This window comes from Chromobacterium sp. Ag138 (assembly GCF_055181315.1).
In genome coordinates this window covers 3,707,431-3,765,101 of record NZ_JBUPWA010000001.1, presented here as the reverse complement: position 1 = coordinate 3,765,101, position 57,671 = coordinate 3,707,431, and the positions used below count along the sequence as shown (strand labels likewise).

Here is a 57,671-nt window from a genome sequence, read left to right as displayed (position 1 = left end):
GCCGATGAAGCCAGCCCGGCAGCCAGCGACCGGCATAGATCGATTGCAGGCTCTGGAAACGGCGCTCGAACGCCGCCAGCGGGCCGCGTTCAGACGGCGCATGCGGCCGCAGCAGCGTCGCGCACAAGGCAGGCGTCAGCGTCAGCGCGGTCAGCACCGACAGCGCCATCGCCGCGACGATGGTGATGGAGAACTGGCGGTAGATGACGCCGACCGAGCCGCCGAAGAAGGCCATCGGCAGGAACACCGCGCCCAGCACCAGGCCGATGCCGACCAGCGCGCCGCCGATCTCGCCCATCGAGCGGACCGTGGCCGCGCGCGCGTCCAGCCCCTCCTCGCTCATCACCCGCTCGACGTTCTCCACCACCACGATGGCGTCATCGACCAACAAGCCGATGGCCAGCACCATGCCGAACAAGGTCAACGTATTGATACCGAAACCGGCGGCTGCCAGCACGCCGAAGGTGCCCAGCAGCACCACCGGCACCGTCAGCGCCGGAATCAGCGTGGCGCGCCAGTTGCGCAGGAAAACGTACATCACCAGCACCACCAGCGCCACGGCCTCCAGCAACGTCTCCATCACCGCGCGTATCGACAGCCGGACGAAGTGGGTGGTGTCTTCCGGATAGGCGACGCGGATGCCTTGTGGGAAATTGCGCTGCAGTTCGGCGACGCGGGCCTTCACCGCCTCGGCGGTGGCCAGCGCGTTGGCGCCCGGCGCCAGCATCACCGCCAGGCCCGAGGCCGGGTGGCCGTTCAGCCGCGAGCTGCTGCTGTAGTCCTCCTGCCCCAGTTCCACCCGCGCCACATCGCCCAGCCGCACCGCGCCGCCGTCCGGCAGCGCCTTGAGCACGATCTCGCGAAACTGCTCCGGCGTGGACAACCTCGACCAGGCGGTGACCATCGCGTTCAGCTGCTGGCCCGGCGGCGACGGCAAAGCGCCCAGCTCACCGACCGAGACCTCGGTGTTCTGCTTGGAGATGGCGGCGCTAACGTCGGACGGAATCAGGCCGTAGCTGTTCAGCTTGTGCGGGTCCAGCCACACGCGCATCGCGTACGGCGCGCCGAAGGCCCGCACCGAGCCGACGCCGTTCACCCGGCTCAGCGGGTCCTGCACATTGCTGGCCAGCCAGTCGGCGATGTCGGTGTCGCTGCGCTGGCCGCTGACATCATAAAAGGAGGCGATCAGCAGGAAGTCGCCCTGCATCTTCTGCACCGACAAGCCGTTCTGCTGCACCTGCTGCGGCAGCCGCGCCAGCATCTGGCTTACCTTGTTCTGCACCTGCACCTGAGCGGTGTCGGGGTTGGAGTCCTGGCGGAAGGTGAGCATGATCTCGGCCTGGCCGGACGAAGAGCTGGTAGAGCTGAAGTACATCAGGTTGTCCAGGCCCTTCAGCTCCTGCTCCAGCACCTGGATCACGCTGGTCTCCACCACCTGGGCCGACGCGCCAGGATAGCTGGCGCTGACCATCACCGTCGGCGGAGCGATGTCCGGATATTGCGACACCGGCAGCGCGCGCAGCGCGAACAGGCCGGCCAGCATGATGACGATGGCCAGCACCCAGGCGAACACCGGACGGCCTATGAAGAAACGCGCCAGCATCGCTCAGCTCCTCCCGGCCAGGGCCGGCAAGGCCACCGGCGTCGCCTCCTCGCCTGGGCGGGCCCGCTGCAGGCCGTCGACGATCAGCCGATCGCCGGCCTTCAGCCCCGTCGTCACCAGCCAGTAGGCACCGTGGGTGCCTTCGGTCGTCAATACCCGCTGCTCGACCTTGTCGCCGGAACCCAGCACCAACGCGGTGGCGCGGCCCTTGTCGTCTCGCGCCACGCCCTGCTGCGGCGCCAATACCACCTGGCGGCGCACGCCCTGCTCCAGCTCGGCGCGCACATACATGCCGGGCAGCAGCAGTCCCTCGGGATTGGGGAATTCGGCGCGCAGCGTCACCGCGCCGGAGACGCGGTCCACGTTCAACTCGGTGAAGCGCAGCTTGCCGGGATGCCGGTACGGCGCGCCGTCCTCCAGCTTGAGCCTGGCGGCCGCGCCGGCGGGCTCAAGCTCGCCGTCGGCCTGACGGCGCTTGAATGCCAGCAAATCCTGGCTGGACTGGACGATGTCGACGTACATCGGGTCCAGCTGCTGGATGGTGGCCAGCGCCGCGCTCTGGCCCGAAGTGACCAAAGCGCCCTCGCTGACGACGGAGCGGCCGATGCGGCCCGAGATCGGCGCCAGCACGCGGGTGCGCGACAAATCCACCCTGGCCGCGGCCACCGCCGCCTCGCCGGCTTTTACCGCCGCCAGGCCCTTGCGATAGTCTGCGTCCGCCTCCTCGCGCTCCTGGCGGCTGACGCCGTCTATCTTGGCCAATTCGGCATAGCGCTCGGCGCGGCCCTTGAGGCTGCCCAACGCGGCGCGGGCGGACGCCAGCGTCGCCTCAGCCTGCTGCAACGCCGCCTGATAGCCGGCCGGGTCGATCTGGTACAGCAGGTCGCCGGCCTTGACCAGGCTGCCTTCGGTGAAATAGCGCTTCAGCACGATGCCGCTCACCTGCGGCCTGACCTCGGCGCTGCGGTAGGCGACGGTGCGGCCGGCCAATTCGGCCCTTACCGCCACATCCTTCGCCTCCAGCTTCACCACGCCCACCTCGGGCGGTTTGCCCGCCTCCGGCGCTGGCTCCTTCCCACCGCAGCCGGCCAGGCCCGCCGCCATCGCAACAACCGTCAATATCCGCATATTCCAGTGCATTCCGGCCGCGGAAACGGGAACCATCCCCCCATCAGATTCGCGCGCGGACGCATGCCGTCATCGCAAAGCGGGCTTGGCGGCTCTCGTTCCGGGCTCAATCGAGTCCAGTGTCCAAGCGACGGCCGGGCACGGGCGAAACGCCCTCCGCTCGTCCGCCGCTCGCATGAGCTTGCAGGCGGATTCCCCGAATTGAGACGGGAATCTTGGCATGAGCGACAATGTTAATGATAATGCTTATTATTTGCAATAAAATCGCAGAACGCTCTTACGAATGCAAAGGAAACACGCCATGCCGCTCTTCCCCGCCACGCGGCGCGATGCGCTGCGCCTGGCCGTCGCAGCCGGCCTCGCCGCATTGCTCTCGGCCTGCGACGCTCCCACCCAATCCAGCGACGCGGCGGCCGCCGGCGCCGGTTGGCCGCGCACGCTGGACACGCCCAAGGGCAAGGTGACGCTGGACAAGATGCCGCAGCGCATCGTCTCCACCAGCGTAACGCTGACCGGCACCCTGCTCGCCATCCATGCGCCGGTGGTGGCCAGCGGCGGCAGCGCCGCCCATTCCAAAGTCACCGACGAGCAAGGCTTCTTCACTCAGTGGAGCGCGGTGGCCAAGCAGCGCGGCGTGACGCCGCTATACCAGGGCGAGCCCAATGCCGAAGCCATCATCGCCGCCCAGCCGGACCTGATCGTGATGGCCGGCACCGGCGGCGACTCCGCGCTGAAACTGTACGAGCAGCTGAGCCAGATGGCCCCGACCCTGGTGGTGAATTACGACGACAAGAGCTGGCAGGAGCTGGCCACGCTGCTGGGCCGGGCCACCGGCCACGAAACCGACGCCCGCGCCGCCATCTCCGGCTTCGACGCCGAAGCCGCCCAGTTGAAGGCGGCGCTGAAGCTGCCGCCGCAGCCCACCTCGGCGCTGGTCTATTACGAGGACGGCTCCGGCGCCAATCTGTGGACCCCGCAATCGGCGCAGGGCAAGCTGCTGCAGTCGCTGGGCTTTGAATTGGCCACCGCGCCGGACAGCGTCAAGGGCAATACCAGCATGGGCGTGCGCCACGACATCATCCAGCTGACCGGCGAGAAGTTCGCCGACGGCCTGCAAGGCAAGTCGATGATCCTGTTCAACGCCGATCAGGACCAGGTGCCGCAGGTGCTGGCCAATCCCTTCCTGGCCGACAGTCCGGCGGTGAAGGCCAGGCAGGTGTACGCCGCCGGGCTGGACACCTTCCGCCTGGACTACTACAGCGCGCGCAATCTGCTAGCGCGGCTGCGCAAGCAGTTCAGTTAGAAGCCTTTAGCTAGAGCCAGATAGATAAAATCCACGGAGGCGGTGTCGATCTGTCGCAATCTGGAAAATTTATTCCAAATAAATCACCTGTCCAATAGTGCAGGTCAAATCTTTTGCCGCTGTTCCTGATTGACTGCACTCCGTAAAATGGCTGGATTAAAAACAGGTTAATTCACATATAACCCTCATCAGAGGGTTTTTGTGCTGGAACACGACATGGACCTTGACAGCCTGCTTTCCTCCTTCGCCTCCGCCTTCACCCAGGACCAGCGCCTGCTCACCCTGGAGCTGGGCAGCGGATCCGTCGCCGCCGAGCAGCTGCTGCCGCAAAGCCTGGATGGCGAAGAGGGCGTGTCCAAGGCCTATCGCTATGCCGTTACCTGCCTCTCCCCCGACGGCGCCATCGAACTCAAGACCCTGCTCGGCCAGTCCGCCCGCATCGGCATCGCCGACGCCCAGGGCCGGGAAACCATCCGCTGCGGCGTGGTCAGCCAGGCCCGGCTGATGGGTTCCGACGGCGGCTTCGCCCAATACGGCCTGACCATCGAGCCGCCGATCGCGCTGTTGCGCCACCGCCGCACCTCGCGGGTGTTCCAGGACCTGAGCGTGCCGGACATCGTCCAGCAGATCGTCCGCGAGCACCAGGCGGCCAACCCGGTGTTCGCCCGCGCCCAGACTATCGAGTTCAAGGTCGGCCCGGCGCAGCCGCGCAGCTACTGCCTGCAGTACCGCGAGAGCGATTTCGATTTCATCGTCCGCCTGCTGCATGAAGAGGGCTACGCCTGGCGCTTCGAGCATGTCGACGGCGACAGCCCGCAGGTCAAGCTGGCGGTGTTCGACGACGCCTACAGCCTGCCGCCGGCCGAGGTGGAGCGCGTCCGCTTCCACCGCAGCGACGCCACCGAAGAAGAGGACGGCCTCACCGACTGGAACGCCAGCCGCCAGATCGTGCCCGGCAACGTAGCGCTGGCCACCTTCGACTACCAGCCGGTGTCCACCCAGCACACCGGCGACAGCAGCCAGATCGACCAGGGCCAGGGCGGCCAGGCGCTGCAATCCAGCCTGCAGGACTACGATCCGCAGGGCCTGTATTACGCCGGCGACGCCGAGCAGCTGTCGCATTACGCCCGGCTGCGGCAGCAGGCGCACGACCTGCAGGCCAAGACCTTCGAAGGCGGCGGCTCCATCCGCGGCCTGACCGCCGGCCAGTGGTTCCGCCTGGACGACCACCCGGCGCACGAGGCCGACAGCCACGAGCAGCGCGAATTCGTCGTCACCGGCCAAAGCTTCCAGGTGCGCAACAACCTGCCGACCGACCTGAAAGCCATCCTGCCGGCGGGCGAGCCCGCCGACGCCCCGTTCCGCACCCGGATCCAGGCGCAGCGCCGCGGCATCCCGCTGACCCCGGCCTACGCCGGCACCGCCTCGGCCAAACCCACCAGCCTGGGCGTGCAGACCGCCACCGTGGTCGGCCCCGCCGGCGAGGAAGTCCACACCGACGCCCAGGGCCGCATCAAGGTGCAGTTCCACTGGCAGCGCCCGGACGAGCACCCGACCATCGGCGCGGCGCTGGACGACAAATCCTCCTGCTGGCTGCGGGTCGCCATGCCGTCGGCTGGCGCCGGCTGGGGCCACCAGTTCATCCCGCGCCTCGGCCAGGAAGTGCTGGTCGACTTCATCGAAGGCGACATCGACCGGCCGGTGATCACCGGCGTGCTGTACAACGGCAGCCACCCGACGCCCGACTTCAGCGGCGCCGGTTCGCTCCCCGCCAACAAGACCCTGTCCGGCATCAAGAGCAAAGAACACCAGGGCGGCGGCTACAACGAGCTGCTGTTCGACGACACCCCCGGCGAAGTGCGCGCCAAGCTATCCAGCGAACCGGGCAAGACCCAGCTCAACCAGGGCTACCTCGCCCACCCGCGCAGCAACGGCAAGGCCCAGCCGCGCGGCGACGGCTTCGAACTGCGCACCGACCACCACGGCGCCATCCGCGCCGCCCACGGCCTGCTGCTCACCACCGAGGCGCAGAACGGCGCATCCGGCAAGCAACTGGCGCGCGAGCACGCGCAGAGCGAGCTCGACGCTGCGCTGAGCCTCTCGCAAGCGCTGGCCGAAACCGCCACCGGCCAGTTGGCCGACAGCATGGAAACCGGCCCCGACGAGATCGGCCCGGACAACGCCAAGGCCGGCAAGAAGACAAACGGCCACCTGCAGCACCACGTCGACGCGCTGAAAGCCTGGGAAGCCGGATCGAATACCGACAAGGACGGCAAAACGGCGAAAGAGCAAGCCGGCCAACAGCCGCTGCTGGTGCTGTCCGGCCCGGCCGGCATCGCCTCCCTGACCGAGCAAAGCCAAACCCTCAGCGCTGGCCAGAACCTGAATCTGGTCGCCCAGCGCGACGCCAACCACGCGACAGGACGGCGCTGGCTGCACAACGTCGGCCAGCACATCAGCCTGTTCGTGGCGGGGGTGAAGGACAAGGTGGCGCTGAAGCTGATCGCGGCGAAGGGCAAGGTGCAGGTGCAGGCGCAGAGCGACGCGATGGAGCTGACGGCGGATAAGGACCTGACCATTACCTCCTGCAAGGACAAGATCATCGTCCATGCCGGCGACGAGATTCTGCTGACCGCCGGCGGCGCCTACATCCGCATCAAGGGCGGCAATATCGAGGTCCACGCGCCGGGCAAGGTAACGGTAAAGGGTGCCAGCCATACGCTGGACGGCCCGGCTAGCATGGACTGGTCGCAGCCTCAGTACAAGAAGATCGTCTGCACCGAGCAGATCGACGCCCAGCTGCTGACCGAGGCCCATCCTGAATTCAGCGGCAAGAAATACGTCTACTACTCCGCCGACACCGGCAAGAAACTCGCGGCCGGCGCGCTGGACGGCAGCGGCATGACCGACCGCATCCACCTGCCCGGCGTCAACAACATCAAGGCCCTGATCGGATCAGGCGAATGGGAAATCCTGTAATGAATCATCGCTACGCTATTTTCGCCATCGGCGCGCTGGCGCTGTCCGCCGCTACAGATGCCGCCAACCAGCCCGAGGACGTCTCGGTAGACCTGGGCTGGAACACGCTGCAGCTTCACGCCAGCCAGACGCTGGCCGGCTCGACGCCGGCGCAGTATTCGGCGAAGAACCTGTTCGACGCGAGCCCGGCCAAGGCCTGGGTTTTCCATGGCGAGCAAACGTCGCGCGAATCCGAGCAGATCGCCAATCCAGCGACGCTGACGCTGACGCTGGCGAAGCCGAGCCCGCTGTTCGCCGTCGCGCTGACTCCGGGCTACGCCAAGTCGGCGGCCACCCAGTTCCAGAACGCCTCGCCGAAGAGCGTCACCATCAGCCTGTACCGGGCCCATGAGGACAAGCCGTTTGAAATGCGCCGCTTCGCCCTCAGCTACCACGCCCGTGAATACTCGCTGCCCCAGTTGCAGCGGGAACTGAAAACGGTGGCCTTCACTAACCAGTCGGACGACAAGATCACAGGCAAATCGGACAATGCGCTGAACACCGCCGAACGGCTGCTGCTGGTCAACGCCGGAGGCGCCGAAATCGCCAAGCTGGAGCTGAAGATCTCCGCTATCGAACCGGGAGCGAAATTCTCCGATGTCGCCATCAGCAAGCTCCGGTTGCTGGACCGGCAAGCCAGCCAGAACAGCGCCGAATTCCGACTGGTCCGCTTCATCGCCCGCGACCTGGACAAGGCCGCCAAGCAGCTAGCCGGGGCCCCTCGCTGCCTGAGTTACACCGAGCAGAACCCCTGGCCGCTACTGAGCGATCGCCCCTGCACCGGTCCGGCTGCGCAACTGCAGCAAGGCCAGGCCGATCAGGGCATCGACGATGTCATCCTGAGCCGCAAGGACCCGGCCAGCCGGCAATACCAGATTCCATTCGCCGTCGCGCTGCGCGACGCGCAAGCCAGCGGCGCCGGCGGCAGCCGGCGGCTGCGTCTGTCCGCCGCCGACGTGGAGGGCAATGAGCTGATACTCGGCAAGAACACTGGCGGCCAGTTGCAGGCGTTGTCCGGCCTGACGCTGACCCAGGCGTTTCTCGCCAATCGGACCGATGGCTTCGGCAAAGCTTATCTGCAGCCGCAGGGCAGCCCCTACTTCTTCTTCGCTTACGCGCGCCCGCAGTTCACGCCGGACAAGGATAGCTACCAACTGAGCATCTACGGCCCTGCCGGCCGCCAGGAGGCGCAATGGGCAACCAGGTAGACAAGTACAAGGATTTCGACTTCGGCAAATACAGCGAGGAACAGAAGTACGACATCCTGCAGCGGCTGTTCGAACATCACGCCGCCGCCAACGGCAAGAACAATGTCGACGGCTTCGCGTTCGAGACCGCCAACGGCCGTGTCAACCTGATAGGCGCGCGCGGCTTCGACCACGGCAAGGTCGTCAAGGACAGCAACAAAGTCTTCGACGACACGTTGTTCGTCGTCTACAAGGACGCGTCCGGCCAGAAAAAAGTCGCCGAATTCGAATTCAACACCGAACCCTACAGCAAGCAGAACGGCCAGTTGGCCGGCCGGGTGCTGATCAACGGTCTGTACCAGTACAAACTGGGCAATCATAAGATATCGTCGTACCACGACCATGCCAGCCTGGCGGAAATGCAAAGCACGCACCATTTCGTCCAGCGCCACAACTACCGGGCGCTGAGGATAGTAAAAGGCCTTGCTTTCCGCGCCCAAAACACTGGCACGGCAAAGGCCCCGGAATACGAATTCAGCCCGGACCAACCCAACGCGCCGTCGACGACCTACGAACACAACATCCATTACGGCGGCGAAGGCCCGAACAACCGCACCAGCAACTGGAGCGAAGGCTGCCAAACGGTCAAGGGCATCGACAACTACATCCGGCTGCTGAAGATTCTGGAGCAGGACTACAGCCTGTTCGGCACCATCCACAACGAGCTGATCGCCAAGCCGGCAGTCGACGGCAAGCGCGCCGTGGTCTACGCATTGCTGGACGGCCACCAGATCGCCGACGAGACCAAGATCCAGGTCAAGTTCCTCGATCGCATTCTTCAGCCGATGATCGATGTCTGGTACGAAATCCGCCACGGCGACCAGACCATCACCGGCAAAACCGACCAAGACGGCGACACTGGCGCGCTATTCGGCCACGATCCCAAGGACAAGATCAGCGTCAAGGTGAAAGGACCGGTAGGCGATGCCAAGAAGCTCCCCCCGGTGCAGGCAGAAGAGAGCGTGTTCCATAAATACCTGTGCGTGATCAGCCCCAAAGTGTTGTGCGACGGCTTGTCGCGCCCGGACGCCGACCACAAGGAACCCGAGATCGACAAGACCCGGTCCAAGACCCACAAGCATCACAACAAGGAACGCAAGCCGGTATCCAAGGTGGAGGTGCCGAAGGATCGCAATCCGCTGGAGAAACCGATTCCAGATGACGAGTTCGAAGACTGCAGCGCGCTGAATCAGGAACAGATCAGCAGCATTCTCAAGGCCAATAATGCTGTGCTGGTCGATACCTATAAAGCCGATGAGCTGATCTACAAGGCGGCGCAGAACTACAAGCTGAATCCCAAGGTTCTGCTGGCGACGATGAAGCAGGAGCAGGGCTGGGCCAAAAACGGCCGCTACAACAAATTGATGGGCGTCGGCCCGGGCGGGCAGCCGTCGGCGATGGGAGTGGAAGAGTCGATCAACAAATCGGCGCAGATCTACCGCAAGCAATTCGACGACGGCAAAAAGAAGCTTGCCTCGTTCAAGATCAACTTCGATCCCAAATCCCATGAAGTCGCGGCAGTGGGCAGCGGCGGCGCCTCTGTCAGCGCGGATGAAGCCAAGGCGATGAAGGAAGGCTATCTGTACACGCCGCGCACCGCCTCCGAATACGCCAAGCTGCACTACACCCCATGGACCTACTTTCCCCCGCAACGCAGCCGCCCCTACGATACCTGGGTAAAAACCTTCCGGAGCTTCTGAATGAAAATCCATGCCCTGCTGGGCCTCGGCGCCCTGCTGCTGACACAGCACGCGCTGGCCGCCTGCGACAGAGACGGCTGGCGGCAGTTGCTGAGCCATGCCGACGCCCCGGCCGTCGCCGCCTATGTCGAGAGGCAGCATTGCGACGTCGACCAGTCGCTCGACGATGTCTCCAAGACGCCGCTGGTCTATGCGATCGACGCCCGCAACCGCGCCGCGGTGCAGGCGCTGCTAAAGGCCGGCGCCAATCCCAACGCTGACGGCTACGATGGCAACACGCCGCTGTTTTACGCAGTGGCCGCCAAAGATATGAACATCGTTCAGGATCTGATCGCCAGAGGGGCTGATGTCAACGCATCCACACGCACCAGCGAAATCACGGTGTTGATGGCGGCCGTTCTGGACTCGACGCCCGCGATCGCGTCTTATCTGGTCAAGCGCGGCGCATCCCTGAGCGATGCCGACAAGTACGGCCATAAACCGGCCGACTATGTAGCCAAACTCCCGGTGAAACAGCAAGCTGCGATGCGGGCAGCCTTGAGGAAAAACTGAATTCCGGATGGCCAAGCAAAAACGGGGAGCCGCTTGCGCAGCTCCCCGTTTGGCATGGAACGAATCGATCTTAGCGATACATGCCCGCGTCCGCGGTCATCACCACGCGGCTGTGCGGCGGCGTCTGTCCGTCCACCGCCATCATCACGCTCAGCGAGGTGATGGTGATGATGGAGAAGAAGAACACCTGGCGCGCCCAGGCGCGGTCGTCGGTCTCGCGCTTGTAGCCGGACAGCGCCATCTTCAGCCACCACAGGCTGGTGGCCACCGCCACCGCCAGGTAGCCGTAGCCGGCGTAGCCGCCGTACACCAACATCACGGTCGCCGCGGCGAAAGCCAGGATGTAAAGCACGATCTGCTGCTTGGCGGCGGAAATGCCCTTCACCACCGGCAGCACCGGGATGCCGGCCGCTTCGTAGTCCTTGAAGCGGAAGATGGCGATCGCGTACGAGTGCGGCATCTGCCACAGGCTGAACATCAGCAGCAGGATGGCCGCGCCCATGTCGAAGCGGCCGGTGACGGCGCAGTAGCCGGCCACCGGCGGCACCGCGCCGGACAGGCTGCCCACCAGGGTGCCGTACACCGAGTTGCGCTTCATGTACAGGCTGTACACGCCGACATAGATCACGAAGCCGAACAGCACGCAGCCGGTGGCCAGCGGATTGGTGCAGAACCACAGCAGGGCGAAGCCCGCCAGGCCCAGCACCGCGCCGTGCGCCAGCGCGGCCTTGGTGCTCATCGCGCCTGTGACCAGCACCCGTTTCTGGGTGCGGGCCATCTTGGCGTCGATGTCCTGATCGATGCAGTTGTTGATCGCGCAGCCGGAAGCCACCACCAGCGACAAGCCGATGACAGTGGCCGCGAGCAGCCACCAGTCGATCGATCCCTGCGCCGCCAGCAGGAAACCGCCGGCGGCCGAGATCAGGTTGCCGAAGATGATGCCCGGCTTGGTGACCTGAAGATAACGCTTGAACTTCAACTCAGCCTTCCTCAGCGCATCATCAGCGCGTCGGCGGTGTAGATGATCCAGATCGACAGGACCACCAGCAGCACGATCACCATGCCGGTGAACAGGAAGGAGAAGGTGTTGAGCTTGCCTTCCTTGCTGAAGTCCAGGTGCAGGAAGTACTTCAGCTGCACCACGATCTGCACCACCGCCATCGCCAGGATGCCGATCAGCGTCGCCTGCTTGGTGAAGGCACCGCCCATCACCATCCAGAACGGGATGGCGGTGAGCACCACCGACAGCAGGAAGCCGACCATGTAGCTCTTCACGGTGCCGTGGCTGGCATTGTCATGGGCGTGGCTCATCACATGGCTCCTTTCAGGTAGACGACGGTGAACACGCAGATCCACACGATGTCGAGGAAGTGCCAGAACAGCGACAGGCAGTTCAGGCGGGTCATGGCGCGGCCGGTCAAGCCGGTCTTGACCACTTCGGCCATCATCACGCCCATCCACAGCAGGCCGGCGGTCACGTGCAGGCCGTGCAGGCCCACCAGGCCGAAGAAGGCCGACAGGAAGGCGCTCTTCTGCGGGCCGTGGCCTTCGGAGATCAGATGATGGAATTCATTGATTTCCATGCCGATGAAGGCGGCGCCGAACAGGAAGGTCACCGCCAGCCAGCCGAGCACGGCGGACTTGTTGCCCTTGTGGCCGGCGATCATCGCGAAGCCGTAGGTGATGGAGGACAGCAGCAGGGCCGCGGTTTCCACCAGCACGTATTGCAGATCGAAGATGTCCTTGCCGGACACGCCTTCCGCCACGTTGCGGAACAGGACTGCGTAGGTCGCGAACGCGGTCGCGAACAGGATGCAGTCGGTCATCAGGTAGAACCAGAAGCCCAGCACGGTTTGCGAACCGCTGTCGTGGTGCTCGTGGTCGTCGTGCGCGGCGTGCGCTTCTTTTACATAAGTCGTCATGTCAGATTCAACCCGTTACGCGGTGGTGGTCGGACGCGCAGCCTTTTTCGGCTGGGCCGGATCACGCTCGGTGTAGTTGTCGACGTCGATGCCCAGCTTCTCGAAGCGGGCGCGCTCGATCGCTTCCACTTCGTCCACCGGCACGTAGTAGTCCAGGTCGTTGTCGTAGGCGCGCACCAGCATGCAGCCGACGATGCCCACCAGGCCGACGATGGCCAGCCACCAGATGTGCCAGATCAACGCGAAGCCCAGCACCGTGGCGAAGGCGCCGATATAGATGCCCACCGCGGTGTTGCGCGGCATGTGGATCGGCTCGTACGACTTCGGCACCGCGTAGGCCACGCCCTTTTCCTTCATGTCGGTGAAGGCGTAGATGTCATGCACTTGCGGCAGCTTGGCGAAGTTGTAGAACGGCGCCGGGGAAGACGTGGACCATTCCAGGGTGTGGCCGTTCCACGGGTCGCCGGTTTCGTCGACCAGCTTCTTGCGGTCGCGGATGCTCACCGCGATCTGCAGCAGCTGGCAGGCGATGCCGGCGGCGATCAGCAGCGCGCCGAACAGGGCGATGTACAGCCACGGCTCCCAGGCCGGGTTGTCGGTGTGGTTCAGGCGGCGGGTCATGCCCAAGAAGCCCAGCACGTACAGCGGCATGAAGGCGAACATGAAGCCGATCTGCCAGAACCAGAACGAGGCCTTGCCCAGCTTGTCGTTCAGCTTGAAGCCGAACACCTTCGGGAACCAGAACGACACGCCGGCCAGGTAGCCGAACACGGCGCCGCCGATGATGGTGTTGTGGAAGTGGGCGATCAGGAACAGGCTGTTGTGCAGCACGTAGTCGGCACCCGGCACCGCCAGCAGCACGCCGGTCATGCCGCCGATGGAGAAGGTCACCATGAAGCCCAGCGTCCACAGGATCGGGGTTTCAAAGCGCAGGCGGCCCTTGTAGATGGTGAACAGCCAGTTGAACAGCTTCACGCCGGTCGGGATCGAGATGATCATCGTCGCGATGCCGAAGAAGGCGTTCACGTTGGCGCCGGAGCCCATCGTGAAGAAGTGGTGCAGCCAAACCATGAAGCCCAGCACCGAGATCGCGCCGCTGGCGTAGATCATGGACTTGTGGCCGAACAGGCGCTTGCCGGCGAAAGTGGACACCACTTCCGAGAAGATGCCGAACGCCGGCAGAACCAGGATGTACACCTCGGGGTGGCCCCAGGCCCAGAACAGGTTCAGGTACATCATGGCGTTGCCGCCCAGTTCCGCGGTGAAGAAGTGGAAGTCCAGGTAGCGGTCCAGCGCCAGCATGGCCAGCGCGCCGGTCAGAATCGGGAAGGAAGTGGCGATCAGCACGTTGGCCCAGGTGCAGGTCCAGGTGAAGATCGGCATGTCCATCAGCTTCATGCCCGGGGCGCGCATCTTGATCACGGTCACCAGGAAGTTGATCGCGGTCAGCGTCGTCCCGATGCCGGATATCTGCAAGGCCCAGATGTAGTAATCCACCCCCACGTCAGGACTGAACCCCAGCTCGGCCAGCGGCGGATAGGCCACCCAGCCGGTGCGGGCGAAGTTGCCCACGCCCAGCGACAGGTTGACCAGGATCACCGCGGACACCAGCAGCCAGAAGCTCAGCGAATTCAGGAAGGGGAAAGCCACGTCGCGCGCGCCGATCTGCAGCGGCACCACGATGTTCATCAGGCCCGTCATGAACGGCATCGCCATGAAGATGATCATGATCACGCCGTGGGCGGTGAAGATCTGGTCATAGTGCTCGGGCGGGAACACGCCGTGGGCGCCGCCGGTGGCCATCGCCAGCTGGGTACGCATCATCAGCGCGTCGGCGAAGCCGCGCAGCAGCATGATCATGGCGACGATGATGTACATCACGCCGATTTTCTTGTGATCGACCGAAGTCAGCCACTCTTTCCAGAGATAGCCCCACTTGCCGAACTTGGTGATCAGCGCGAACAGCATCAGCCCGATCAGGCCGGCGCCTCCCAGCGCCCCCATGATGATGGGCTCATGGAACGGGATCGCGTCCAGAGTCAGTTTACCTAACCACATCGATTGTTACTCCTTCACAACCGGCGGCGTGATCGCGGCGCACAGTTCTTTGGTCATCTTGGTCAGCTTGATGGCGTCGTCGCTGTCGGCCAGCGACGGGCGAGCGGCCATGTACTTGTGCTGCACGGCCTCGAACAAGTACGGCGTGGTCGACGCGTAGTATTCCACCGCATTGTTTTCGCTAGGCTTGAGCAACTTCAGGTACGCGGGCGCGTCCAATGCCTTGCCGGAAGCCTTGGCTTTGGCCACCCAGGCTTCGAATTCGGCCGGGGTCTTGGTGGCGACGGCGTTGAACTTCATGCCGGAGAAGCCGGCGCCGCTGTAGTTGGCGGAGAAGCCCTTGTAGGTGCCCGGTTCGTTGGCGATCAGGTGCAGTTGGGTCTGCATGCCGGCCATCGCATAAATCTGGCCGCCCAGCTGCGGGATGAAGAACGAGTTCATCGCCGCGTCGGAAGTGATCTTGAAGCTCACCGGGGTATCGGCCGGGAATACCAGCTCGTTGACGGAAGCGATTTGCTGCTCGGGGTAGATGAACAACCATTTCCAGTTCAGCGCCACTACCTGCACCTGAATCGCCTTCTTGTCCGACTCCAGCGGACGATAAGGATCGAGCTTGTGCGTGCTCTTCCAGGTCAGCGTCGCCAGGAAGGCGATGATGATGCAGGGGATCAGCCAGACCACGATTTCGATCTTGGTCGAGTGCGACCATTTCGGTTCGTAGGCGGCGTCCTTGTTGCTGGCGCGGTACTTCCAGGCGAAAACCAAGGTCATCACGATCACCGGGATGACCACCAGCAGCATCAGCGCAGTTGCCGTCAGGATCAGGGACTTCTGCTCAGCGGCGATCTGGCCCTTGGGATCGAGAATGCCGCCTTGGCATCCCGACAGCAGGGCGATCACCACAGGCGCCAGCCCCCGCATCAGGCGGGAGGGTCTATGGTTTCTCATCATACGACTTTTCGGGTTAAAAATCCTTTGGCGCGCAGATGCGCAACAGGCGTTGCGAGCTGCGCTCCAACGCCAAGAAAACAGTTCCTTGCCAGACCAAGAAGCGACAGCGCCGGGCGCGGTCCCATCCGTCCAGATCAAACCAAAAGTTTAGGGATCGCGGATATTCCGCGACCGGCCCCACCGGCGGCCTGCGCCGGATACGGCGGGAAGCGACTCCACAATCGCTTCCGGACGATGGCGTGACAGCTGAAGATCACTGCCCGAGTGAAACGCCGCATGCGGCGCGGGAAGACAGGAATTCGGCAAGCACAAACATCAATGCCCGACACCGTCGCGCTGCGACAAATCGTCGCGGCCCTCAAGGGCGGGCGGGCGTATTAGAAACAGTTCCAGCCAATATTTCAAGAGTCTTGACTATGATCAACACCGCGCTGCCAGCAAATATGCCATTCGATTGACAAAAATCAAGGACGCCCCTCGCCGCATTCTGCCGGAGCAACAACCACTTAGGACAAAGTCATCAACATGACCAAGACATGTCGGCGGTTGCAAATCGTTACAAAAAATATTTCTTTCGGCACAGCGCCGAACCGGAGAAAGTTTGGACAAGAAGCAAAAATGGCGATCCCCATCGCCCCATGACGGGTGCGGGCAACTTTGCTTGGCAAACGCGCGCGAGGCGAAAAGATCGACAGAAACGCAAAAAGCCGAATCAAAACATCGATTCGGCTTTTCTGGTATTTGGTTGCGGGGGCAGGATTCGAACCTACGACCTTCGGGTTATGAGCCCGACGAGCTACCAGACTGCTCCACCCCGCGTCAGAGAGATTGCATATTAAGGCAAAGCTAAAAGCGCGTCAAGAACTTTTTACATAAAAGCACCTGTCACCCGCTTTCTTCCCGATCTGAGAGACGCCGCGGCAACAAAAAAGCGGCCCAAGGGCCGCCTTCTCGCATCAAGCCAAATCCAATTACTTCTTCTCGGCGCGGGCCTTGGCCACCAGCTCGTTCATCACCTGGATCATGCGTTCCGGCGTGCTGGTCACCACCACGTACTTGCCGTTGACGATCACGGTCGGCGTGCCCTGGATCTGGTAGTCGCGGGTGATCTTGCTCGCGCGCGCCACCTGGGCGTTGATGCCGAAAGAGTTGTAGGTCTGCAGCAGCTTGGCGCTATCGACGCCCTTCTGCTGCTTGATCCAGCCGGTGAACTGCTCAGGCTTGGACAAATCCACGCGCTGCTTGATCTGCGCCTCGAAAGCCGGACGATGCAGCTTGTCGAAGGTGCCGGTGGCGTTGAAGGTGGCGAACATGCGGGCGAAACCTTCCATCGACTTCTGCCAAACGATCTGCTCCTTGCGGAAGCTCACGTCGGCCGGCAGGGTCTTGGCCCAGGCGTTGAGGGCCGGATCGTCGTCATAGCAATGGATGCAGTGGTAGGAGAAGAATTCGATCACTTCCACCTTCTTGGGATCGGCCACCGGCTGGGGCGTGCTCAGCATCGTGTAGTCCTTGCCCAGCTGGATCGCGGCATTCGCCATGCCGCTGACCGCCAGCATTGCCAACAACAACCATTTCTTCATGTTCTTTTCCCGTTACTTGGAGAGATGAGACTTACTCGGCCTTCACCACATTGGCGCTGATGCCGTCCTGTTTCAACTGCGCGCGGATGCGCTCCACGTCGTCCTGCCGGCTCAACGGGCCGACGCGGACCCGGTGGACCATCCCCTTGTCAGGCACGTTGACCGACTGGATCTTGGCCTCCACCCCCAGCAAAGCCAGCTTGGCCTTCAGGTTGTCGGCCTCGTCCTGGTTCTGGAACGCGCCCAGCTGCAAATAAACTTTTTTGGCAGGCGCCGATGCCGAAGGTTCCCCCGAACGCGAGGACTTGGCGTCGGAGGTGACCGCGTCCACCTGGCCCGGCAGAATCTTGTAAAAATCGAAGCGCTGCTCATCCTTACCGGTCTTTGCCGGCGCTTGCTGCGCCGGTTTGGGCTTGGCTTCGTGCGGCGTCGCCGGCGGAGGCAGCGGCACCGTCTCGGTGGAATCCAGCGTGGCTTGTTGCGGCGCTTGAGCCGGAGGCGGCGCGGCCGGCGTCGTGGCCGAAGCGGCCTCGGAAATGCGGGTGCCCGGCGCCAGCAGCTCGGTCGGCGGCTGCGGCGCTTCCGCCTTGCGCTCGTTCTTGGGCTGGAAGGCGGCCGGCGAGCGGTTCAGATACATCGCCAACCCCACCGCCACCGCCACGCCGACGATCAGGCCGATGATGATGCCCGCCATCATGCCGCCTCCGCCGCTGCGCGACGAGGAGGAGTTGCCGCGCCCGCGCGACGGTCTGGGGGAGTTTTTCAGGTCTCGATTAGCCATTCACCACTACCGCTATGTCTGTTGGACAGCCATCATGCCATCCGGATTTAATTGATCAATTTTATCAAGCGCCGCCTTGCATGACGCGCCTGAGCTGGATCGCCTGCAATACATGGTTGCGGCTTATCGTTTCGACGCCCTGCAAATCGGCGATGGTGCGCGAAACCCGCAGTATCCGATGATACGCGCGCGCCGACAAGCCAAGTTGTTGCAAAGCCTTGGCCAGCACGGCCAGCGCGCCCTCGTCGCCGCGGCAATGCGTCTCCAGCGCCTCGCCCTGCAGCGTCGCGTTCAAGCCGCCCTGCCGCGCCAACTGGCGCTCCCTGGCCTCGAACACCCGCCGGCGCACCGGCTCGCTGCCCTCTCCCGGCCTGGAATGCTGCAACTCCTCCGCCGTCAAGGCCGGCACCTCCACCTGCAAGTCGATCCGGTCCAGCAAGGGGCCCGAGATTTTACCCCGATACTTCGCCACTTGCTCGGGCGAGCACTGGCAGCGCCCGGAAGGGTGGCCATGATAGCCGCAAGGGCAGGGATTCATCGCCGCCACCAGCTGGAAGCGCGCCGGGAAACTGGCCTGGCGCGCCGCGCGCGAGATATGGATCACCCCGCTCTCCAACGGCTCCCGCAACACTTCCAATACCTTGCGATCGAACTCCGGCAACTCGTCCAGGAACAGCACGCCATGATGCGCCAGGCTGATCTCGCCCGGCCGGGGCTCGCTGCCGCCGCCGACCAAGGCCACCGCCGAGGCGGTGTGATGGGGAGAGCGATACGGCCGCACCCGCCAGCGCCCCGGCTGGAAACCCTGCGACCCCAGCGACTGCACCGCCGCGCTTTCCAGCGCCTCCCGCTCGGACAAGGGCGGCAGCAAACCCGGCAGCCTGGCCGCCAGCATGGACTTGCCGGTGCCGGGCGGCCCCATCAACAGCAGGCTGTGCCCGCCGGCCGCGGCGATCTCCAGCGCGCCGCGCGCGATGGACTGGCCTTTGACATCGCCGAGATCGGGATAGTTCGGCCACTCTCCGCCCAGCGCGCCGGCGAACGGCTCCAACGGCTGCAGGCCGTTCAGGAAGGCGCAGGCCTGCGGCAAGGACCCCACCGCGTAAATGGCCGCGCCTCCGACCACCGCGGCTTCCGCCGCGCTGTCGGCAGGCAACACGAACGCCCGGCCCGCGGCATGGCACTGGCAGGCCATCGCCAGCGCGCCGCGCACCGGACGCACCGCGCCGCTTAGCGCCAGCTCGCCGGCGAATTCGTAACGGGCGATATCGTCGTTCTTCACCTGGCCGGAGGCCAGCAGGATGCCGATGGCGATGGGCAGATCGAAACGGCCGGAGTCCTTGGGCAGGTCGGCCGGCGCCAGATTGACGGTGATCTTGCGGGCGGGAAATTCGAATCCCGAGGTGAGGATGGCGGCGCGGACGCGGTCCCGGCTTTCCTTCACCTCGGTGTCGGGCAGGCCGACGATGTTGAACGCAGGCAGGCCGTTGGCGAGGTGGACCTCGACGGCAACCTCCGGCGCGTCAAGCCCGGACAGCGCCCTGCTCGCCACCACCGCCAGCGTCATGGCGCTCAGGAGTGGCCGAGTTCGGACTGTTCTTCCGCTTTAGCCGCGGCCTCGTCCGGAAACACTTGGTTCTCCAGCCTGGCCAGGCGCGACTCCAACGCGGCCAGCTTTTCCCGCGTGCGCGCCAGCACCGCCTGCTGCACGTCGAATTCCTCGCGGGTGACCAGATCCATCTTGGAAAACGTGGAAGCCATCATCGCGCGGACATTCTTCTCGATATCCTTGGCCGGGCTGGCGGCGATGGTCTCGCTGATCTTGGCGCTGATTTCTTCAAACAGTTTCTGGCTCAACATGGTGGCGGCTCCCGCAGTGTCTTGATCTTCAGCCGAGTGTAGCAAAAAGCGCCCTCGCGCTCCCGCATTTCCTGCCCGCAAGGACATGTCAGCCCGTCTCCAGATTTCATCTAGGCCATGTTGCGACGCAGCGATGCACCAAAACTGTGCAGCATAAGCAGCCCCGGCGCACAAGGAAAGTGCCAAAACGGCCAGCGCGGCCTTTTTTGCAGTGCATCACAATTCAGAGAACGCCCATCGCGGGCTGGCACGATTCCTGCATAACCATCCGCAGCAGAACCATCTGTCAATCGTCCGAGAAGGAGCCGCCATGAAACTCGTTACCGCAGTGATCAAGCCGTTCAAGCTTGACGAAGTCCGCGAAGCGCTGTCCGCCATCGGCGTACAAGGCGTCACCGTTTCCGAGGTCAAGGGATTCGGCCGCCAGAAAGGCCATACCGAGCTGTATCGCGGCGCAGAATACGTCGTCGACTTCCTGCCCAAGGTGAAGCTGGAAATCGCCATCGACGACGCGCTGCTGGACCAGGTGGTGGAAGCCATCGAGAAGTCCGCCCGCACCGGCAAGATCGGCGACGGCAAGATCTTCGTCTACGACCTGGAGCAGGTGATCCGCATCCGCACCGGCGAAACCGGCGCCGACGCGGTCTGACCGCTTTGTGAAACTGGGGAAACCATAATGAAAAAGATACTCGCTGCAATGGCTTCCGGGCTCGCCGCCCTCTCGCTGCCCGCCCTGGCCGACGCGCCGGCCGGTCCCGCGGTGGTCGCCGCCAAGGTGATCAACTCCGGCGACACCGCCTGGATGCTGACCTCCACCGCCCTGGTGCTGTTCATGACCATTCCCGGCCTGGCGCTGTTCTACGGCGGCATGGTCCGCAAAAAGAACGTGCTGGCCACGCTGATGCAAAGCTTCGCCATCACCGCGCTGGTGACTGTGCTGTGGGCCGTGGTTGGCTACAGCCTGGCCTTCACCGTGGGGACGCCGTACATCGGCGATCTGTCGCGCTTCATGCTGGACGGCATGGTGTACATGAAGGACGCCGGCAAGCTGGCCGTGCATCCTCTGGCCGGCACCATTCCGGAATCGGTGTTCATGACCTTCCAGATGACCTTCGCCATCATCACCCCGGCTTTGATCACCGGCGCCTTCGCCGAGCGGATGAAGTTCTCGGCGATGCTGGTATTCATGGCGCTGTGGTCATTGCTGGTCTACGTGCCGGTGGCGCACTGGGTGTGGGCGCCGGGCGGCTGGATGGGCGACAAGGGCGTGCTGGACTTCGCCGGCGGCACCGTGGTGCACATCAACGCCGGCGTGGCCGGCCTGGTGACCGCGCTGGTGCTGGGCAAGCGCGTCGGTTTCGGCAAGGAGGCCATGCCGCCGCATAACCTGGTGCTGACCCTGATGGGCGCGTCGATGTTGTGGGTGGGCTGGTTCGGCTTCAACGCCGGCTCGGCAGGCGCCGCCGACGGCCGCGCCGGCATGGCGATGGTCACTACCCAGGTCGCCACCGCGATGGCCGCGCTGGCCTGGATGTTCGCCGAATGGGCCACCAAGAAGAAACCGTCAGTGCTGGGCATCGCCTCCGGCGCGGTCGCCGGCCTGGTGGCCATCACTCCGGCCGCCGGCTTCGTCGACGTCAAGGGCGCGCTGATCATCGGCCTCGCCGCCGGCGCGGTCTGCTTCTGGGGCGCCACCGGGCTCAAGCACATGCTGGGCTATGACGACTCGCTGGACGCTTTCGGCGTGCACGGCGTGGGCGGCATCCTGGGCGCGCTGCTCACCGGCGTGTTCGCGGTCAAGGACATCGGCGGCGCCGACGGCAGCCTGGCCATCCAGGCGCTGGGCGTCGGCGTGACCATCGCCTACTGCGGCATCGTCACCTTCATCCTGCTCAAGCTGGTGGACATCGTGCTGGGACTGCGCGTCGCCGAGGACGAAGAGCGCGAAGGCCTGGACCTGGTGCTGCACGGCGAACGCGTGGAATAAGCCGCCAGATCGAAGATTGTTGTGTAAGGGACTTGGCGGGGCTTCGGCCCCGTTTTTTTTTCGCCGGCACAAAGTGAAAAAACCGGCCAAAGGCCGGTTTCGCTCGATGCGACAAGCTTACTTGACGATGCGCAGGCTGGGACGCCCGCTGGGACGGTTCGGCGACGGATCGTCGCCGCCGGAGTCCGGCGCGTCTTCTTCGGCGCCGACCGGCTTCAGGCTGGCCGCCTCCTCGCTCATCGGCTCCACCTCGAAGCCCATGCCTTCGCCGGTCTCCCGGGCGAAGATGGACATCACGTTGCCGATGGGCACCCAGATGTCGCGCGATACGCCGCCGAAGCGGGCGGAAAACGAGATCCACTCATTGTCGATGCGCAGGTTCTTGGTTGCGGTCTCGGCGATGTTCAGCACGATCTCGTTGTTCTTCACGTATTCGAGCGGCACGTCGGCGCGGCTGTTCACCCACACCACGATGTACGGGGTGTAGCCATTGTCGCCGCACCACTGGTGCAGCGCGCGCAACATGTACGGCTTGGTGCTGGAGCTCATCGCGTCTCCTTTACTTGCGCATCGCCTTTTCGGACGGGGTCAGCGAATCGATGAAGGACTGGCGCTGGAAGATGCGCTCGGCGTACTTGAGGATGGGCGCGGAGCTCTTGCCCAGGTCGATATTGTAATGCTCCAGGCGCCACATCAGCGGCGCGATGGCCACGTCGATCATCGAGAAATCGTCGCCCAGCATGAATTTCTGCTTGGAGAAGATCGGCGCGATGGTGGTCAGGCCGTCGCGGATCGCTTCGCGCGCCTTGGTCGCTTCCTTGCCGGTGGCGCCGGCTTCCAGCGTCTTCACGTGGATGAACAGCTCGTTTTCGAAACGATGCAGGAACAGGCGGGCGCGGGCGCGCATCACCGGATCGGCCGGCATCAGCTGCGGATGCGGGAAACGCTCGTCGATGTATTCATTGATGATGTTGGACTCGTGCAGGATCAGGTCGCGCTCCACCAGAACCGGCACTTCGTTGTACGGGTTCATCACAGCCAGGTCTTCCGGCTTGTTATGGATATCCACATCGATGATTTCGAAATCCATCCCTTTTTCGAAGAGCACGATACGACAGCGCTGACTGAACGGGCAGGTGATTCCGGAGTAGAGGGTCATCATGGCGGAGAAAATCCTTGACTAACTTAAAAAATGAGTGCAGCGCGCATTCTAGCACTATCCAGCGGCCACATTCCAGTCTTTCAACACAACATCATGATTTAAAAAAGAAAAAAGGCGGAATCGCTTCCGCCTTTTTTCAACTTGCCCGACGGCTTCAGTGCACGTCGCGCCAGTATTCCTTCTTCAACAGATACACCAGCGGGAACAGCAGCAAGCCCAGGAACATCACCACCACGTAGCCTATCTGCTGGCGCTTCACCGCGGCCGGCTCGCCCATATAGACCAGGAAGTTGGTCAGGTCGCGCATGCGGCGGTCGAACTCGGCGGTGTTGGCCTTGCCGTTCTCCAGCTTGGTCAGCGTGCCGGCCTTGACCAGTTCAAGCTTGTGCTCCTCCTGGCCCTCGGCGTTCTTCACCGTCTTCAGCTCTTGGTCGCCTTGCCATTCCCAGAAGATGTGCGGCATGCCCACCTTGTCGAACACCAGGTTGTTCCAGCCGGTCGGACGGGATGGATCGCGATAGAAGCCGCGCAGATAGCTGTACAGGTAATCGGCGCCGCGGGAACGGGCGATCAGCGACAGGTCCGGCGGCGTCGCGCCGAACCAGGCCTTGGCGTCCTGCTTGTTCATCGCGATGTTCATCTGATCGCCGATCTTGGCGCCCTCCGGCATCAGGTCGGCCTTGATTTGCTCCTCGGTCAGGCCGATGTCCTCCAGCCGGTTGTAGCGCATCATGCTGGCCGAGTGGCAGGACAGGCAGTAGTTGGCGAAGATCTGCGCGCCGCGCTGCAGGCTCTCGGTATCCTGGATGTCGATGTTCGCCTTGTCGAGCTTGGGCCCGCCCTCGTTGGCGAAGGCCGGCATCGCGACAGGCAGCGCCAGCGCCGCGGCGGCGATCAGGTGACGGATCTTGTTTTTCATTTTCCTTATCCCCTTGCTTACACGTTCATGGCGAACAGCGCGGCCAGGAACACGGTCAGCGCCACCAGGGCCACGAACTGGATCTGGCGCTTGGCGTTGGTATCGGTCACGCGCTCCGGCACCGGGACGCTGCCCACGTCGTTCTTGGTGTAGAACGGCATGCCCAGGAAGAAGGCGAAGTAGATCGCCGAGAAGATCTGCGAGATCAGCGTGCGCACTTCGGTCGGCGGCATCGCGCCCAGGATGCCCAGGCCGATGAACGCGGCGATGAACAACACCAGCGCGATCTTGAACTTGGGCCCGCGGTAGCGGATGGACTTGATCGGCGAGCGGTCCAGCCACGGCAGGAAGGCGATCAGCACCACAGCCGCGCCCATCGCCAGCACGCCCCACACCTGAGTGCCGGCGAACGACGGAATGGCGCGCAGAATCGCGTAGAACGGCGTGAAATACCATACCGGCGCGATGTGCGGCGGGGTCTTCAACGGATCGGCCTGATCGAAGTTCGGGTGCTCGAGGAAGTAGCCGCCCATTTCAGGCAGGAAGAACACGATCACCGAGAACACCACCATGAACACCACCACGCCGAGGATGTCCTTGATCGTGTAGTAGGGGTGGGAGTAGATGCCGTCCAGATACAGGCCGGTATTCGGATCCTTGGGCTGCTTCTTGATCTCCACGCCGTCCGGATTGTTGGAGCCCACTTCGTGCAGCGCCATCAGGTGGGCCGCCACCAGCGCCAGCAGCACCAGCGGCACCGCGATCACGTGCAGCGCGAAGAAGCGGTTCAGCGTGGCGTCGGACACCACGAAATCGCCGCGTATCCACAGCGACAAGTCGGGGCCGATCACCGGGATGGAGCCGAACAGGTTGACGATCACCTGGGCGCCCCAGAACGACATCTGGCCCCAGGGCAGCAGGTAGCCCATGAAAGCTTCGGCCATCAGGCACAGGAAGATCAGCGTGCCGAACACCCACACCAGCTCCCGCGGCTGCTTGTACGAGCCGTAGATCAGGCCGCGGAACATGTGCAGGTAAACCACGACGAAGAACATCGAGGCGCCGGTGGAGTGCATGTAGCGGATGATCCAGCCGCCGGCCACGTCGCGCATGATGTACTCGACCGAAGCGAAGGCGACCGGAATGCCGGCGGCGTTGAGCGTGCCGTCCGGCTTGTAGTTCATGGTCAGGAAGATGCCGGTGACGATCTGCAGCACCAGCACCAGCATGGCCAGCGAACCGAAGAAATACCAGAAGTTGAAGTTCTTGGGCGCGACGTACTTGCCCCATTGACTTTCCCACAGGGCGGTCAGCGGGAAACGCTCGTCCACCCAGTTAAGCAATTTTTGCGCTTTGCTCATTTTTCGCCCTCAGCTTATTTGTCGTCGCCAATCAGCAGGCGGCTATCGGACAGATACTTGTGCGGGGGGATTTCCAGGTTCTTCGGCGCCGGCACCCCTTTGAACACGCGGGCGGCCAGATCGAACTTGGAACCATGGCAGGGGCAATAGAAGCCTCCCAGCCACTCCGGCCCCAGGTCGGCGGGCGCCAGGTCAGGCCGGAAGGTCGGCGAACAGCCCAGGTGGGTGCAGATGCCGACCGCCACCAGGAATTGCGGCTTGATCGAACGGTTCTCGTTCTGGCAGTACTTGGGCTGTTGATCGACTTCGGATTTCGGATCCGCCAGCTTGGGATCGTTCTTGGGCAGGTTCTTGATCTGCTCGGGCGTGCGGCTGAGCACCCATACCGGCTTGCCGCGCCATTCGACGTTGATCTTCTGGCCGGCCTCGATCTTGCCGATGTCGACCTCGACCGGCGCGCCGGCTGCCTTGGCCCTCTCGGACGGGAAAAAGCTCATGAAAAACGGCGTGGCCGCTCCGACTACCGCAACCCCCCCAACAGCGCTGGAAGCGATCGTCAGAAAACGACGGCGCCCCGTATCGACTTGCTGTTCACTCATTACAGTCATCCTCAATCGTGGAAATCGAGCCCTAAACCGCTGGATTTTACCCGATTACTAGTAGGGACTTGAAGCTTCTATGCAAATAAATTGATCGAGACGCCAGCAACTTGCTTAAACAGGGTTATAAACGTCAATAAATTCGACATTTATGCCGGATACTTGCGCCAAATGCTCGCCTAGTGCCTTGATGCCAAAGCGTTCCGTGGCATGATGTCCCGCGGCGATGAATGCCACATCGCTTTCCATCGCCATGTGGTAATTCTGTTCCGATGCCTCGCCGGTGATGAAAGCGTCAACCCCAAGCGCGATCGCGTCGGCGAAAAAACCCTGCGCCCCGCCGGTGCACCAGGCCACCCGCCGCACCGGCTTGCCGGGCCGTCCCAACAGCTGCGCCTGCCGTCCCAGGGCCGCCGTCACGTGCCCGGCGAACGCCGCGGCGTCTCCGCCCGCAGTCCAGCCGCCATGCCACAGCAGGCCCTGCTCGCCGGCTTGCCCCGCGGGTTCCAGGCCCAGCACGTTGCCAAGTTGCGCGTTGTTGCCCAATTCCAGGTTCCCGTCCAGCGGCAGGTGATAAGCCAGCAAGCTGATGTCGTGCCGCAGCAAGGCGCGAATGCGTTGCTTCTTCATGCCGCAGATTCGCGCGTCCTCGCCTTTCCAGAAATAGCCATGGTGGACCAGGATGGCATCGGCGCCTCGAGCCACCGCCGCGTCGATCAAGGCCTGCGACGCCGTCACCCCCGTCACCACCTTGTTGATCTCCGCCCTTCCCTCAACCTGCAGGCCGTTGGGCGCATAATCCTTGTAGCGCCACGGCTCAAGACAGGCATCCAAAATGTTTTGCACGTCATGAATCTGCATGGTCTTCATTTCCTCAATATTGATTACTGACGAAGCTTTGTCATTATTCGCGACCAGTCTGTCGAATTGCGCACGAAATTTCCGCCGCTTTGCCGGATGTTTTCAAAGTGGATAAAATCAACGTAATTGCCCGCCCCGCACAACTGTCCCCAGTCATGGGGCATCCGGCTTCGCCCGCAATGCCATGCAGCGATATGCGCTATTCTCGACATCAGCGGATGGCATTCGGCGCCAACGCCATCACTTTCACCTGCGAGCCGTTTGCTGCGCTCCCCTGCCCGACAACGCCGGCACGCAGAGATCGACACAAGCGCATGCGGCGGGAAACTCGATCATACAGGAAGCTTCAATGACCATTCTCGTTACCGGCGGCGCCGGCTTCATTGGCGGCAACTTCGTTCTCGACTGGCTGGCCGGCCGCGAGGAAGCCGTTGTCAATCTGGATGCCCTGACTTACGCCGGCAATCTGGAAACCCTGCACACGGTCAGCGCCAAGCCCAATCATGTTTTCGTGCATGGCGACATCGGCGACCGGGAACTGGTCGCCAAGCTGTTGCGCAGCCATCGTCCGCGCGCCATCGTCAATTTCGCCGCGGAAAGCCATGTCGACCGCTCGATACACGGCCCGGGCGATTTCATTCAGACCAATATCGTCGGCACCTTTAATCTTCTGGAATGCGCGCGCGAATACTGGAGCGGGCTGGAAACCGGCGCGCGCGAAGCCTTCCGCTTCCTGCACGTGTCCACCGACGAGGTATACGGCACGCTGCAAGCGGAAGATCCGCCGTTCGCCGAAACCAAGCGCTACGAGCCGAACAGCCCCTACTCCGCCTCCAAAGCGGCATCCGACCACCTGGCGCGGGCCTGGCATCACACCTACGGCCTGCCGGTGCTGACCACCAATTGCAGCAACAACTACGGTCCTTATCACTTTCCGGAAAAGCTGATCCCGCTGGTCATCCTGAACGCGCTGGCCGGCAAGCCGCTGCCCATTTACGGCGACGGACGGCAAGTCCGCGACTGGCTGTACGTCAAAGACCACTGCAGCGCGATCCGCCGCGTGCTGGAGGCCGGCCAGCCAGGCGAGACCTACAATGTCGGCGGCTGGAACGAAAAAACCAATCTCGAAGTAGTGAGCGCGATCTGCGGCATCCTGGATCAACTGAAGCCCCGCGCCGACGGCCAAGCCTATCGCGAGCAGATCCAGTTCGTCGCCGACCGGCCCGGCCACGATCGCCGCTACGCCATCGACGCGCGCAAGCTGGAGCGGGAGTTGGGCTGGAAGCCGGCCGAGACCTTCGACAGCGGCATCCGCAAAACCGTCGAATGGTATTTGAACAATCCGGCCTGGATCGAGCATGTCAGCAACGGCAGCTACCGCGACTGGCTCGACAAGCACTACGGATGAGCGCCATGCCCCGCATACTGATCACCGGTAAAAATGGCCAGGTCGGCCATGAATTGCAACGCTCGCTGGCGCCGCTGGGCGAACTGATCGCCACTGACAGGCAGGAGCTGGACCTGGCCCAGAGCGGAGAACGCATCGAACAGGCTCTGGATCGCCTCCAGCCGGACATCATCGCCAATCCGGCCGCCTATACCGCGGTCGACAAAGCCGAAAGCGACGAAGCGACGGCGAAGGCCGTCAACGCCGACGCCGTCGGCGCCATCGCGCGCTGGGCCGCCCGCCGTGGCGCGCTGCTGGTGCACTACTCCACCGACTACGTCTTCAACGGCGACGGCGAACGCCCCTGGCGCGAAAACGACGCCACCGGCCCGCAATCGGCGTATGGCCGCAGCAAGCTCGCGGGCGAAGAAGCGATCCGGCATACCGCGCCTCGCCACCTGATACTGCGCACCAGCTGGGTGTTTGGCGCGCATGGCGCCAATTTCCTGAAAACCATGCTGAAGCTGGGGCAGGAGCGGGAGACGCTCAAGGTTGTCAACGACCAGATCGGCGCGCCGGCATCCGCCGCCCTGATCGCCGACGTCACCGCCGAACTGATCCGCCGCTATCTGTCCGGATCGGATGGATTCGCATTCGGCACCTACCATCTGGCGCCCCTTGGCGAAACCAGTTGGCATGGCTATGCGGCCTACCTGCTCCAGCGCGCCGCCGCATCCGGCCTGGCGCTGACAGTCGATCCCGCAAACATCCAGGGCATTCCCAGCGCCGAGTACCCGTTGCCGGCCAAACGCCCAGCCAACTCCCGCCTCTGTTGCGACAAACTGAGAGACACCTTCGGCATCGCGCTGCCCGAATGGCAGGACGGCGTGGACCAGGTACTCGCGCAACTGCTGCAGGCCACTGGCGGCGACAAGGCCCGCCAGGAACAACAGGAGAGCAAGCCATGAAACGCAAAGGCATCATCCTCGCCGGCGGCTCCGGCACCCGGCTGTATCCGGCCACGATCGCCGTCAGCAAGCAACTGCTGCCGATCTACGACAAGCCGATGATCTATTACCCGCTGACCACGCTGATGCTGTCGGGCATCCAGGATATTCTGATCATCTCCACGCCACAGGATACGCCCCGTTTCCAGCAATTGCTCGGCGACGGCAGCCAATGGGGCGTCAACCTGCAATACGCGGTCCAGCCCAGCCCGGACGGCCTGGCTCAAGCCTTCCTGATCGGCGAGCCATTCATCAATGGCAATCCGTCTGCGCTGGTGCTCGGCGACAACATCTTCTACGGCCACGAGTTTTCCAATCTGCTGCAGGCCGCCAACACCCAGAACGATGGCGCGACCGTCTTCGCCTACCGGGTCAGCGACCCCGAGCGTTACGGCGTGGTGGAATTCGACCAACATGGCCACGCCCTATCGATCGAGGAAAAACCCGCCAGGCCCAAATCGCGCTATGCGGTGACCGGCTTGTATTTCTACGACCGACAGGTCGTCGACATCGCGAAGAGCATCAAGCCCTCGCCGCGCGGTGAACTGGAAATCACCGACATCAACAACATCTATCTGCAGCAGCAACAGCTGAACGTGCAGACCATGGGGCGCGGCTACGCCTGGCTGGATACCGGCACTCACGAATCGCTGCTGGAGGCGGGCCAGTTCATCGCCACCATCGAGAACCGCCAGGGCCTAAAAGTGGCCTGCCCGGAAGAAATCGCCTTCCGCAACGGATGGATCGATGAAGCGCAGGTCCTGCGGCTGGCTCAGCCGCTGCAGAAAACCGGTTACGGCCGTTATCTGCTGGCGATGATTGCGAACTAAACCAAGCGAAACAGAGCACGCACCATGATCGTCATCGACACCGACATCCCTGAAGTCAAGATCATCGAACCCAAAGTATTCGGCGATGAGCGCGGCTTTTTCTTCGAAAGCTTCAACCACCAACGCTTTGAGCAAGCCATCGGCCATGCCGTGACTTTCGTGCAGGACAATCACAGCCGCTCCGGCAACAACGTCCTGCGCGGCCTGCATTACCAACTGGATCCGCATCCGCAAGGCAAATTGGTACGCGTGGTCGCCGGTGCTGTATACGATGTCGCCGTCGACATCCGTTCAGGCTCTCCGACCTACGGCAAATGGGTAGGCGTGGAGCTGAGCGCCGCCAACAAGCGCCAGTTGTGGATCCCCTCCGGCTTCGCCCATGGCTTCCTCACGCTGAGCGACGATGTGGAGTTTCTATACAAGACCACCGACTACTGGCATCCGGAACTGGAGCGCAGCATAGCCTGGGATGATCCGGACTTGGCTATCGCCTGGCCGCTGACCGTCGCGCCCACGCTGTCAGCCAAGGACCAGGCCGGCGCGCCGTTCGCCTCGCTGAAACGCTGAGCCCCCGGCCCATAAGCAAACAGCCCCGCAGGCTTGCGCCGCGGGGCTGTTCCGTTTCGGCGGGCGTGAAACCGATGCCCGCCTGACCGGCTCGATTTACATCATGCCGCCCATGCCGCCCATGCCGCCCATATCAGGCATGCCTGCGGCCGGCTTGTCTTCCGGCAGCTCGGCGATCATGCAGTCGGTGGTCAGCATCAGGCCGGCTACGGAAGCAGCGTGCTGCAGAGCGGAGCGGGTCACCTTGGCCGGGTCCAGCACGCCCATTTCCAGCATGTCGCCGTACTCGCCGCTGGCGGCGTTGTAGCCGAAGTTGCCCTTGCCTTCCAGCACCTTGTTCACCACGACCGACGGCTCGTCGCCGGCGTTCTTGACGATCTGGCGCAGCGGAGCTTCGATCGCGCGCAGCACGATCTTCACGCCGGCTTCCTGATCGACGTTGTCGGTCTTCAGGCTTTCCAGGGTAGCGCGGGCGCGCAGCAGAGCGACGCCGCCGCCAGGAACCACGCCTTCTTCAACCGCGGCGCGGGTGGCGTGCAGCGCGTCTTCGACGCGGGCCTTCTTCTCTTTCATTTCCACTTCGGTGGCGGCGCCGACCTTGATCACGGCAACGCCGCCGGCCAGCTTGGCCACGCGCTCTTGCAGCTTCTCGCGGTCGTAGTCGGAAGTGGCTTCTTCGATCTGCTTGCGGATCTCGCCCACGCGCGCCTGGATGGTGGCGGCTTCGCCGGCGCCGTCGATGATGGTGGTGTTTTCCTTGCCCACTTCAACGCGCTTGGCTTGGCCCAGCTGGTCCAGGGTTGCCTTTTCCAGGGTCAGGCCGACTTCTTCGGCGATCACTTCGCCGCCGGTCAGCACGGCGATGTCGGTCAGCATGGCCTTGCGGCGATCGCCGAAGCCCGGAGCCTTGACCGCCACAACCTTCAGGATGCCGCGAATGGTGTTCACCACCAGCGTAGCCAGCGCTTCGCCTTCCACATCTTCGGCGATGATCAGCAGCGGGCGGCCGGACTTGGCCACTTGCTCCAGCACCGGCAGCAGATCGCGGATGTTGGAAATCTTCTTGTCGAACAGCAGGATGAACGGATTGTCCAGCGCAGCGATCTGCTTGTCCTGGTTGTTGATGAAGTACGGGGACAGATAGCCGCGATCGAACTGCATGCCCTCCACCACGTCCAGCTCGTTGTTCAGGCTCTTGCCGTCCTCAACAGTGATCACGCCTTCCTTGCCCACTTTTTCCATCGCGTTGGCGATGATCTCGCCGATGTCGGAATCGGAGTTGGCGGAGATGGAGCCTACCTGGGCGATTTCCTTGGAGGTCGCGCACGGCTTGGCGATCTTGGCGATCTCGCCCACCAGGGACACCACGGCCTTGTCGATGCCGCGCTTCAGATCCATCGGGTTCATGCCGGCGGCGACGTACTTCATGCCTTCCTGCACGATGGCCTGGGCCAGAACGGTGGCGGTGGTGGTGCCGTCGCCGGCCACGTCGGAAGTCTTGGAAGCCACTTCCTTCACCATCTGCGCGCCCATGTTCTCGAACTTGTCCTTCAGTTCGATTTCCTTGGCGACGGACACGCCGTCCTTGGTGATGGTAGGCGCGCCGAACGAGCGATCCAGCACCACATTGCGGCCTTTCGGGCCCAGAGTCACTTTAACCGCGTCGGCCAGGATGTTGACGCCGGCCACCATCTTGGTGCGGGCGGATTCGCCGAACTTAACGTCTTTAGCTGCCATGCTCGAAATCTCCAGAATCTATTTATGAAGTTCAGGTAAGGGTCGGATTACTCGACGATGCCCATTACATCTTCCTCGCGCATCACGAGGACTTCGTTGCCATCGACCTTGACGGTCTGGCCGGAATACTTGCCGAAGATCACCTTGTCGCCAACCTTCAGCTCCAAGGAACGGCGCTCGCCGTTTTCCAGGATCTTGCCGTTGCCAACCGCCAGGACTTCGCCCATGTCCGGTTTCTCGGCTGCGGCGCCCGGCAGAACGATGCCGGAAGCAGTCTTTTCTTCAGCCTCGAGGCGCTTGATAACAACACGGTCGTGCAGAGGACGAATTGCCATTGATCTCTCCTATTACTTTGGCTGTTGAGAGTGGAACATCAGGTATGTATAGGTTGCGGCAGAGAGCTTAGCACTCAACCGTTGCGAGTGCTAATAATAGGGACGACATCCAAGTATTTCAAGAGGTAGGAATGCGAAGGGCGTCCTAGACGCCCTTCCGGGTCAGATCAGAGCCCTCGGCAGGTTCGCCGCAACACTAGCCAGCGCGGCGTCCGAAAACGAATGATCATGCGATAAAGGTAGATATACGTCATGGCAAACAAAGCGCAGAAAGTCATCAGCACCCCGGTGTTCTGCCAAAACAGCATGGCAGGCACCACGGACACGGAGGACAGCGCCCACAAATAGGGAGAGGTCAGACTATTGCGCATGGTTTTATGATCCGCATTCTTGCTTCCCACCATCCAGCGCACAAGACGCATATAAACCAGTTGATGCAGATGCAGCGCATCCGGATAGCCTACTCTCCGCCCTTGCAGGAACTTGCGGCGATAAATCGAAAACAGGGTCTCAAACACCGGATAAATCACGCACAGCATCGGAAACCAAGGCGAAACCTGAGCATGGCGCGCCACCAGCAGCACAGACACCTCCGCGATCATGAAGCCCACCAAGTAGGCGCCACCATCACCGGCAAACATCAAGCCTCGCGGAAAATTCCAAAACAAGAACCCGGCAATAGCCCCCACCATGGCAAAACAGATGCCCATCAAGGTGGTGTCCTGAACCTTGAACGCCACATACGCTATCGCCAGAAATATGAAGATGGACACCACGCCGGACAAACCATTGTAACCATCAATGATATTGACCGCATGCGCCACTCCGCCAACCGCGACGACCGTCAACAACAAAGACAAGACCCAAAACTGCGACAACAAGCCATCCAGCATAGGGATATCCAGGCGCAACAACCCTGCGCCCAATATAAAGTACCCTAAGATGGCTGCGAAAAAAGTAGCTAGCAACCGTGGCAATGGCCCCACTTTCTTCGTAACGTCCTCCAATATTCCCGCTACAAAAGCAGGCAGCGCCACCATCAACAACAACAACATCGAAGCATCCCTCAGCAGCCATGCCAACAAACTACCGCCGGCGGCCAACCCAGTCGCAATCGGGATGCCGCCGATGCGCGGTACTGGTCGGGCATGAAACTTCTGTACTCCCCTCAGATCATGGTCTGCGGAGTAACGCTCATGCAGATGTGCGAAATGAATCAAGCACATACCGACAAGCAAGGATAAAAACGTGGCCAACAATAGGATCTGCAACATTGCATGCCTTTTGTATATTTTATCGACGATATCGACGCAGACACCGCTTCCCCACGATCAAGATTGAATTTCGCATTGTAGGCGAGGAAGCACAGCATCGAGGGCAAGCAACTTTCTCCAATACTCCGCATGCACCGCCGGCCTGACTGAACTCAGCTGTTGCGGCGTCAGACGACTTTCAAACAAGGTCAGATTCAGGTGAAAAATGGTCCGCGTCGTGTTTACGACAGGGAATGCCTTATGCAGGTTATCGCCTGCATTAAAATAGAATAATCGATCCTTGGGCCCCTCTAGGCGGATGGGTTTGTTGAAACATTCGATCAAAAAGTCATTCAGCCTGAATAGACGGCCACGCCCGCGAAAGGGCCGCGGCCATAACGCATCATAGAATTTACGGCCCAACGAGTAACGAGAGTCAGGAATAAGACGCATATGCGTTTTGCCAACATTCTCCTCCAAAAGCAACATCAGGCTGACCTGACCACCTTTGCCGTAATGGCCATCGTGGTGATAATGATCCGCCGCACCATGATTCTTGCCGCTATAGGTCCATCGGATCAACGTAGGCTCCTCCCGCAGTCGATAGCCCTCCCCAGCCAACATCTGAAACACCTCGAGCTCATCAAAGATCCTCAACAGTTCGTCGGTTAGGCGCAGACACTTATAGATTTCCCAGGTTTCATTTGGGATCTCCGGGAGATGGGTCCGTTCGTTACTGTCAACCAAGCATTCGCGACAATAGTCGCCAAGTTTGGAGGCATTGTCGATATAACCGTACGATTGAAACATGTCGACTCCCCTTTCAAGCCACAGCGATCCCGCCGACCGCGCTACTTGCGCTCCGGCGCCCGTATATTCTCGTTGATAAAGATGATTCCATAGCGACACAACATATAGATAGCTGGCCATTGAGCATAGCGCCGGCTAAACGCCCAACCCTGGCGCCAGTTATAGCAGGAGTTGAACGCGGTCAGCGCCTTACGCACGCCACGCCACCCTCCCTTGCCCAGGCTAAGACTGAAGCTCGCCGTCGTTGCCTCGTTAACGTAGACGACGCTCCGGCTGTCAACCAGCACCTTGAAACCACGCAGCTTCGCTCCGTAGGAAAAATCTTCATCTGCGCAGTACTGAGGGAAAACATCCTCATCGAAACCACATCCCGCCTCGAAAGCATTCCAAGGTATCACTAGCAGCCGACCATACAGGAAGTCAGTTTCCAAAAAACGAGACGCCGGCTCATGCCATGGCGTCCCGATCCGAAGGTTGGTCTTATGACGCGCGAAACGCAAGTCATAGTGGCCTCCGCAAAAGTATACTCGCGCCTCCTCACCAGGCCGATGCAAGATGTTCACCGCTCCGATCACCGCGTCAGGCTCAATTGCCGATGCCTCAAGCAGATGAATCAGCGCTTCGGGGGCCAGATCAATGTCATCATTCATGAGCAATACGCGATCAACGGCGCGAGCGGTCTTCGCAATATACTTCAGGCCATGATTGACGGTGGCGGTCCACCACATATCAGCATCGCCGTCGACAATCTCGACAGACAGCCCTTGGGCTTGAACGGCGTCCCGCGTGCCATCGGTCGATCCTGCATCGACAACGATCAATCGCGCGGTCTCGGGCGGCAATTGCGCGCGCACGCTAGCCAGCGTGCGGCACAAAATATCGCGGCGGTTATGCGAGGGGATCAAAACGTAGATCTGTCCGGGAATCTGGGTATTCATAATACTCACCATCAATCAAAGCACCGCGCGCACCACGCGCATGATTGCCCGTTTTCGTAGCGACCGCCACCAGCAACGCGGCAAATACAGTATGCCCAACGCCAGAGCAGCCGCCATCAAGCCATGGCTCGCCTCAAGCGGGCGCAGCTGCGCTGAGCGTTTGAACTGGCCAACACTCCACAATCCGGCCAGTGCCTGCGCGCGGCGCCGGGTTAAATAGCCCGTGCCGTGGAATCTCACCAAGTCCGCAGCGTACTTCTGCAGCAGCTGGGCGTCACCGATCATGAGATTGCGCGGCGTCGCAACGCGCTCTCCAACGTGCTGGACGATAGTTGCCGCCAACACGTCATCAAAGGCGAAGCGGCAGGTACGAATCAGCTGCAGCGCCAGATCGTCGTCATGGCCCGAAGCCAGTGTTTCGTCTAGTTTGAGTCCCTCGTGCGCCGAACGCCGATACATGATCGTAATCATTGGCGCAATCTTGAAGTCCCGCAATGCCGCAACGTAATCCCCTGGACAAGCTCGGGCGGCGGTGCCGACGTTTTTCACCAAATCCCAATGGCGACCGACAAACTTTACACGGAAGCCGGAAAATAGCGCGTCAAGCGCGCCGTCTCGGCACAAGCGCACGCGCTCGGCCAGAGTGCCGGGCTCAAAATAATCGTCAGAGTCGAGAAAAGTTATGAATTCGCCGCGAGCGGCTTCCATACCGAGATTACGACTAGACTGCGGGCCGCTGCGGAGCGGCTTCACGATCACGGTCAGATCGCACTCTTTGTAGCGCTCCCGAATATAGGAAACCGTATCGTCGCTTGATCCATCATCGACAACGATACATTCGACACGCACGCCAGGCTGGTCAAACACGCTGTCCAGCGCATCGGGCAGGCTATCGCGGCGGTTAAAGGTCGGAATAATGACGCTAACATCTATCATGGCAGTCATACATGGCAGGAGTTTGTCGGGCCAGCCCGGCATATGACGCGGAGCCGGCTTTTTCTTTTGTACGTCAGCCCCAGGCGCATGCCCGCAGGAGCGAGTGCCACCAAGCAGGTCAAAACAAATCGGCGAAACAGAAATGTGAAAGGGTTATCAACCGTAAGAACCAGGCATCTGACACAAACAGCCAGCAATACCATGATATCGGATCGCTACCAGGCTACCGCCTCAGGCAGGCACCAGTTGCCATCACCACCATTCTGACAATCGCTCCATGGAATCATCAGGCTGCTCAGCACCAGCAATAAAGTCACGCCAATCGCTAGCAACCGGTGCCGAGTCAACCGATGATTCGCACAAAAATCCAGCAGCATCAAGAACAACACCAGATCACCCAGACGGCTCAGAACCGGACTCACCGCGTGGACCAGCAGCACTAGGATCGCATACGAGACCAAATAGAAGCGTTTCCCACCATTGCGATACATCAACCAGGCCACCAGAAGCTTCAGCAGCAGCGCTGGGTATATCGCCTTGCTCTCGTACTGCTGCTCCAGATAGCCCTTGTAGCCGGACAAGTCGGTAATCACCGAACCCAGCAGGTCTGACTTCAGCCAGGCCAGCGCGATGCCACACCCCACGGCGATCATCACCCCGATCGCAAGCCGTTGACGCCGACTCAGAGAAAGCCTCAACAACGCCAGAGACATCAACGATGAGTAATGAATGGCCGTCGAAGTTAGCAACGCCAAGAGGCTCGCTTTCTGTAAGCGAACATACAGGGCCGCGACGATCAGTAGCGCGAATGAATTGCGGATCGCATTGAACTGGAAGTTAAGGTAAAACGAACTCAAGTAGAAGAGCAGAAAAAATAGCGGGTCGCGCAGGCGCGTCACAACTGACATCAACAGCAGTATCTCAGCCAACGCTAACAAGCGGGTAAAGTCGGCGTAGTCAAGTCCGAGCGCCTTTGCTCCGATCATGAGGATTGAGAAGCCTGGTTCGAGCGGAAAATCCTCGGCAATGTCGAACAACTTCTGATAACTCTCGACATCAGTACCGATACGCCCTGCATATCCGATGGCGAATATAGCCAGCGGCAGCACCAATACCCAACACTCGACGCGAGTAGGCACGCGATGCTTTATGGTGGTTTCCAGCACCAAAAACGTGGTCAAGAACGCGGCGAAAACGAATAGATAGGGAATCATGATCGTTGGTACAGCGATCTCATTGTGCCCTTGACGCGATCCCAATCGAAACGCGAGAGGACATCACATTGCGCCGGATCGACACGCACGAAGCCAGGGCGAGTCAGCATATCGGCCAATACATCCCGCAGGCTGCCAACGCCACTCTTCACACTGCCGTCGAAGAAGTACACCCCCGCGCCGGAAGACGCATAATTGTACATATCAACTTGATTGAGCAGCACCGGCGTCCCTGTGGTCAAAGCCTCCAACGCAGGGTAGCTATAGCCGCTTTCCAAATGGCTGGGCACAACGTACAGACTGGCGTGCCGGTAGATAGCATAAAGATGCTCTTCAGGAATGAAGCCCAGCAAATGCACCCGACCTGCCAGCACCGGCTCGGCCTCGACCGCACCGCGGATATCAAAACCCATCGACGTGCGGTCGAAGATCGGGCCGCAGACGACAAGATCATAACCAATGGTGGGATCCGCCTTCACCGCGTCGCGATAAGCGGCCAACAGGCCATCCAGGTTCTTGCGCGGCTTGTTGAGTCCGATGTACAGGAAGTAGGGTCGCCGCAATCCATAAGCGGCCTGCAAATCCGCCTCGAGCGGTTCCATGTAGTCTCGGTAACCATGCGGACAAACGATTACCTCATGGAAGGGATGATGCTTCGCAATCTGCTGCGCGGTGTAGTCCGATTGAGCCAGGATCGTCGCGCGATGACGCCGCAAACTCCAAATATAGGCGCTGTAGGCCAAGCGATGCAGCGGCGTGCGGAACTCTCCAGTATCTGTCAGCACATCGTAGAAGTGCGTGATCAGACTTACATGCTTGGGCAGCCACAACGGGACATTGAAATTGAGCGCATGCAGGATTACGCGTCGATCGCGCAGACGCGCGAACAAACGGCGAAACTCGGTCTGCTCGCCACGTCCAAACGGCAGAGATCGAAAGCGGATCAGATTCGGCAGTTCGTTCGGGATGGCGGTGCCATCATTGACGATGTACTGAATCTCGAAATCAGACTCCAGATCACGCGCGCACTGGAAGATGCCGCGCGTGACCCGACCGATGCCAGTCCATGGCCAAGTGCGCAGATCGATGACTATAAGAGGTTTGTGAGACGTCATTCAGAGAGTCAATATGCGACGCACGGTGGCAGCGACAGTGCGAATCTGGTCCTCGGTGAGGGCCAGCCCGCTCGGAATGTAAAAGCCTCGCTCGTATAGACGCTCAGCCACCGGGCAATGGTCCAACGCAGAGATCGCACCCATTTTGTGCAGCACCGGCTGCTGATGCATCGGATAGAAAAACGGCCGGCTGCCGATACCTTCGGCGGCAAGACGCTTCATCGCATCGGCACCGGTCAGCCCTAGACGCTCGTCCAACACCAGGCCGAAGACCCAATAGATGCTGTCAGCGTAGTTAGTCGACGCCAGCGGCAGCTGCACACAATCCAAATCGCCAAGCAATTCCTGATACAACGCACCCATACGACGCTTGCGCGCGACGAACTCATCCAGGCGTTCCAGCTGCGCCAAACCAAGCGCGGCCTGCATGCTAGTCATGCGCAGGTTCCAGCCCAGCCGGTCGTGCACAAAGCGGCTCTCCGGCTTGAAACACAGGTTGCGCAGACTGCGGCAATGTTCGGCCAACTCATCACTATCCGTGACGATCATGCCGCCCTCGCCGGTAGTGATGTGCTTATTGGGATAGAAACTGAAGGTGCTGATGTCCCCGAGGCTGCCGCAAGGGCGGCCGTTATAGGTCTGGCCATGCATCTGCGCCGAGTCCTCAAGCACCTTGAGGCCATGCTTGCCAGCCAGCTCCAGCAACGGATCCATATCGACTGGCAGGCCGTAGATATGAACTGCCATGATGGCCTTGGTGCGCGGTGTGATTCGCGATTCGATGGCGCTCACATCCATATTCCAGGTACGCGGATCGGCATCAATCAGCACCGGCTTGGCGCCGTTGCGCACAATCTGCATCACACAGGAAATGATGGTGAACGAGGGCATGATAACCTCGTCCCCAGGGCCGATGCCCAGCGCCTCGATAGCCGCGTCCAAAGCCGCCGTGCCATTGCTGACCGCGATCGCGTGCTTGCGGTTGAAGCGGGCGGCGAACTTTTCCTCAAACTCCCGGATGAAGGGGCCTTCCGAGGAAATCCAACCCGATTCGATGCACTCGAGCAAATAGCGTTTCTCGTTACCGTCCAGCAACGGCTGATTCACAGGTATCATGTCGATGTTTCTCTCAGTCTGGTGCCGTTTCAATGGCCGGATAATTTGACTTGATCGGCCGACACCGGCTCAAAACGAATCTTGTCATGCTCGCCAACGTAGGGGCCCTGCTTGACCTCAACGATCTCGCTGGCCTCGAGCATTTCAAAACCGTGGCCTCCAACGATCAGCAGGATGATGTCTCCGCTCTCCAGCACGCGGCTTTCGCGGTACTGCTGATCATTGCCATAGAAATCGACGCGCACACGGCCGCTCTTGATGAAAAGCACCTCGTTAGTGTACTGAACTTCGCGGCTGACGGGATTGTGCACATGCGGCTTGATGACGTAACCCTCTGGCCGATTCATATAGCCCAACTGCTGGGAATATGAATCAGGCGTTAGGAACTTGATGCCGTCGACCTTGTAATCGCGCCGCAGGATAAGCGCCATGACGGCATCGCCGTCGCGAATCTCTTCGATCATAGGAATTTCATTCATTTCAGGCGAAGCGGCCTTGAGCCTTTAGACGTTGATAGAGTTCCATATCCCGCTGGCCAATAATACGGGCGGGGTTCCCAGCTACGACGGCGCCGGGCGGCACGTCACGCGTGACCACTGCTCCCATCGCAACCACCGCGCCTTCTCCGACAGTCACGCCGGGCACAACCGAAACGTTTGCACCGAACCAGACGAAATCCTCAATGACAACTGGACCTGGTAGATCAACATCATCATATGGAATCATCGTATCGCTACGGTAATTGTGATTGCTGGAGAAAATCGTCAACCCTCTTCCAGCGTGGAAATACCGCCCTATGCTCACACCGCCGCTGCACTCGATGAAAGTATCGGACTTGATATGGCTGGTCGGGTCGATGTGAAACCGAGACAGATCGCCGGAAATACTAAAATCATACCCGCCCTGCGGTATAAATGACAAAGGTATCCCGCTGACTCTCAGACGACGCACGCGTAGTTGCGCCAACAACATCGACCAGCGGTCTACAACCCTGTCAACGCGCATGGCGCCGAGGATAAAAAGGATGATCCTGGTCAGCATAGTCATACAGTATGGGGAGCTAGGGGACGACGCACCAAGGCCAACATCAGCCAACCCGCGAGTACAGCATAACCCAGCCCGGTGCCGAAAGCGGCGCCGAACAGGCCAAAGTGCGGGATCAGCAACAGATTATTACCCAGCGTCATGACTGCGGCAAGAACGAAACCGACCAGCTTGCTGTTGGTCATGCCGTAATAGTCTGTCACGGTTCCAATAACCGCATAGATGCTGCGCCACTGCATCATTGCCACCAGCACATAGACGATAGGGATGGCTTCCGTGTAGCGCGCCGGCAAGAGATGAGCCGCAGCAAGCGTGTACGCGGCCAAGAAAAGGGATGCGAAGGCGACTGAGAGGCCGCAGAATCTTACCGAATAGTACATCGCGATGCGCAACGGTGGCTCCTTCCCCTCCTTCAACGCAGCCATGAGCTTTGGCACCGATGTATTGAGCAAAGCCGTGATGAAGGTCAGCATAAAGCCGGCAATAGTGCAGGCCGCGCCATAGACACCTGCAGCAGCCAAATCCAGGCGTTGCGCGACCACGACCTTGTCCGCTTCATTGAGCAGATAGGCGGGAGCAACCGAGACCATCAGCGGCGCACCGAAGCGGACAATGCGCCCAAAGGCCTCACGATCAAAACGCCATGATGCAACCACGGTAGGTTTCAAACCATAGCGCACCGCCAGCAAAACCGCATCGGCCAACATCAACGCAACGATACGCGACTCCGCCTTAGACGACACCCACAACACCAACGCAACGGTCACAACCGATGCCAGCATCGAAGTCAGGAGCTGAACCAGTCCATAGGCAACGGCGCGCTGCTCCATGACATACTCAATGCTGGCCATGGAGACAAAGAACTTGAGCAATGCCATTAAAGGCACGAGCAGCACCAGTCCATCCACCAAACCCGTGAGCCAGATCGGCAGCACGATAAGCTGGCTGACTGTACACGTCATCAAGGCAAAGTGGCTATAGGAGCGGCGAAAAGACACATAGCCCTCAGCATCAAGCTTGGCCTTGTTGATTGCGACCAAATTATCCGCGCCGAATCCGATCACGGCATTGGCAACCATCAAAGCCCCAAGCGTAATGGCCAGCCTACCAAACTCGTCCGGCGTGACATGGCGAATCATGAAGAGCGTGGTCAGCAACCCGACCACGCTCGCCCCAGCCGAAAACGATAGATACACTGCCAGCACCCGAGCGCGACACGCCAAGCCGTGCACGCCCCGCAGGACCTTGCCCACCCAGGAGCGTGTAATCCACACATTCATGCGATAGCGCCTCCCCACTGCAGCACAAGCAAGGAGGCGTAAAGATCCAGCACACGGCGCGTAGCCACTATCGCCGAGAACTCGGTCTCAAAACGGCGGCGCGAGGCCGCGCCCATGCGCTCAAGTGTCTGCGGCTCGCCAAGCAGGGAAGCAATTGCCTCCGCCAATGCCCGCGCGTCGCCCACCGGCACGTTCAATCCGGTTTCGCCATGACTGTTGACCCAGGGCACACCTGAGCCGGCGATGTCCGACGCCACGATTGGCAACCCATATGCCATCGCTTCCAACAACACAACACCAAACGCTTCCGCCCTCGAAACCGACGGCAGGCAGAATAGCGTCGCTCGCCGAAACAGCGCGCGCAGCGATTCGTCATCGAGCCGTCCGACCAGTTGAACTCGGTCGCCGACACCACGCTGCGCGATGCGGGCCTCGAGCTCAACGCGGCGATCCCCACCCCCGACGATCACGACCCGACAACCGGACGGCAGGTCGCGCGCGGCATCGACAAGCACCTCGAAGCCTTTGTATGGCACTAGCCTGCCGACAGCCAACACGATCCGGTCATCATCACAAGAGACCTGAGACTGGGGCAGGGGCTGTGCCTTCCCCTCCGCCGACGTTGAGACCAGACCAAGCTCATGACCATCGTCCAGGGTATCAGGATCCTCAATGCCTATCGGCACTATATGAACTCTGTCGCGAAAACGGCGCAACAATGGCGATGCGTCTGCGTAAGCCTTCGATGTAGCGATCACGGCATCGGCGCGGCGCAGCATCAGCCACTCCAGCGGATACATCATCCGTCCCAGCCATCCCTTATTGACGACATCGCTGTGCCAATGCACCACCACCCGCCCCGGCAACCGCGCCAGGACAACAGCCAGTGCGGCAAGCATGTTGGGCACATGCACATGAACGATGTCGTATTCGCGCGCGCATCGCAAAAAGGTACGGAAGTATTGCCAGCCGATGGGCTGTGAAGTGGTCTTCTTCCAAATTGGCGCGCGCAGCACCTCGACATCGCCAATCCGCTCGCGGCGCAAGCTGGAGACATCGCCAAAGCACAGCACGGCGACCTCACAGCCGGCCTGAGCGGCTCCTTGCGCGATATCTTTGGTAACCGTCTCGATACCGCCTGCATCTGGATGAAAGTGCTTCCCCAAATGCAGAACTTTGGTCGGACGGCCTAAGGCGTTGCCATGCGTATCAATGCGTCGTTCAGCCACGTCCACACCTCACAGGCACCACGCTCGGTGGCAAGCAACATTGAGCAGCCTGCGGACCTCTCTGAGTATCGGCCAGCGCAGCAGTGTCCGGCTGGTGTGATACAGCCACCGCCATCGCATCAGCCTTGGGAAATGGGTGTTCGACGCCATGATTGCGCGCGAACCCGGCTCGGAAAGTGGCCAAGACTTGGCCACCATCACGACCGTAGCTCGCGACAGTAAGACTCATGAAACCCATCTATCGAATCACATTACTGAATTGCGTTGCCGGTACAAGCCGGGTTGCAAATGGAAGAGCCGAACGAGTCTTCTGCTGGGCGGCTGCACTACCCTTACTCGGCAGCAGAACTAGAAGGATTGAACCACGAACAATCAAGAATGCCTCCTTGGATGCATATCATCTTGCAGAGGCTCATGCGCACCTGCAACTGGGCCGGGGCTACGAGACCGATGAGGGGGAAGCGGTGTTGGGTGCGTCCGGTCTTCGTCTGCACTGGACGGCAACATCAACAGTTGCTTCAGTTCGATACTCGCGGCCGAACTCCCATTGGTGATGCCGCTATGATAACCGGCACGCACACCGCCGTCATCTGCGAAACGATAGCCCCAAATCCGCAGGATGCGGGTAGCGACAGCGAAGACAGGTTGCTCCACCAAATCGTCCAGCAAGTGATAGAGATAAAGAGGTTCAATCCCCTGATACTCGATGCTGAGCAGACCTGCGGAAAAATAGGACGCCAGGGTCTCTGGACGATAGTCAAGAATCATTTCTTCGATCGTGCCGGGCCGATCAATAACATCCACCGACGGAAACTCCTCAGCCAGCAGCTTGCCGATGCGAACTATCCATGCTTGGGGCTCACGCGGATGGAACTTGAAGTACACGGTTTCATAGCCATCCGACAACATCCGCATCAGCTTGCGCAAACCAGCGATATAGGCTTCACCGGTCTGATAATGATCATACATTCGCTCGTTTAGAAAAATGACACTGCCGCGGCGTATCTCACAACGCCCTCGCGCCGGCCGACTCACACAGCGCGTCGGCACGTCGCGGTACAGCTTAACGTCTTGGTATAGCGCGATTGCATCGATCGCGCAGTCAGGCAGACGAGGAAACACTTGGCCGTTGACTTTGAAGAGCCGGCTGCGCCCCAGCCCTGGCACCCGCCGGAAGATTGCCTGGATAAATCTCTCGCGCAGGCTCAGCGGCTCGCTGTCTGGCACTGACATCGGGATATAGGTGGCAAAGCCGCCATCCTCCAGCATGACGACGCGCGCGCCATGGTTTCGGAAGTGTTGAACGATAATCTGGTTGAGCCACTCAACTTCGGTAAAAAACAGCAGCGTGTCACCCGCCTCAGGATGCAGAGCCCGAGCAATATCTTGGCCCAGAATGCGGTAACGCCACAACATGCGCAGCAAACCGACACGGCCTTGCGGAGTCTCGAAACAATGCACGGCCTCAAAATCAGTCATGTCATTCGACAGCGATAGCGCATGCGGCACCGCGACCAGGGTCACGCCGCCGCCGCCCAGCTCCGCGATGCCATGACGACGCAGCGCCTGCAGTTGATAGTCATTGTTGACCAAGACGTATAGCATGGCCACGCTTACGCTATCATTTGGCGCTCAAGCGCCTCGAGCACCAGCGGTTCGAGCGCAGCCGCAATGCGCCGCGCTCCATGCTCGTTGAGATGATAGCCATCATCGACAAACAGCCCGTCGATCAGGGACATATCCAGAAACGGGTGCAGCACGCGCAAGCATGGGAATTGCGTCGCTAGGCGATCCAGCACTGCATTGTACGCATCAATCTGTTGGTCAATGTGTGGATTCTTCGATGCCAGACGACTGCTGGCGGGCAAAGTCGAAAGCGCAATCACTCGAGTGTCGTGGGCGGCGGCTCGCACAAGATAATCGCGCAGATTGCGCTCATAGGCCGCCAGCGGGACGAGACAGTTGCTAGCCTTGCGACCACGCCATGTTTCCAGCCACGAGGACAAGCGCCCACCCAGGCCGAACGGCAATCGATAGACATACGCCGCGGTCCGCTTATGCAAAACGCGAGGCGCGCAATCGCAAATTCCAAGCTGGAGCACGACCAAATCCGGATGATAGAACTCCAGACAGTCAGCCCCCTGATTACCTTCATCATTCAGACGCTCAGAGGTCGAAAGCCTCTGGGCGCGATTGATCCAAGTAATCGCGGGCAAACGCTCTTCCAGCATGCCTGGCCACGTTTGCTCGTAGGTAACATCGCCTCGCGGCAAAGCAAGCGAATCAGCGATGATCAACGCTCGGGGACGCAAGGACTTGCTTGCGTCAGAAAGAATGGGAGACATAACCACGGACAATCTTCAGGCCGAACGCGCATAGCCTGCAATAGCGCAGAAATGCTCGAGATTGACTGCTAGTTCATCAAGCGTGCAAAGTGCGCCGGTGTCGGCCGCATAAAAGGCCTCCACTTGGCGGAACAACCCCGGCTTGAACTCGGCATCTAGCTGCGCATCCTCCAGGTCGGCGGCAACCTCCTCGATTTGCACCGAACCCTTGCGCATCACTTGCAGCTTCTCCATCGGACGGAAGATCAGCTTATGTTGCCGGGTGCAGAACTCCAGCCCCCAACGACCGGGAGCATCCCAGTCGGCGTGATATGAGAACGGGACATGGCCTGTCGTCACGCCGCTACCGACAAACACGGCGCTTGCCGGATGCCAATCCAGCGCTCCTGCGCATGTGGCGTGCAACTTCTTGGGCACACCGCCGAGATGGAAAGCCAAATCCAGCACATGGGACGAGTTGCCCAACGCCCACAGCTCTTTCACGCCAGGCGCCTTCTTGAGCGTCACGATTTCGTGCCCCCACTCGGTAAAATCAAAGGTGAATGAGGTTAGCCCACCGTCGTTTTCAATAATTTCGCGCGCGCGGCGCACCGAAGCCAGAAAACGCCGATTATAGGCAATATATACCCTGGCACCAGCCGACCGAGCGGCATCTTGCAACGGAGCAATCTGGTCCGGCCGCATCAACCCCGGCTTCTCGATAAGCAGATGCTTCACGCCGAATCTCAGCAATGCAACGCTGGTTTCGTATAACGCCTCCACGCCAACGGATACGATAGCGGAGGTCGCGCCGGCGACGCTGCCAGACGCGATTGCAGCGTCAAGGCCTCCAGTCTGCACCGGCACTCCGGTCTTTTCCGTAAATTCAGCCGCGCTCGTCGCGCCACGACCGATAACGGCAAACTCACGCCCCTGCGCCTTCAGAACCTTGGCATACTCCACCGCCATGGAACCACTTCCAATCAGTAACAACATAATATAAGACTCCGGATCAGGTAATGGCGCACTGCGCGTGGTCGCCAACGACGGTGCCTGCGCATTCAGCAAAGGCAAACAGCAGGGGAAGGTGGGCGGCGACGGAGTCGGCATACGGGGTCAAATCGCAGCCCTTGCCGGACAGCAGCTGGCTGGCAATCACCCCTGTCATCTCGCTTTGGTAAGGCAGGCGGAAGGTACTGGCATCATCTACGTCCTGGCCAAAACGCCAAAGTCGGCCAGCGCCTTCTGCAACGAGTACTGTCTGGCGTCCATAGTGCAGTGTGACGGTGATTGGCTTGGTCGAACCGCGAATCGAGCGCACGATGAAACGCGTGTCACCTACTTCGCCGGCGATCTCGCCGGTCAGCTCGACGTAGCCATCGCGTTTGCTCGCCATCACATCAGCGTCGAAGCGGGTCTCAAGCGCCCTCAACTTGGTCTCGCCGGCCAGGAACTGGACCAGATCGACAAAGTGCACGCTGTTGCAGCACAACCCCCAGTCGCCCCCGTCAACGGTGAATTGCAGCAGATGATCGTCGCGAGTCTGCTCGCGCAGCTCGCGATAAACACTGAAATGGCGGCGCGGCGTATTGACCCAAGCAGTAATGCCATGCTCGGCAATCAACGAAGCCGCGCGCTTGTAATGTTCAGAGTCGTTGAACAGGAATTTTTCCAGCACCAGATGACGAATTTTCGCCACCCTGACCAACTGCTCGATCACATCAAGACGCTGGTTAGCGGTAGTGGCGACAATAACCAAGTCGAGCTTGGCTGGCAGCGCATCCGGCGTCGCATGCACATGAATCACGGGCAGCGAGCCTGAGTCCGGCGAGGCGATGAAGTCTTCTACCGCATGGCGCGAAGCCTCGAATGGATCTACGACATGGATAGTCAGCAACTCAGTCGACTTGACCAAGCCTTGCAGGTGGCGGCGGCCGAGTTGACCGGCGCCGATAATGGCAACTTGATTCATGGCGGCGCTCACTTCGACCAGCCATCGTCGACGACGATGTTCTGACCGTTCACGTAAGAGGATAGGTCCGAGACCAGGTACACCAACGTACCAGCCACGTCAGCCGGCGCCAGCATGCCCTTGTGCTGGGCATACGCCTTGTAGCGCTCCAGAAAAGGTTCGGGCTGATGATCAAAGATTCCCCCCGGCGATAGCACATTAAAGCGTAACGCCGTGCCCTGGTAGTAGCGCATGAAGTACAAAGACAGGTGCTGGATCGCCGATTTGATAGCCGCATACTCGACCGGCATCGTCATCTCCGTCCCCTCATAGATATCGAAACGCGGAGCGACGTTGCCGTAGATCGACGAGATGTTGACGACATGACCGAAACCCTGAACTTTAAAGAATTCGGCAAAGCGCTGAGTGCTAAGAAAGTAACCGCCCAGATGCGTACTGACGTTCTCGCAGAAGTCCGCATACTCCACTTGTTCCAGCTTGCGTCCATACTGCTTGTTGCGCGGATAGGCATTGTTCACGACAGCATCGATTTTGCCGCATCTAGCCTGGACGCGGCCAATCAGCGCATCGAGCGACTCGCGCACCGTGATATTGGCGGTTTCCGCGATCACTCGCGCGCCGGGGACTTTGGCCGACAACGCATCGCAAACAGCGCGACAGCGCCCCTCGTCAAGGTCGGCCACGATCAGTTGCGCGCCATGGCGCAGCAGCGACTCGCCAAAAGCTTTGCCGAGTAGGCCCGCGCCGCCGACCAGCACGACAGTCTTGTCCTGCAACAGGGATGAATCAAGCGTCATCGATTTGGACATCATTGAGTGGTTAGTTGAAACGACGGAACACGGGCTTGATCGCCGGACCGATCAAATACTTGTCGACCCCTTCGGCGATGCCACGCGAGCACACATCCATTGCGGCAGCCAGCGCCTCGCGGGTCTTTTCCAGTTCGGCGTCACCATGGCGGTAGCTCAGCGCCAGCCAGGGCATCAACACGCCCTGCTTGATCATTTCCTGCGCGAACAAGGTTCTGAGCTCAAGCCAAGGCGCACCCTCGCCAGTGACTGTCGCATAGTAGGGGCTGACGGCGGGGCCGGCCGCGTAGAAATGCTTTGCGATGCCGGCCTGCTCGGCGGCGCCGTTGATCGCCGCTTGCAGCTTGTCGCCATACGTCCACAAGTGATCGACGACGGCATGCTCTTCAAGAAAATCCATCGTGGCAAGATACGCGGCCAGGCCGCACATCTCTGCTCCGTGCGTCGTCGAAAGCAGGAACAGGCGCTCCTGACCCAGCTGATCTATCGACCCCAGCGACATCAACTCGCGCCGGCCGGCCACTGCCGCGACAGAAAAGCCGTTGGCCATCGCTTTGCCAAAGGTGCACAGATCGGGCGTGACGCCATAAGTATGCTGAGCGCCCTTCAGGTGCCAACGGAAGCCGGTGATCATCTCATCGAGAATGAAAACAATCCCGTGCTTGCGGCACAGCGCCTCGACCTGCTGCAGGTAGTTGACTTCACGGCCATCAGGGCCGATGAAGGTCGCAGGCGTATCCGTCGAAGCGGGCTCGAGGATAACGCAGGCGAATTGGCCTGGGTATTCCGCGATCAGCCGCTCAAGGGAGCCGATGTCGTTGTACGCGAACGATTTGGTCTGTTCAATGGTGCCGACAGGAATACCCTTGGTGATGGCGGTATTGCCGATAAACCAATCATCGTAGGAGAAGAAGGGGTGCTGAGCGCAGCGCGCGACAAGATCGCGTCCAGTATAGGCGCGCGCCAGCTTGACGGCGGCAGACGTGGCGGTGGAGCCGTTCTTGGTGAACTTCACCATGTCGACCGAGTCGATCATGCCGACCAGCCGTTCCGCTGCCTCCAACTCGATCATGGAAGCGCGCGTCAGATTGTTGCCGGCTTCCAAACCGCGAATCGCGGCCTCGTTGATCGCGGGCTCGGCATAACCGATGGACACGGCGCGCAGCGCCATGCCGTAGTCCAGGAAACTGCGGCCGTCGGCCGCCCAGACGGTGCTTCCCTTGGCGCGCTCAAGGATTTGCGGCGCATTGACTGGATACTGGTCGTCGCCCCGAGAATAGGTATGCGCGCCGCCGGGGATCACTCGATGCAACCGTTCGCTATACGATTTGGCGTGCGTTGCGGTTTGTTCAGAAGAAACGCCCATATTGAAATTCTCCCAATATTGTTCTGCAACTGAAGCATTGATTCGATGCAATCCACGGCTCAGCACCGCCTGTACAAAGTCGGATACCGGCAGTTGCTCCCAACCCTGAATCTCGCGTGCCGCGGCATCGAAAAACTCGAGGTCTTCCGGATAATCCAGCGTAGCTCGCACCTGTTCGGCCCCGGGGCAGGACAACGCATTTTCATGAACGGCCATGCCGTCGAAGATGCGTCCCCAACCGGTTTCGAGCACCGAAGCATCGGCACCGCGCAGCGCCTTTTCCAGTGCCGGCGTTGCATACCCCCAGGCATTCATGCCCAACGGCAAGCCGCTAGTCTTGGCCAAAGGAGATCCGGAAACGAGCGCATCATACACCGCGCGCATCGCTTCCGGCGCACAGAAAATATCATCGCCATCAATCGACAATAAGGCATCAAACCCATGGGCTTGCGCGACTTGCAGATGACGCAACGGAACATTGTCGTCCGCGCCGAAAAATAACTGCGCGGGAAGACCGGATGTCAATGCCGAAAACCCCGCGTTGCGATCTGGATTGCCGGTTGCGATCCACAGCGAGGCAGTGCCGCCATCAAGCTCAGCGTGAAATTCAGTTGCGATCCGCTCCAACAGCCAGCGCAGCGCCGGACGGCCAGCCATATTCCGCAGATGCTTGTCGGACAAGCGCGTGGAGCCCATACGCGCCGTAATGAGAATAGCAACGCGCATGATCAGACCGCCTGGAAAGTCGCCGTAGCATCAGAACGCTCCAACGCGTACAGCAATTTGAGCACCCGGTGATCTTGCTCCAGAGAATTTGGAAACGCGGCCTTGCCGGCGACAGCGTCCAAAAAGGCGCGAATCTCATCAATGTACATATTCTCGCCGATATTCTTGTTGTAACCCGGCTCAGCCTGTTCCATCTGATAGCCAAACTCGGTCCACTGGGCGGTTGCGCCGTCGAAAACCTTGATGGCGGCTTCATCCCAGGACCAGGCCAGCAATGCCTTGTCGCCATTGATGGTCAGGCGGCGAGTCGCATGGCGCGACACGACATCGACAGTAATGGTGGCGAGAAAAGTGCCGTAATCGAAGAGGCCATTATAGGTATCATCGATATACTCGGCGCCGGCGATATCGATTGTTTTCCGGTACTGGCCTGCGACACGGCGCGGAAACCCAAACAGCTCAGTGAACCACGTCATCTCAAACGGCACGATCTCGCGCGCGCCGCCCGTGGCGGGATCGCTGACGTAATAGTCGGAAACTGGCTCATACGAGTGCCAATCCGGCAGGTACTGGCCGGAGTGCAGCATTACGTTTGATATCTTACCTAGCCGGCCGCTGCGCACGATACGCGATATTTCCGCGATTGCCGGATGGAAGTGCAGCGTCGAGGACGGCGCCGCCACCATGCCGGCTTTCTTCACCAACTCAATAACTTCCGCAAGACCATCATCGACAACGCTGGCCTCGACAAAAAATGGCACGCGGTGAGCGAGACAGGCATGCATCGCGGCAACATGGGCCTTGGGCGGCAATGAAATGATCGCGATATCCGGAGCGAAGCTTGTCCACAGTTGCCCCAGCTCGGCCTCTACGCGTATGCCATAGCGTTGAGCGGCCTCATCGCGGCGGTCGGCACGCAAATCCACGCCCACAATGTCCATCACACCCAATGCCTGCAAACAACGAACACGCCGCTTGCCCATAGAGCCCAAACCGATAACAACTGCTTTCATATATTTCTACCGGGAAAATAATCAATTGAAAATATTGTGAAACTCGCTGTTCGCCCTTTCAAAATCAGGCAGGCGGCCAATATCCAGCCAGTAGCCATCGATCTGGTGCGCGCGGGCTTTCATGCCGCTCTTGAGCACAAGATCGAACAATGCCGGCATATCGAAGAAACTGCCAGTCGGAACCAAATCCAATACTACGGGCGACAACACATAAATGCCGGCGCTGACTACGAAACGCTGCACCGGCTTTTCCTCGATCGAATGAATATGCCCCTCCCGCACATTGACCACGCCGAATGGAACCTGCATCTCATATTGGCGTACCGCCATCGTGGTGTGGACGCCCGCTTCGACATGCTGGTCAATAAGGAGCCCGAAGTTCTCCTTTGTCAGCAGATCCGCGTTGGTGACGATGAAAGGCGAGGCGGGACGTTCCGGCAACAGGCTCAAGGCACCGGCAGTGCCCATGCGCTTCTCTTCGCGAACGTAGCGGATATCGACGCCAAGCGCCGAACCATCGCCAAAATGCTCCTCAATCTGCTCGGCCTTGTAGTTCACCGCCAGGTAAAAACGGTGAAAGCCCTGCTCGGCGTAACTGCGAATGATCGTTTCAAGCAGTGGCCGGGATCCAACCTTGAGCATCGGTTTTGGGGTATCGCGCGTCAGCTCCTGCAGTCGAGATCCCAACCCTCCAGCCATGATCACCACCCAGTTATCACGCCGCGTGGCGGTCAGATAATCGCTGATAAGCGCCAAACCGACAACGATGCCTTCAGCATCCACGATCGGCAGTTGGTGGCGTCCCGTGCGGCGCATGGTAGCCTGGATCTCATGCGGCGTGGACGAGCTGGTAACGACTGTCGCTCCGGCATGCATGACGCGGCAGACCCGGTCATCCATGCCCAATCCGCTCAACAACGCGCGGCGCGCATCTCCATCAGACACGGTTCCCAACAAACGACGATGCTCGTCAACAACCACAGCCAGCTGCGTGCCCGCCGAATCGATGATCTCCAATGCCTCTCGCAGGCTGACATCGGGACCGATCAAGGCTGATTGCCAGCTCTTCATCAATTAACTCCAAGAGGGCGCGCGGGCACACCGCACACGACTTCACCGCCAGCGCTATCGTGCACAACGACGGCGCCCGCACCGACCACGGTATCCGCGCCAATGCTCACCGACTGGCGCAGCACTGCGCCGGCACCGATCAGGCAACCGTCACCGATGAGGGTTTGACCGCACAACGTCGCGCGCGTCGCGACATGACACCATGCGCCAACGATCGCGTCATGTTCAACCACAGCCGCAGTATTAATAATGGTGCTGGCGCCAATCTGGGCACCAGCCTGCACAATCGCGCCAGCCAACACTTGGACATCGGCGGCCAAGGTCGCATGCCGCGAAATCAACGCTCGCGGATGGATAACTGGCGCAAAAAACCAGCCCTGTGCTTGCAGCCGCTTCTGCGCGCGAGCTCGTGCCGCAGTTCGGCCTGAACCAGAAACGAAGCCCAAACCGTTAACCAACCTCACACGCTGGGGCGCATGCCCTGCCAGCACCTCATCGCCGCCCAGCACCGGCAACCCTAAGCGCAGCGTGCCGTGAAGGCGGTAATCGGGATCGGTGTAGCCCAACACCTCAATGCCGGACTCGAGCAGGGCGTCCGCCACCACGCCCGCATGTCCTCCGGCGCCGATCACAATCACGGGCAGGCTCATGGCTCTATCTGCTCGTCAACGTCGAAGTCGCGCGCGGCAGGACGCCCCACCAATGACCAGATGTCCATCGGCGACATTCCTGTGCCGGGACGCTTGCAGTCCAGCATTTCCAATGTCAACAACTCGCCAGCCGCAATCCGGCGGCCAGCGACGATCGAACGGCGCGCCACAGCGCGATTGGGGTGTTCGGCCAGTGCCGGCAGTTTGCGCGCGCTTCCCAAAGCAGCCTCGATATTGCGGATCGCGCCCACCATATGCTTGAGCTCGCCAGGCTCAAGCGAAGCCAGATGGTCAGGTCCCGGCAGCGAACGGTCGAGCGTGAAATGTTTTTCAATTACCGTGGCGCCGCGGGCGACGGCGGCAATCGACACTTCGATGCCTAGCGTGTGGTCCGAGTAGCCGACCGGCAAACCAAAGGCCTGCGCCATCGTATCCATCGCGCGCAGGTTCACCGCATCCGCAGGCGCCGGATATTGCGTGACGCAATGCAGCAGCGTGACGTGACGGCGCAATGCATCCTGACCCGCCGCGCTGAAGTAGCAGGCATCGATCTCGCCCTGACCTGATGGCTGGCCATCATGCAGCAGCCCCCAGGCCAGCACCGCCAGCGCACGCTCCAGATCGGTCAGCGTCGACATCCCGCTGGACACCAGCAGACGCTGGCGTAACTGCGCGGCCTGCAGCAACAGCGGCGCACAAGTGATATCCCCGGATGGAATCTTGATGGCCGGCATGCCTAGCTCGCCGAGAAACGCCAGGCTTTGCGCGTCGAAAGCCGTCGACATGAAGCGGATGCCGCGCGCCTGGCAATGCTCGATCAACGCGTGGTGGTCCTCAAGCTTCAACTCGAGTGCACGCAGCATGGCGAGCTGTCCGCCTCCTTCTTTCGTATTGGAAACCTGATAGCTTGCCTTGGCAGCCTGCGCCGTAGCCAACAGCTCGGCCTTGAAAGTTTGGAATTTGACCGCGTCCGCGCCGGCTTCCGCCGCCGCGTCGACCAAGCGCAATGCCATGTCCAGCGAACCGTTATGGTTGACGCCGGCTTCGGCAATAATAAAAACGGGGGATGGGGTCTCAGGCACGGGCCGCCTCAATCATGTGGAAAGTCTTCTTAAGCATGCGTTCGGCCGCCGGCATCGCCCGCAACGCGTCGACGATGCGGGCGGCGCTGCAGCCATCGCCATAAGGATTCTGGGCACCGCTGCAATCCAGCGCCAGCGCATGGGCGATCGCTTCGCGGATTGCGTTGCGCTCGGGTTCGCAATGCAGCACGGATGCCGCCGCGAGCCGACCGCGCTGTCGATCGCCTACGTCAATAGTCGGCACCTGGAACGATGGCGCCTCATAGAGCCCGCTGGAGGAATTGCCGACGACAACATCCGCTTCTCGCATCAAGCTCAGATAGCGCAACTGGCCCAGAGAGGTAAACACCCTTGCCCGCGGCCGGCACTTGGCCCACGCCTGCAAGGCAGCCGCCAAGCCGCGCCCGCCGGTATCGGCGTTGGGCAAAGTGAACCACAACACCCATTCCTCAGGCAGCTCGTCCAGCGCGGCCAGCAACTCCTCCTGCTGACGCAGGCCATCCTCCGGCTCCAGCGTTACAGGGTGGAAAGTCACCAGCGCATTGCGCGCGCCCAACGGTTGTCCCAAAGAGACCTCTAGCGCAGCACGATCCAGCAATGGCTGCCGGCGCAAATGATCCAATCCCGGGCTGCCGACAACATGGACATAACGCGGATCTTCGCCCATCTGCACAACCCGGCGGCGCGCAATGTCGTTTGTGACCAAATGGAGGTGCGCCATTTTCGTGATGGCATGCCGAATCGCTTCATCGAAAGCGCCCTCGGTAGTATCTCCGCCTGCGATATGCACAAGGGGAACATTGTGCACCATCGCGGCCTGCGCCGCGGCCAGAATCTCGAAACGATCTCCCAGCACCAGCATCGCGTCTGGGCGCAAGCGCTCAATCGCATCGGAGAAACCAATCAAACCTAGCGCCATCGACTTAGCGATGCCGCCCGGCGCGTCGCTGGAAACCAGCATGTCCACCCTGGCGCTGATGGGAACGCCATCGCGTTCAATGTCGCGCACGGTCAAGCCGAACTCTGGCGACAGGTGCATACCCGTAACAATGAGCTGCAATTCGAAATCCGGCGCAGCGAGCAAATCCCGAATGGGCCAGTACAACAGGCCATATTCGGCCCGACTACCGGTAACGATGGCAATACGGCGGCGGGTCACACGCCCTCCGGAATCAATTGCGGGCTACTCGGAATGTTGACGATTCGACGCGCCAAGTCCCGCGCCACCGGCAGCGGCGCGGCAGGGCAGTCGCGGTACATCGGCAGTGTGTTCAGCAACTCCCAGACAGGCCGCGTCATCAAGCCGGCGGCATTGGTCGCCTGCAGCACCTCGTCCCGCTGCTCAGCTCTGTCCTCTGACAAAATCAGCGTCTGCAGCCAGTAGTTGGCTCGCGTGCCCGTGCGCTCGAGGAAGAGCGTGGCGCCGGCAAAGCCTTCGAACGCCTGCTGGTAGCGCCTCGCCAGCTCGCGCTTGGCATCGACGAAAGCGCTGATGCGCTCCAGCTGCGCGCAGCCCATCGCCGCGTTCAGATTCGGCAGGCGGAAATTGTAGGCCACCTCATCGTGGAAAAAAGCCCACGAATGCGGTTGCTTGGCCGTCGTCGTCAGATGCTTGGCGCGGCGGGCCAGATCAGAGTCGTTAGTGATGATCGCCCCGCCGCCGCCGGTGGTGACGATCTTGTTGCCATTGAAGCTCAGTGTCGCGCAGACGCCAAAGTTGCCGGTATGCCGGCCATCCAGCAAGCTGCCCAGCGATTCCGCCGCGTCCTCGACAACGGCGAGCCCGTAACGCGCGGCGACTTCGTTCAGCGCGGGCATGTCAACCGGGTGGCCAAAGGTATGCATGGGCACGATCACGCTGATGCGCCGGCCGGTCAATCGGTTGAACAACTCTCCATTGCGGCGCTCGCCGATTTCGTCCAGATACTTGTCAAGCGCGCCAGGGTCGATGCCGAGCGTGCGCGCCTCGCTATCGACGAAGTGCGGCCAAGCGCCATTGTGGCGCACAGCATTGGCGGTAGCGACGAACGACAGCGCCGGCACCAGGACCTCGTCGTCCTGGCACACGCCGGCCAAGTGCAACGCGATCTGCAAGGCAGAAGTGCCGTTGCTGACCACCACCGCATGCGCGGCCCCGGTATATGCGGCGAGGTCGCGTTCGAATCGGTCGACGAACGAACCCACGGACGACACCCAGCCAGTCTGGATGCACTCAGTCACGTAGGCCAGCTCATTGCCCTTGAGCAAGGGCTCGTGCAGCGTCACGCGCCCGTCTCCCACAACATGGCGGATGCGTTCGGCGATGGAATCAGAAAAGGACATGGCGGATCAGATATTGTAGTTGCCGGCCTTGTAGCGGCCCAGGTTCGACGGCTCCGTGAACCAATCGATCGTCTCCTTCAGGCCGCGGCGCAGGCCGTCGATGCCGGCATACTCCGGCTCCCAGCCAGCCAGTTCCCTCGCCAAGCGGTTATCGGCCCACAAGCGCTCGACTTCGCTCCCCGCCGGACGCAGGCGCTGCTCGTCGCTGGTGAAACGCACATCGCGCCCCATCAACTCGGCAATCAGGCGGGCGGTGTCGCCGACGGACACCTCGTAATTGCTACCCACGTTGATCACCTTGCCCAGCGCAGCGTCGCACTCGGCGACGGCGCAGAAACCTCGCACAGTGTCGCGCACGAAATTGAAATCGCGCGTCGGATGGATCGCTCCCAGCTTGATCTCATCCATGCCGGCGGCGATTTGCGTGATGATCGTCGGGATCACGGCGCGCGCCGACTGGCGCGGACCATAGGTGTTGAACGGACGGATCGTCGTCACCGGCGTCTCAAATGACAGGAAGAAGCTCTGCGCGATCTGATCCGCACCGATTTTGCTGGCCGAATAGGGAGACTGGCCTTGCAGCGGATGCTCCTCCGTGATCGGGACAAAGCGCGCAGTGCCGTAGACTTCGCTCGTCGAGGTATGCACCACGCGCTCGATACCCAATTCGCGCGCAGCTTGCACGATGTTGAGCGTGCCTTTGACATTGGTATCGATGTAGGTATCCGGAGAATGATACGAGTAGGGGATGGCGATCAGCGCCGCCAGATGCAGCACCACGTCGCATCCCTTCATCGCCGTGCGCACGCCATGGGGATCGCGGATGTCGCCAGCGAACACGTCAAGCGAACGTCGAATGTCCTCCGGACTTTGGTCCAGCCAGCCCCAACTGTTGAAGCTGTTGTAGTAGACGAAGGCCCGCACGTCGGCGCCTAGGCGCACC

General features: G+C 61.0%; 54 protein-coding genes and 1 tRNA gene (2 of these 55 only partly in view). 11 read left to right on the top strand and 44 right to left on the bottom strand.

The genetic code is table 11. The features are described from left to right. On the bottom strand, positions 1-1,603 hold the 5' portion of the coding sequence (locus tag ACY3GB_RS17620) for an efflux RND transporter permease subunit (protein ID WP_463089877.1). It extends 1,526 nt beyond the left edge of the window; 1,603 of the gene's 3,129 nt are visible here — the first part of the coding sequence; its start codon is at positions 1,601-1,603; its stop codon lies beyond the left edge, outside the window. Positions 1,604-1,606: 3 nt separating this feature from the next. After that, complete coding sequence (locus ACY3GB_RS17615) at positions 1,607-2,731, bottom strand: efflux RND transporter periplasmic adaptor subunit (protein WP_463089876.1); 1,125 nt, start codon at positions 2,729-2,731, stop codon at positions 1,607-1,609. A gap of 301 nt (positions 2,732-3,032) precedes the next feature. On the opposite strand from ACY3GB_RS17615, the gene fepB reads away from it, so the two are divergent. The 5 genes from fepB to ACY3GB_RS17590 all read left to right on the top strand — a co-directional run bounded on the left by fepB (position 3,033) and on the right by ACY3GB_RS17590 (position 10,551). Next, positions 3,033-4,034, top strand: a complete 1,002-nt coding sequence (gene fepB / locus ACY3GB_RS17610) for a Fe2+-enterobactin ABC transporter substrate-binding protein (RefSeq protein ID WP_463089875.1) — start codon at positions 3,033-3,035, stop codon at positions 4,032-4,034. Between the two features lie 216 nt (positions 4,035-4,250). Continuing rightward, positions 4,251-7,013, top strand: coding sequence for a type VI secretion system Vgr family protein (locus tag ACY3GB_RS17605; RefSeq protein ID WP_463089874.1), 2,763 nt, complete (start codon positions 4,251-4,253; stop codon positions 7,011-7,013). Next, complete coding sequence (locus ACY3GB_RS17600) at positions 7,013-8,260, top strand: hypothetical protein (RefSeq protein ID WP_463089873.1); 1,248 nt, start codon at positions 7,013-7,015, stop codon at positions 8,258-8,260. The genes ACY3GB_RS17605 and ACY3GB_RS17600 overlap by 1 nt, the downstream gene beginning before the upstream one ends. Further along, positions 8,245-9,999 carry a hypothetical protein gene (locus ACY3GB_RS17595; RefSeq protein ID WP_463089872.1) on the top strand — a complete coding sequence of 585 codons (1,755 nt, stop codon included), beginning with the start codon at positions 8,245-8,247 and terminating at the stop codon, positions 9,997-9,999. The genes ACY3GB_RS17600 and ACY3GB_RS17595 overlap by 16 nt, the downstream gene beginning before the upstream one ends. Then, positions 10,000-10,551: an ankyrin repeat domain-containing protein gene (locus ACY3GB_RS17590; protein WP_463089871.1), complete on the top strand. Its 552-nt coding sequence runs from the start codon at positions 10,000-10,002 to the stop codon at positions 10,549-10,551. It begins immediately after the preceding gene. A 70-nt stretch (positions 10,552-10,621) separates the two neighbouring features. Here ACY3GB_RS17590 and cyoE read toward each other — a convergent pair whose 3' ends face one another. The 10 genes from cyoE to ACY3GB_RS17540 form a co-directional block, all read right to left on the bottom strand. After that, a complete protein-coding gene (cyoE, locus tag ACY3GB_RS17585) occupies positions 10,622-11,530 on the bottom strand; it encodes a heme o synthase (protein WP_463089870.1) in 909 nt (302 codons plus the stop codon). A gap of 11 nt (positions 11,531-11,541) precedes the next feature. Beyond that, the gene (gene cyoD, locus ACY3GB_RS17580) at positions 11,542-11,862 is read right to left on the bottom strand and encodes a cytochrome o ubiquinol oxidase subunit IV (RefSeq protein ID WP_463089869.1); all 321 of its coding nucleotides are present in this window, start codon (positions 11,860-11,862) and stop codon (positions 11,542-11,544) included. After that, positions 11,862-12,473, bottom strand: coding sequence for a cytochrome o ubiquinol oxidase subunit III (gene cyoC, locus ACY3GB_RS17575; RefSeq protein WP_046156641.1), 612 nt, complete (start codon positions 12,471-12,473; stop codon positions 11,862-11,864). Before cyoC ends, cyoD begins: the two co-directional genes overlap by 1 nt. 15 nt (positions 12,474-12,488) lie before the next feature. Continuing rightward, complete coding sequence (gene cyoB, locus ACY3GB_RS17570; protein WP_463089868.1) at positions 12,489-14,531, bottom strand: cytochrome o ubiquinol oxidase subunit I; 2,043 nt, start codon at positions 14,529-14,531, stop codon at positions 12,489-12,491. Positions 14,532-14,537: 6 nt separating this feature from the next. After that, entirely contained in the window at positions 14,538-15,482 is a 945-nt protein-coding gene (cyoA, locus tag ACY3GB_RS17565) for a ubiquinol oxidase subunit II (RefSeq protein ID WP_326980796.1), read from the bottom strand. Positions 15,483-16,224: 742 nt separating this feature from the next. Then, positions 16,225-16,301 (bottom strand) — tRNA-Met (locus tag ACY3GB_RS17560). A gap of 152 nt (positions 16,302-16,453) precedes the next feature. After that, on the bottom strand, positions 16,454-17,065 hold the full coding sequence (locus ACY3GB_RS17555; RefSeq protein ID WP_463089867.1) for a thiol:disulfide interchange protein DsbA/DsbL: 612 nt from the start codon (positions 17,063-17,065) through the stop codon (positions 16,454-16,456). Positions 17,066-17,096: 31 nt separating this feature from the next. Then, entirely contained in the window at positions 17,097-17,846 is a 750-nt protein-coding gene (locus ACY3GB_RS17550; protein ID WP_463089866.1) for an SPOR domain-containing protein, read from the bottom strand. 64 nt (positions 17,847-17,910) lie between these two features. Further along, positions 17,911-19,413 (bottom strand): YifB family Mg chelatase-like AAA ATPase, encoded by a 1,503-nt coding sequence (locus ACY3GB_RS17545; RefSeq protein ID WP_463089865.1) that lies wholly within the window; start codon positions 19,411-19,413, stop codon positions 17,911-17,913. A 5-nt stretch (positions 19,414-19,418) separates the two neighbouring features. Next, positions 19,419-19,706, bottom strand: a complete 288-nt coding sequence (locus tag ACY3GB_RS17540; RefSeq protein WP_021478497.1) for an accessory factor UbiK family protein — start codon at positions 19,704-19,706, stop codon at positions 19,419-19,421. 310 nt (positions 19,707-20,016) lie between these two features. On the opposite strand from ACY3GB_RS17540, the gene glnK reads away from it, so the two are divergent. Beyond that, a complete protein-coding gene (gene glnK / locus ACY3GB_RS17535) occupies positions 20,017-20,355 on the top strand; it encodes a P-II family nitrogen regulator (RefSeq protein WP_021478498.1) in 339 nt (112 codons plus the stop codon). Positions 20,356-20,382: 27 nt separating this feature from the next. Further along, positions 20,383-21,693 carry an ammonium transporter gene (locus ACY3GB_RS17530; protein WP_463089864.1) on the top strand — a complete coding sequence of 437 codons (1,311 nt, stop codon included), beginning with the start codon at positions 20,383-20,385 and terminating at the stop codon, positions 21,691-21,693. Positions 21,694-21,810: 117 nt separating this feature from the next. On the opposite strand, the gene ACY3GB_RS17525 is transcribed toward ACY3GB_RS17530, so the two are convergent. The 6 genes from ACY3GB_RS17525 to ACY3GB_RS17500 all read right to left on the bottom strand — a co-directional run bounded on the left by ACY3GB_RS17525 (position 21,811) and on the right by ACY3GB_RS17500 (position 26,595). Further along, the gene (locus tag ACY3GB_RS17525; RefSeq protein WP_463089863.1) at positions 21,811-22,242 is read right to left on the bottom strand and encodes a ClpXP protease specificity-enhancing factor; all 432 of its coding nucleotides are present in this window, start codon (positions 22,240-22,242) and stop codon (positions 21,811-21,813) included. A 10-nt stretch (positions 22,243-22,252) separates the two neighbouring features. Then, on the bottom strand, positions 22,253-22,855 hold the full coding sequence (locus ACY3GB_RS17520) for a glutathione S-transferase N-terminal domain-containing protein (protein ID WP_021478501.1): 603 nt from the start codon (positions 22,853-22,855) through the stop codon (positions 22,253-22,255). Between the two features lie 154 nt (positions 22,856-23,009). Continuing rightward, entirely contained in the window at positions 23,010-23,774 is a 765-nt protein-coding gene (locus ACY3GB_RS17515; protein ID WP_463089862.1) for a cytochrome c1, read from the bottom strand. Between the two features lie 17 nt (positions 23,775-23,791). After that, positions 23,792-25,135: a cytochrome b gene (locus tag ACY3GB_RS17510; RefSeq protein WP_463089861.1), complete on the bottom strand. Its 1,344-nt coding sequence runs from the start codon at positions 25,133-25,135 to the stop codon at positions 23,792-23,794. A 14-nt stretch (positions 25,136-25,149) separates the two neighbouring features. Next, positions 25,150-25,734: a ubiquinol-cytochrome c reductase iron-sulfur subunit gene (petA, locus tag ACY3GB_RS17505; RefSeq protein WP_070979767.1), complete on the bottom strand. Its 585-nt coding sequence runs from the start codon at positions 25,732-25,734 to the stop codon at positions 25,150-25,152. 114 nt (positions 25,735-25,848) lie between these two features. Beyond that, complete coding sequence (locus ACY3GB_RS17500; protein ID WP_463089860.1) at positions 25,849-26,595, bottom strand: Nif3-like dinuclear metal center hexameric protein; 747 nt, start codon at positions 26,593-26,595, stop codon at positions 25,849-25,851. Positions 26,596-26,929: 334 nt separating this feature from the next. Between ACY3GB_RS17500 and rfbB the strand changes: the two genes are divergently transcribed. The 4 genes from rfbB to rfbC are packed head-to-tail and all read left to right on the top strand — an operon-like array spanning position 26,930 to position 30,386. Further along, positions 26,930-28,003, top strand: coding sequence for a dTDP-glucose 4,6-dehydratase (gene rfbB, locus ACY3GB_RS17495; RefSeq protein ID WP_463090954.1), 1,074 nt, complete (start codon positions 26,930-26,932; stop codon positions 28,001-28,003). 5 nt (positions 28,004-28,008) lie between these two features. Then, positions 28,009-28,950, top strand: coding sequence for a dTDP-4-dehydrorhamnose reductase (rfbD, locus tag ACY3GB_RS17490; RefSeq protein WP_463089859.1), 942 nt, complete (start codon positions 28,009-28,011; stop codon positions 28,948-28,950). Then, complete coding sequence (gene rfbA / locus ACY3GB_RS17485; protein ID WP_463089858.1) at positions 28,947-29,819, top strand: glucose-1-phosphate thymidylyltransferase RfbA; 873 nt, start codon at positions 28,947-28,949, stop codon at positions 29,817-29,819. Before rfbD ends, rfbA begins: the two co-directional genes overlap by 4 nt. A gap of 24 nt (positions 29,820-29,843) precedes the next feature. After that, positions 29,844-30,386, top strand: coding sequence for a dTDP-4-dehydrorhamnose 3,5-epimerase (gene rfbC, locus ACY3GB_RS17480; protein WP_463089857.1), 543 nt, complete (start codon positions 29,844-29,846; stop codon positions 30,384-30,386). Positions 30,387-30,482: 96 nt separating this feature from the next. Here the strand turns inward: rfbC and groL are convergent, their stop codons facing one another. The 26 genes from groL to ACY3GB_RS17350 all read right to left on the bottom strand — a co-directional run. Continuing rightward, the gene (groL, locus tag ACY3GB_RS17475) at positions 30,483-32,123 is read right to left on the bottom strand and encodes a chaperonin GroEL (RefSeq protein ID WP_463089856.1); all 1,641 of its coding nucleotides are present in this window, start codon (positions 32,121-32,123) and stop codon (positions 30,483-30,485) included. A 47-nt stretch (positions 32,124-32,170) separates the two neighbouring features. Beyond that, complete coding sequence (gene groES / locus ACY3GB_RS17470; protein WP_046168017.1) at positions 32,171-32,458, bottom strand: co-chaperone GroES; 288 nt, start codon at positions 32,456-32,458, stop codon at positions 32,171-32,173. Between the two features lie 167 nt (positions 32,459-32,625). Beyond that, positions 32,626-33,732 (bottom strand): MraY family glycosyltransferase, encoded by a 1,107-nt coding sequence (locus tag ACY3GB_RS17465; RefSeq protein WP_463089855.1) that lies wholly within the window; start codon positions 33,730-33,732, stop codon positions 32,626-32,628. Between the two features lie 57 nt (positions 33,733-33,789). Continuing rightward, entirely contained in the window at positions 33,790-34,521 is a 732-nt protein-coding gene (locus tag ACY3GB_RS17460) for a hypothetical protein (RefSeq protein ID WP_463089854.1), read from the bottom strand. Positions 34,522-34,562: 41 nt separating this feature from the next. Beyond that, positions 34,563-35,459 (bottom strand): glycosyltransferase family 2 protein, encoded by an 897-nt coding sequence (locus ACY3GB_RS17455; RefSeq protein WP_463089853.1) that lies wholly within the window; start codon positions 35,457-35,459, stop codon positions 34,563-34,565. Positions 35,460-35,474: 15 nt separating this feature from the next. Beyond that, entirely contained in the window at positions 35,475-36,395 is a 921-nt protein-coding gene (locus ACY3GB_RS17450; RefSeq protein ID WP_463089852.1) for a glycosyltransferase family 2 protein, read from the bottom strand. Positions 36,396-36,610: 215 nt separating this feature from the next. Continuing rightward, on the bottom strand, positions 36,611-37,609 hold the full coding sequence (locus ACY3GB_RS17445) for an EpsG family protein (protein WP_463089851.1): 999 nt from the start codon (positions 37,607-37,609) through the stop codon (positions 36,611-36,613). Further along, positions 37,606-38,724 carry a glycosyltransferase gene (locus ACY3GB_RS17440; protein WP_463089850.1) on the bottom strand — a complete coding sequence of 373 codons (1,119 nt, stop codon included), beginning with the start codon at positions 38,722-38,724 and terminating at the stop codon, positions 37,606-37,608. Before ACY3GB_RS17440 ends, ACY3GB_RS17445 begins: the two co-directional genes overlap by 4 nt. Continuing rightward, the gene (locus ACY3GB_RS17435; RefSeq protein ID WP_463089849.1) at positions 38,725-39,840 is read right to left on the bottom strand and encodes a DegT/DnrJ/EryC1/StrS family aminotransferase; all 1,116 of its coding nucleotides are present in this window, start codon (positions 39,838-39,840) and stop codon (positions 38,725-38,727) included. 29 nt (positions 39,841-39,869) lie between these two features. Beyond that, positions 39,870-40,304 (bottom strand): hypothetical protein, encoded by a 435-nt coding sequence (locus ACY3GB_RS17430; RefSeq protein ID WP_463089848.1) that lies wholly within the window; start codon positions 40,302-40,304, stop codon positions 39,870-39,872. Between the two features lie 16 nt (positions 40,305-40,320). Next, a complete protein-coding gene (locus ACY3GB_RS17425) occupies positions 40,321-40,887 on the bottom strand; it encodes an acyltransferase (protein ID WP_463089847.1) in 567 nt (188 codons plus the stop codon). Then, the gene (locus ACY3GB_RS17420) at positions 40,884-42,164 is read right to left on the bottom strand and encodes an oligosaccharide flippase family protein (protein ID WP_463089846.1); all 1,281 of its coding nucleotides are present in this window, start codon (positions 42,162-42,164) and stop codon (positions 40,884-40,886) included. Before ACY3GB_RS17420 ends, ACY3GB_RS17425 begins: the two co-directional genes overlap by 4 nt. Beyond that, the gene (locus ACY3GB_RS17415; RefSeq protein ID WP_463089845.1) at positions 42,161-43,393 is read right to left on the bottom strand and encodes a glycosyltransferase; all 1,233 of its coding nucleotides are present in this window, start codon (positions 43,391-43,393) and stop codon (positions 42,161-42,163) included. The genes ACY3GB_RS17420 and ACY3GB_RS17415 overlap by 4 nt, the downstream gene beginning before the upstream one ends. A gap of 372 nt (positions 43,394-43,765) precedes the next feature. Beyond that, a complete protein-coding gene (locus ACY3GB_RS17410) occupies positions 43,766-44,998 on the bottom strand; it encodes a polysialyltransferase family glycosyltransferase (protein ID WP_463090953.1) in 1,233 nt (410 codons plus the stop codon). Between the two features lie 8 nt (positions 44,999-45,006). Further along, positions 45,007-45,738 (bottom strand): SGNH/GDSL hydrolase family protein, encoded by a 732-nt coding sequence (locus tag ACY3GB_RS17405; protein WP_463089844.1) that lies wholly within the window; start codon positions 45,736-45,738, stop codon positions 45,007-45,009. A gap of 15 nt (positions 45,739-45,753) precedes the next feature. Then, the gene (locus ACY3GB_RS17400) at positions 45,754-46,713 is read right to left on the bottom strand and encodes a Gfo/Idh/MocA family oxidoreductase (protein ID WP_463089843.1); all 960 of its coding nucleotides are present in this window, start codon (positions 46,711-46,713) and stop codon (positions 45,754-45,756) included. A 16-nt stretch (positions 46,714-46,729) separates the two neighbouring features. Continuing rightward, the gene (locus ACY3GB_RS17395) at positions 46,730-47,689 is read right to left on the bottom strand and encodes a Gfo/Idh/MocA family oxidoreductase (protein ID WP_463089842.1); all 960 of its coding nucleotides are present in this window, start codon (positions 47,687-47,689) and stop codon (positions 46,730-46,732) included. 8 nt (positions 47,690-47,697) lie between these two features. After that, on the bottom strand, positions 47,698-48,501 hold the full coding sequence (locus ACY3GB_RS17390; RefSeq protein ID WP_463089841.1) for an oxidoreductase: 804 nt from the start codon (positions 48,499-48,501) through the stop codon (positions 47,698-47,700). A 7-nt stretch (positions 48,502-48,508) separates the two neighbouring features. Next, positions 48,509-50,590: a glutamate-1-semialdehyde 2,1-aminomutase gene (locus tag ACY3GB_RS17385; protein WP_463089840.1), complete on the bottom strand. Its 2,082-nt coding sequence runs from the start codon at positions 50,588-50,590 to the stop codon at positions 48,509-48,511. Positions 50,591-50,592: 2 nt separating this feature from the next. After that, on the bottom strand, positions 50,593-51,603 hold the full coding sequence (locus tag ACY3GB_RS17380; RefSeq protein ID WP_463089839.1) for a Gfo/Idh/MocA family protein: 1,011 nt from the start codon (positions 51,601-51,603) through the stop codon (positions 50,593-50,595). Between the two features lie 21 nt (positions 51,604-51,624). Beyond that, the gene (locus ACY3GB_RS17375) at positions 51,625-52,674 is read right to left on the bottom strand and encodes a nucleotidyltransferase family protein (protein WP_463089838.1); all 1,050 of its coding nucleotides are present in this window, start codon (positions 52,672-52,674) and stop codon (positions 51,625-51,627) included. Beyond that, positions 52,674-53,324, bottom strand: coding sequence for an acetyltransferase (locus ACY3GB_RS17370; RefSeq protein WP_463089837.1), 651 nt, complete (start codon positions 53,322-53,324; stop codon positions 52,674-52,676). Before ACY3GB_RS17370 ends, ACY3GB_RS17375 begins: the two co-directional genes overlap by 1 nt. Then, positions 53,321-54,406: an N-acetylneuraminate synthase gene (gene neuB / locus ACY3GB_RS17365; RefSeq protein ID WP_463089836.1), complete on the bottom strand. Its 1,086-nt coding sequence runs from the start codon at positions 54,404-54,406 to the stop codon at positions 53,321-53,323. The genes ACY3GB_RS17370 and neuB overlap by 4 nt, the downstream gene beginning before the upstream one ends. After that, positions 54,399-55,565, bottom strand: a complete 1,167-nt coding sequence (neuC, locus tag ACY3GB_RS17360; protein ID WP_463089835.1) for a UDP-N-acetylglucosamine 2-epimerase — start codon at positions 55,563-55,565, stop codon at positions 54,399-54,401. Before neuC ends, neuB begins: the two co-directional genes overlap by 8 nt. Then, positions 55,562-56,728, bottom strand: coding sequence for a LegC family aminotransferase (locus ACY3GB_RS17355; protein ID WP_463089834.1), 1,167 nt, complete (start codon positions 56,726-56,728; stop codon positions 55,562-55,564). The genes neuC and ACY3GB_RS17355 overlap by 4 nt, the downstream gene beginning before the upstream one ends. A 6-nt stretch (positions 56,729-56,734) precedes the next feature. Then, positions 56,735-57,671 carry the 3' portion of an NAD-dependent 4,6-dehydratase LegB gene (locus ACY3GB_RS17350; protein WP_463089833.1) on the bottom strand. The gene runs 74 nt beyond the window's last position, so the window shows 937 of its 1,011 coding nt (coding positions 75-1,011); the start codon falls outside the window, past its right edge — the gene reads right to left on this strand; it ends in the stop codon at positions 56,735-56,737.

Bases quoted from the DNA above. Each gene is read 5' to 3' on its own strand.
- ACY3GB_RS17615 (WP_463089876.1), bottom strand. From the start codon at position 2,731: ATGCGGATATTGACGGTTGTTGCGATGGCGGCGGGCCTGGCCGGCTGC.
- fepB (WP_463089875.1), top strand. From the start codon at position 3,033: ATGCCGCTCTTCCCCGCCACGCGGCGCGATGCGCTGCGCCTGGCCGTC.
- ACY3GB_RS17605 (WP_463089874.1), top strand. From the start codon at position 4,251: ATGGACCTTGACAGCCTGCTTTCCTCCTTCGCCTCCGCCTTCACCCAG.
- ACY3GB_RS17600 (WP_463089873.1), top strand. From the start codon at position 7,013: ATGAATCATCGCTACGCTATTTTCGCCATCGGCGCGCTGGCGCTGTCC.
- ACY3GB_RS17595 (WP_463089872.1), top strand. From the start codon at position 8,245: ATGGGCAACCAGGTAGACAAGTACAAGGATTTCGACTTCGGCAAATAC.
- ACY3GB_RS17590 (WP_463089871.1), top strand. From the start codon at position 10,000: ATGAAAATCCATGCCCTGCTGGGCCTCGGCGCCCTGCTGCTGACACAG.
- cyoD (WP_463089869.1), bottom strand. From the start codon at position 11,862: ATGAGCCACGCCCATGACAATGCCAGCCACGGCACCGTGAAGAGCTAC.
- cyoC (WP_046156641.1), bottom strand. From the start codon at position 12,473: ATGACGACTTATGTAAAAGAAGCGCACGCCGCGCACGACGACCACGAG.
- cyoB (WP_463089868.1), bottom strand. From the start codon at position 14,531: ATGTGGTTAGGTAAACTGACTCTGGACGCGATCCCGTTCCATGAGCCC.
- cyoA (WP_326980796.1), bottom strand. From the start codon at position 15,482: ATGATGAGAAACCATAGACCCTCCCGCCTGATGCGGGGGCTGGCGCCT.
- ACY3GB_RS17555 (WP_463089867.1), bottom strand. From the start codon at position 17,065: ATGAAGAAATGGTTGTTGTTGGCAATGCTGGCGGTCAGCGGCATGGCG.
- ACY3GB_RS17550 (WP_463089866.1), bottom strand. From the start codon at position 17,846: ATGGCTAATCGAGACCTGAAAAACTCCCCCAGACCGTCGCGCGGGCGC.
- ACY3GB_RS17545 (WP_463089865.1), bottom strand. From the start codon at position 19,413: ATGACGCTGGCGGTGGTGGCGAGCAGGGCGCTGTCCGGGCTTGACGCG.
- ACY3GB_RS17540 (WP_021478497.1), bottom strand. From the start codon at position 19,706: ATGTTGAGCCAGAAACTGTTTGAAGAAATCAGCGCCAAGATCAGCGAG.
- glnK (WP_021478498.1), top strand. From the start codon at position 20,017: ATGAAACTCGTTACCGCAGTGATCAAGCCGTTCAAGCTTGACGAAGTC.
- ACY3GB_RS17530 (WP_463089864.1), top strand. From the start codon at position 20,383: ATGAAAAAGATACTCGCTGCAATGGCTTCCGGGCTCGCCGCCCTCTCG.
- ACY3GB_RS17525 (WP_463089863.1), bottom strand. From the start codon at position 22,242: ATGAGCTCCAGCACCAAGCCGTACATGTTGCGCGCGCTGCACCAGTGG.
- ACY3GB_RS17520 (WP_021478501.1), bottom strand. From the start codon at position 22,855: ATGATGACCCTCTACTCCGGAATCACCTGCCCGTTCAGTCAGCGCTGT.
- ACY3GB_RS17515 (WP_463089862.1), bottom strand. From the start codon at position 23,774: ATGAAAAACAAGATCCGTCACCTGATCGCCGCCGCGGCGCTGGCGCTG.
- ACY3GB_RS17510 (WP_463089861.1), bottom strand. From the start codon at position 25,135: ATGAGCAAAGCGCAAAAATTGCTTAACTGGGTGGACGAGCGTTTCCCG.
- petA (WP_070979767.1), bottom strand. From the start codon at position 25,734: ATGAGTGAACAGCAAGTCGATACGGGGCGCCGTCGTTTTCTGACGATC.
- ACY3GB_RS17500 (WP_463089860.1), bottom strand. From the start codon at position 26,595: ATGCAGATTCATGACGTGCAAAACATTTTGGATGCCTGTCTTGAGCCG.
- rfbD (WP_463089859.1), top strand. From the start codon at position 28,009: ATGCCCCGCATACTGATCACCGGTAAAAATGGCCAGGTCGGCCATGAA.
- rfbA (WP_463089858.1), top strand. From the start codon at position 28,947: ATGAAACGCAAAGGCATCATCCTCGCCGGCGGCTCCGGCACCCGGCTG.
- rfbC (WP_463089857.1), top strand. From the start codon at position 29,844: ATGATCGTCATCGACACCGACATCCCTGAAGTCAAGATCATCGAACCC.
- groL (WP_463089856.1), bottom strand. From the start codon at position 32,123: ATGGCAGCTAAAGACGTTAAGTTCGGCGAATCCGCCCGCACCAAGATG.
- groES (WP_046168017.1), bottom strand. From the start codon at position 32,458: ATGGCAATTCGTCCTCTGCACGACCGTGTTGTTATCAAGCGCCTCGAG.
- ACY3GB_RS17465 (WP_463089855.1), bottom strand. From the start codon at position 33,732: ATGTTGCAGATCCTATTGTTGGCCACGTTTTTATCCTTGCTTGTCGGT.
- ACY3GB_RS17460 (WP_463089854.1), bottom strand. From the start codon at position 34,521: ATGTTTCAATCGTACGGTTATATCGACAATGCCTCCAAACTTGGCGAC.
- ACY3GB_RS17455 (WP_463089853.1), bottom strand. From the start codon at position 35,459: ATGAATACCCAGATTCCCGGACAGATCTACGTTTTGATCCCCTCGCAT.
- ACY3GB_RS17450 (WP_463089852.1), bottom strand. From the start codon at position 36,395: ATGATAGATGTTAGCGTCATTATTCCGACCTTTAACCGCCGCGATAGC.
- ACY3GB_RS17445 (WP_463089851.1), bottom strand. From the start codon at position 37,609: ATGATTCCCTATCTATTCGTTTTCGCCGCGTTCTTGACCACGTTTTTG.
- ACY3GB_RS17440 (WP_463089850.1), bottom strand. From the start codon at position 38,724: ATGACGTCTCACAAACCTCTTATAGTCATCGATCTGCGCACTTGGCCA.
- ACY3GB_RS17435 (WP_463089849.1), bottom strand. From the start codon at position 39,840: ATGATACCTGTGAATCAGCCGTTGCTGGACGGTAACGAGAAACGCTAT.
- ACY3GB_RS17430 (WP_463089848.1), bottom strand. From the start codon at position 40,304: ATGATCGAAGAGATTCGCGACGGCGATGCCGTCATGGCGCTTATCCTG.
- ACY3GB_RS17425 (WP_463089847.1), bottom strand. From the start codon at position 40,887: ATGACTATGCTGACCAGGATCATCCTTTTTATCCTCGGCGCCATGCGC.
- ACY3GB_RS17420 (WP_463089846.1), bottom strand. From the start codon at position 42,164: ATGAATGTGTGGATTACACGCTCCTGGGTGGGCAAGGTCCTGCGGGGC.
- ACY3GB_RS17410 (WP_463090953.1), bottom strand. From the start codon at position 44,998: ATGCTATACGTCTTGGTCAACAATGACTATCAACTGCAGGCGCTGCGT.
- ACY3GB_RS17405 (WP_463089844.1), bottom strand. From the start codon at position 45,738: ATGTCTCCCATTCTTTCTGACGCAAGCAAGTCCTTGCGTCCCCGAGCG.
- ACY3GB_RS17400 (WP_463089843.1), bottom strand. From the start codon at position 46,713: ATGTTGTTACTGATTGGAAGTGGTTCCATGGCGGTGGAGTATGCCAAG.
- ACY3GB_RS17395 (WP_463089842.1), bottom strand. From the start codon at position 47,689: ATGAATCAAGTTGCCATTATCGGCGCCGGTCAACTCGGCCGCCGCCAC.
- ACY3GB_RS17390 (WP_463089841.1), bottom strand. From the start codon at position 48,501: ATGATGTCCAAATCGATGACGCTTGATTCATCCCTGTTGCAGGACAAG.
- ACY3GB_RS17385 (WP_463089840.1), bottom strand. From the start codon at position 50,590: ATGCGCGTTGCTATTCTCATTACGGCGCGTATGGGCTCCACGCGCTTG.
- ACY3GB_RS17380 (WP_463089839.1), bottom strand. From the start codon at position 51,603: ATGAAAGCAGTTGTTATCGGTTTGGGCTCTATGGGCAAGCGGCGTGTT.
- ACY3GB_RS17375 (WP_463089838.1), bottom strand. From the start codon at position 52,674: ATGAAGAGCTGGCAATCAGCCTTGATCGGTCCCGATGTCAGCCTGCGA.
- ACY3GB_RS17370 (WP_463089837.1), bottom strand. From the start codon at position 53,324: ATGAGCCTGCCCGTGATTGTGATCGGCGCCGGAGGACATGCGGGCGTG.
- ACY3GB_RS17355 (WP_463089834.1), bottom strand. From the start codon at position 56,728: ATGTCCTTTTCTGATTCCATCGCCGAACGCATCCGCCATGTTGTGGGA.